Below are 57083 nucleotides of genomic sequence, written 5' to 3'. Positions count from 1 at the left end.
CCGGGACCCATAACCACAAAGGTCAGTCGCGGACGTTGCTGCGGCCCCAGCGTGTTCCAACAACATGGATTTGGGGTTATGGGTCCCGGCCTGCGCCGGGACGACAGCAATTTTGTCGCGCGTTCTCGCGCCTCCTGACGATCGTCAGACGTTCAGGTTCATCCACACCGCCTTCGGCTCCGTAAAGTTGTCGAGCGCGGCGGTGCCGTGCTCGCGACCGAGGCCGGAGTCGCGTTCGCCGCCCCAGGGCAGGCGCACGTCGGTGTAGCCATAGGTGTTGATCCACACCGTGCCGGCGCGGGCCTTGCGCGCGAAGCGCTGCACGCGGCCGATGTCGGCGCTCCAGACGCCGGCGGCGAGGCTGTAGGCGGTGCCGTTGGCGAGACGTAGCGCATCGGCCTCGTCCTTGAACTTGATCACGCTCACGACGGGACCAAAGATCTCCTCCTGCGAGATCCGCATCTCGTGCGCGACATTGGCGAACACCGTGGGGCTGATGAAATAGCCGCGGTCGCCGACGCGTGTGCCGCCGGTGGCGAGCTGCGCGCCCTCTTGTTTGCCGATCTCGACATAGTCGAGGATCGAGCGCATCTGCTTCTCCGAGATCACAGGGCCAAGCGCGGTGGCGCGATCCGCGGGATCGCCGATGCGCAACGCCTCGGCGCGGGCAACCAGCCGCTCCACCACCTCGTCATACGCCCGCTCCTGTACCAGCACGCGCGAGCCGGCCGAGCAGACCTGACCGGCATTGAAGAAGATGCCGGCCGCGGCGGCCTTGGCCGCAGCTTCGAGATTGGCGTCGTCGAAGATCACATTGGCCGACTTGCCGCCGAGTTCGAGCGAGACCCGTTTGAAGTTGCCGGCGGCGCCCTTCATGATGCCGCGGCCGACGCCGGGCGAACCGGTGAAGGTGACCTTGTCGACATCGGGATGGTTGACCAGCGCCTCGCCGACGGTGCGGCCAGGACCGGTGACGATGTTGAGCACGCCGTTCGGCAAACCGGCCTCGAGCGCCAGTTCGGCGATCCGCAGTGCCGACAGCGAGGTCAGCTCGGCGGGCTTCATCACAATGGTGCAGCCGCAGGCGAGCGCCGGGGCGAGCTTCCACATCCCGATCATCAGCGGGAAATTCCACGGCACGATCGCAGCGACCACGCCGACCGGCTCGCGCACCGTGTAGGTCAGCGCGTCGTCACGCGCCGAGACGACGTCGCCGCTGATCTTGTCGGCCCAACCGGCGTAATAGGTCAGCGTGTCGATGGCGGCCGGGAAATCCTGGCGCAGCACGGCCGCGATCGGCTTGCCCGCATCGAGGCTCTCGAGCGCCGCGATCTCGTCGGTGTGCTGCTTCAACAGCTCGGCCCATTTCAGCAGGATATGGCCGCGCTCGGCGGCGCGCATCGTACGCCACGGGCCCTCGAAGGCGCGGCGGGCGGCAGCGACCGCACGATCGACATCCGCCTCATCGCCTTCCGCGATGGTCGCGATCACCTGCTCGGTGGCCGGGTTGAGCGACTTGAAGGTCCGCCCGGAGAGCGAGCGGACCCGCGCGCCGTCGATCAGCAGCAGTTCGTCCTTCAGTGCCGGGGCTTGGGCCGCGGGGGCTTGGCGTTCGTGTCCATAGTCATATGCAACAGACATCATATTTCCTCCTGGTGTCATCATTGAACGTAGGAGGCTTCGATCAACAGTAAATATGATATCTTGTGCCTATTGGTATACCAGTATATGAAATCAAGTTCATAACTGGATATCGGCGATGCTTCAGATCGAGATCGAGACCGTCTGGCGCTTCCGCAAGGAGAACTCACCGCAGACCGTGGTCGTGATGCTCGGTATCCTCAACGAGATCAGGAAGACCGGGAAGATCACCAGCGCCGCCAGCGACGCGCAGCTGTCCTATCGCCACGTCTGGAACCTGATTGAGCAATGGTCCGCCTTCTTCGGCGTTCCGCTGGTCGAGACGCAGCGCGGCAAGGGCTCGAAACTGACGGCGTTCGGCGAGAAGCTGGTGTGGGCGGGCGAGCGGATGCAGGCGCGGCTCAGCCTGCAACTCGAGAACCTCGCGCAGGAGCTGGTCACCGAGATCAAGCCGTTCCTCGAGCAGCGGCCGCAGGTGATCCGGGTCCATGCCAGCCATGGCTTCGCGGTTTCCAAGCTGCGCGAGTTCCTCGACCGCGAGAGCGGCATGGGCGTCGATCTGCGCTATGTCTCGAACCAGAACTCGCTGGTGTCGCTGGCGCAGGGCGCCTGCGATCTCTCGGGCGTGCATCTGCCGCGCGGCGAATTGCGGGCGCAGGGCATCAAGGCCTGCCGCGAGTGGCTCGATCCGCGCGAGGACCGCGTGATCCATTTCGTGACCCGCGAGATGGGCCTGATGGTGAAACGCGGCAATCCGCTGAAGATCACGGCGCTGAAGGACCTGGTCGACCGCAAGGCCCGCTTCGTCAACCGCGACCATGATTCCGGCACGCGCATGCTGTTCGATCAGTTGCTGGCGCTGCACAGGATCCCCGAGAGCCGGATCAACGGCGCCCAGCACATGGAATTCACCCACGCCGCGGTCGCCGCCTATGTCGCGAGCGGCATGGCCGATGCGAGCTTCGGCGTCGAGGCCGCCGCACGACAGTTCGGCCTCGACTTCATCCGGCTGCTCACGGAAGATTATTTCTTCGTCTGCAAGCGCACCTTCCTCGATACCGATCCGATGCGGCGCGTGCTCGACATCATGAAGAGCCGCGAGTTTCACAAGGCGGTGGGCGCCCTTCCCGGTTACGTCGCCTCCAACACCGGCGCGGTCAGCGGCGTGAAGGACTTCCTCGAGAAGATGCATTCCGATCGCTGACCGGCCTCGCCCGGCGGCGGCTGGACTCGTCGCGATCCGCTACGCTATATTTGTGATTATATAACGACAGACTGGACGTCACCGATGCGACCACGCCGCTCCGCCATTGCCATCCGTCATGTGGCGTTCGAGGATCTCGGGCTGCTTGCCCCGATCATGGAGCGTGCCGGCTGGAGCGTGTCGTTCTGCGACGCGCCGGTGGATGATCTCTCCGATCGCGCGATCCGGGAGGCCGATCTCTTGATCGTGCTCGGTGGCCCGATCGGGGTCTATGAGACCGACAAATATCCGTTCCTCACCGCCGAGATCGCGCTGCTCGAACAGCGGCTGCGCCGCGACCTGCCCACACTCGGCATCTGCCTCGGCGCACAGCTGATCGCGCAGGCGCTCGGCGGCCGGGTGTTTCCGGGTGAAGTCAAGGAAATCGGCTGGGGGCCGATCGAGCTGACGCCGGAAAGCAAATCATCCTGCCTGCGCAACCTGCAAAACGAGGTGCTGCACTGGCATGGCGATACGTTCGACCTGCCCGTGGGTGCCGTGCGGCTGGCCTCGAACGCCAACTACCAGAACCAGGCCTTCGCCTGGGGCCGCAACGCGCTCGCGCTGCAATTCCATCTCGAGGCCGATCCGCGGCAGCTCGAGGAATGGTATGTCGGCCACGCCGTCGAACTGGCGGCGGCTAAGGTCTCGATATCAGAGCTGCGCGGGAGGACTCAGGCGCTGGCCAGAACCGTCGCCGTGCAAGCGGAACAGGTGTTCGGCGACTGGCTTCAGTCGATCGCACCGACCGACAGCGCGCTCCGGTCCAGCGCGGGGGCATGAGCCTGCGCACCCGCGCAGCTTCCATCACGATACAACAAGAGCGGAGAATCGCCGATGACGACCTATCCAGAGATCGAACTCTATATCGACGGCCACTGGAAGCGCGCCGACGGCGCGCCGATCATCAATCCCGCCGATGAAAGCATCCTCGGTACGGTGCCGACCGCGACCCGCGCCGATCTCGACCATGCGCTCGACGCGGCTGAGCGCGGCTTTGCGGTCTGGCGCAAGACCGCGCCGGCGAAACGCGCGCAGGTCATCCTGAAGGCCGCGGCCCTGATCCGCGCACGCGTCGACGAGATGGCGGTTGCGATGACGCTCGAACAGGGCAAGCCGATCGAGCAGGCGAAGCTCGAGATCCTCCGCGGCTGCGACATCATCGAATGGGATGCGACCGAGGGTCAGCGGCTCTATGGCCGGGTGATCCCGAGCGAGCCCGGCATGCGCCATACCGTGCTGCGGCAGCCGATCGGCCCGGTTGCCGCGTTCTCGCCGTGGAACTTCCCGATGAGCTCGCCGGCCCGCAAGGTGGCCGGCGCGCTGTCGTCCGGCTGCTCGATCATCCTGAAGGCGTCGGAGGAAACCCCGGCCGGCGCGGTGCAGCTGGTTCGCGCCTTCCACGATGCGGGCCTGCCGCCGGGCGTGCTCAATCTGGTGTTCGGCAACCCGGCCGAGATTTCCGAGTATCTGATCCCGCAATCGCGAATCCGTCTGGTGACCTTCACCGGCTCGATCCCGGTCGGCAAGCACCTCGCCGAAATGGCGGGCCAGCACATGAAGCCCGCGATCATGGAGCTCGGTGGCCATGCGCCCGTGATCGTCTGCGACGATGTCGATCCGGTCGCGACCGCGGCAACGTCCGTGACCGGCAAGTCGCGCAATGCCGGACAGGTCTGCGTCGCGCCGACGCGCTTCTTCGTACAGGAGCAGATCTATCAACAGTTCGCCACCTCGTTTGCCGAGAAGGCGGCCGCGCTCAAGGTCGGCAACGGGCTCGATCCCGCAAACCAGATGGGACCGCTGGCCAATTCGCGGCGGATCGAGGCGATGGAGACGCTGGTGGCCGATGCCAGGGCCAGAGGTGCGCGGGTGCTGGCCGGCGGCCACCGGATCGGCAATCGCGGCTACTATTTTCCGCTCACGGTGATCGCCGACCTGCCTGACGATGCACGCGCGATGAACGAGGAGCCGTTCGGCCCGCTGGCGCTTGTCAATCCGGTCAAGACGCTGGATGAGGCGATCGAGAAGGCCAACGCGCTGCCGTTCGGATTGGCCGCCTACGCCTTCACCCGCTCGGCGGCCAACGCGGAGCGTCTCGCCGATGGCGTCGAGGCCGGCAACCTCTCGATCAACCATTTCGTCGCCTCCGTCGCGGAGACGCCGTTCGGCGGGGTCAAGGACAGCGGCTATGGCCGCGAGGGCGGCACCGAGGGCCTGCAATGCTACACCGTCGCCAAGAACGTCTCGCACAAGACGAACTGACCCGCGGCCTCGCCGCGACCCGATGAGAGCCATGCAAAGCAACGCACCACGACATCAAGACGGCAGCGCCGGCGACGCCAATTATGGACTGGTCGGCAATCGCTACGGCCAGTTCCGCAAGCCTGAGCCGCGCATCGCCGCGCTAATCGCCGACGCGCTCGGCGATGCGCAGACGGTGCTCAATGTCGGCGCCGGCGCCGGATCATATGAGCCGACCGATCGCGCCGTGACGGCAGTCGAGCCGTCGAGCTCGATGCGAAGCCAGCGCCCGGCCTCGCTGGCGCCGGCGATCGACGCCGTCGCCGAGAAGCTGCCGTTTCCGGACGGCGCCTTTGACGCCAGCATGTCGACATTCTCGGTGCACCAGTGGAAGGATCTCGCCGCCGGCCTGCGCGAGATGCGGCGCGTCACGCGCGGGCCCGTCGTCATCATGACCTGCGAACCCGCCGAGCTCAATCGCTTCTGGCTGCACGACTACTGTCCCGATGTGATCGCAACCGAGGCCGGCCGCTATCCACCTCCCGCCGCGATCGCCCGCGCGCTCGGCGCACGGTCGGAGATCCGACCGGTGCCGATCCCGCTCGACTGCGCCGACGGATTCAACGAGGCGTATTACGGCCGGCCCGAGATGCTGCTCGATCCGATGGCGCGGCTGGCCTGCTCGGCGTGGAGCTTTGTCGACGATGCGACGACGCGACGATTCGAGGACAGGCTGCGCGACGACCTGAAGTCCGGACGCTGGGATCGGACCCATGGCCATCTCCGGACGCAGCCATTCTTCGACGGTTCGCTGAAGCTGATCGTCGGCCGCGGCTGAGCGCGGCCTATTTGCCGCCGCTGACCGCGTAGCTGCCGGGGCCGTAGCTTGCGATCAGCGCCAGCGCGCCGAGCAGGCCGAGGTTCTTCAGGAAGTTGATGGTCTGGGTGACGACCTGCGCCTCGGGCGCGGCCCAGAAACTGTGGAACATCAAGGTCGCGGCGATCGTGAACAGGAACAGGATGATGGCGGCCCGACGTGCGAACAGGCCGAGCAGCAGCGCCGCGCCACAGCCGAGCTCGACCGCCATCGCGCCACCAGCCAGCAGGGCGCCAAGGCCGTCGGCTGCGCCGAGCCGGGCGGCAGTCGCGGAGAATGCCATCGCCTTGCCGATGCCGCTGTAGAGGAACAGCGGCGCGATCGCGAGTCGCGCAAACAGCAGCACCAGGGATGATCCCGGAAGTCGTGCCGCGCCGGCATCTGCGGCGGTACGGGTAGAACTCGACATGAGTACTCCTTTCGTGGAGATCACTCCGCGGGCGCGCCGTCGACGGTCGCGTGCCGCGGCACAGTGGCCAGGCCAAGCGAGCCGATCGCGAACGCGCCGACGATCGCAGCCCCGCCGATCGCCCAGAACACGACGTCGGGGCCGCCGGTCGCCTGTTGCAGCAGCCCGATCACATAGGGTCCCAGGATCGCACCGACGCGACCGACGCCCAGCTCCATGCCGACGCCACTGGCTCGCAGCAGCGTCTCGTAGGAACCGGCGGTGAAATTGTTGAGCACATGCTGGGCGCCGATGATGCAGAAACCTGCGACCGCGACGATCGCGAGATTGACGCCATGGCCGCTGACGAACACCAGCGCCAGCACGGCGATGCCGCCGATCAGCCACCATGTCGCGAGGTAGCGCGGCGTCAGCGCCATCTTGCGGTCGGCCAGCATCGCGAGCGTCAACCCGCCGACGAACGACATCGCCTGCATCAGCGCGCCGAAGCCGAATGACGCTGCAAAGCTCTCGCCGCGCTTCTGCATGACAGTCGGGATCCAGCCGGTCAGGCCGAAAATCGCGAACAGGCTGAGGAAGGCGGTGATCCAGATCGTCAGCGAGACGCGGCGATAGCGCGGGCTCAACAGCGCCGCGACCGGATTGGGCATGCTCGCGGCATCGGCCGAAACGAAGGCGGCGTCACGATAGAGCGCCGCCCGCTCCGGACGCAACCGCCCGAGCAGCGCGCGCAGCTCCCCGGTGCGGCGGCGCACGGCAAGGAATTGCGGGCTTTCCGGCAGCACCGCATGCGCGACAAGGGTCAGCGGGATCGACAGCGCGCCGAGATAATACAGGATCTGCCAGCCGTAATGCGGCGTCAAATAGACGCCGACGAGCCCGGCGAAGACGCCGCCGAGCGACCAGCCGAGGGTCACGCCCCACAGCGAGAAGGCGTTGCTGACGCGGCGCGGCGCCAGCTCATTGACGAAGGTCGTGCCCAGCGGCAGCAGCACGCCGAGACCGAGGCCGGTCGCAAAGCGCAGCGCGCAAAAGCTCCAGAAGTCGTTGCCGATGGTCGCGGTCAAGAGCGTGAAGACGTTGACGACCCAAAGCCCGACCAGAAGCGTGCCACGGCGTCCGAGCCGGTCGGCGACCGCGCCGTGCCCGATCGCACCGAACAGGAATCCGACCAGGCCCGAGCTCACGAGGAAGCCCGCCTGGCTCGGCGACAGGCCCCACGGCTTGGCCACGTAATGAATGACATAGGCCGGATTGAACGTGTCGTAGCCATCGAACAGCGTGATCAGCGTGATCAGGATGCCGAGCACGATGTGCAGCCGGCCGATGGCCGCGCCGGACAATTCCTCGTGCACGTCGAGTTCAGGCGAAGTGCTCACGGTTTCCTCCCTTGCAACTGAAGATGCGCCCTGCTCTGCGGCAGGTTGGACGGCGCACTCCTAGAGCTTGAACAGCCTGCGGGCGTTGCCGCAGCCGATCTTGAAACGGTCGCCCTCGGAGATGGTCGCGGTGTCGAACCATTCGACGGCGTGATCGATGTTCTCGAACGGCCAGTCGGCCGAGAACAGGATGCGGTCGGCGCCGATCTCGAGCATCGCGTCGATCAGGGCCTGGGTGCGGAAATTGCCCGATGTCGTGATGTAGAAGTTCTCGCGGAAGTAGTCGGCGATCTTGCGCTTGGCCGGATAGACGTTCTGCGCGCGCATCCACTTGTTGTGGTTGTCGACCCGCCACATCGAATATGGCAGGCCCTCGCCCATATGGCCGATGATGATCTGCAGCCTCGGGTGGGCATCGAACAGGCCGGAGCCCATCAGTCGCAGCGCATGCACGGCGGTCTCCTGGCCGAACGCCCAGGTCGGCCCCATCAGCCAGCGATGGCCCTCATAGATCGCGGCGTCCTTCGCGAGCGGATTGCGCGGGTGGAGATAGAAGGGAACGTCGAGCCGCTCGACCTCCGACCAGAACGGCCAGAACTCCTTGCGGTCGTAGTACAGCGCGCCGTCATGGCCCTCGACTTCGCTGAAGCCGTTGACCAGGGCGCCGCGAAACTTCAGCGCGCTGACGCAGCGGTCGAGCTCGCGCGCGGCGGCCTCGGGATCCTGCATCGGCAGTGCGGCGAGGCCCTGGAAGCGCTGCGGGCGGCGCGCCACCTGCTCGGCGAGGAAATCGTTGGCGCGACGCGACAGCTCCAGCGCGCGCTCGACGTCGGGAATGGCCTGGATCGCCGGCGCGTTGAGCGACAGCAGCATCATCTCGATGCCGTGCGCGTCCATCTCGGCGAGGCGCCGGTCCTGGATGTCGAGCAGCCGGGCCTTGAGCTCGGTCCAGTCGTCGGCCGGCGAGAAGCCCGCGCTGTCCTTGACCGTCTCCTCGATGGCGAAGTGCTCCTCCAGCGCGATCTTTCCCCGCATGGCGTCGTCCTTTCCGGCTCGGGCCCGTTTCCGTGTTGACAGGAGGAGACATCCGGTCCAGATATTTGTCAATGGTAATGTTGCAAATGCAAATAATTGATATGCAACTGTTGTCGATGCGAGGACCGGCGGCTATTCCGGGCGGAGACCTCCCGCCAGGACTCAAGCCCGGACCTAAGCCCATGTATCGATTTTCGAATTCGCTGCCCTATCTGCTCGCCCGACTGGGCGTGCGGATGGGCGATCTGTTTTCCCGCGTCATTCGTCACGAGAAGTTGACGCTGCCGATGTACCGCGTGCTCGCCGCGTTGTCGGAGCAGGGACATCCGCTGCGGCTCGGCGAGATCGCCGAGCTGACCTCGGCCGATGTCTCGACACTGTCGCGCATCGTCGCCGAGATGAGCCGCGCCGGGCTCTTGACGCGTGACCGGCCGGAGAACGACCAACGCAGCCTGCAGGTCGCGCTGACGCCGAAGGGCGCCGAACTGGCCGGCCGGCTGATGCCGATCGCGCAATATTACGAAGAGGTCGCTACCGGCGCGATGTCGGCGAAGGCCGCCGCCGAACTCAAGCAGTTGCTGGTCGAACTCTACAAGAATCTCGATCGGCTCGAGCACGAGGTCGAGGCCGGCCTGATCGAGGTGCCCGCCGCGGCGACGCCGAAGGAGCCGCGGGAATCGAAACCCGAAGCCAAAGCCATGGCGGGGCGCCGGCGCAAGATACCGAGGAAATAGCAACCATCAGGGAGAGGACATGCGCAGGGATCCGATCATCATCGCAGGCGGCGGCATTGGCGGACTGGCGGCTGCGGTCGCGCTGGCCCGCAAGGGATTCCAGATCACCGTCCTGGAGCGCGCCGCGCGCTATCAGGAGATCGGCGCCGGCATCCAGCTCGGCCCGAACGCCTTCCATGCCTTCGACCATCTCGGTCTCGGCGATGCCGCCCGCGCGACCGCGGTGTTCATCGACCAGCTGCGCTTGATGGATGCGATCTCCGCCGAGGAGATCACCAGCGTCGACCTGACCGACTATTTCCGCCGCCGCTTCGGCAATCCCTATGCGGTGGTCCACCGCGGCGATCTGCACAGCATCTTCCTGCGCGCCTGCGAGGCCGATCCCGCCATCACGCTGCGCAGCGATTGCGACGTGGTCGGATATGACCAGGACGGCACCGCAGTCGTGGCGCGGCTGAAATCCGGCGAGCGCGTCACGGGCCGCCTCCTGATCGGCGCCGACGGGCTCAGGTCGCGGATTCGCCAGCAGATGGTCGATGACGGTCCGCCGCGGATCGCGGGCCACACCACCTACCGCTCGGTGATCCCGACCGAGCAAATGCCGGAGGATCTGCGCTGGAACGCTGCCACCTTGTGGGCCGGCGCGAAGTGCCATCTGGTGCATTATCCGCTGTCCGGCTGGAAGGTCTTCAACCTCGCCATCACTTGCCACAACGATCCCTTGGAGGCTTTCGCGGCCAGGCCGGTGAGCCACGACGAAGTCCTGGAGAATTTCCGCGACATCCATCCCCGCGCCAAGGCGATCATTCACCACGGCAAGGACTGGAAGGCGTGGGTGACCTGTGACCGCGACCCCATCGAGCGCTGGGTCGACGGCCGCGTGGTGCTGCTCGGCGACGCCGCGCATCCGATGCTGCAATATTTTGCGCAGGGCGCCTGCATGGCGCTGGAGGATGCGGTCTGGCTCGCGGACTTGCTGGGCGACATACCCGACGCGTTCGAACCTGCGCTGGAGAGATACCGGCAGGTCCGGCTGATGCGCACGGCGCGAGTCCAGTTGCAAGCCCGCGAACTCGGCACCCATGTCTATCATCCGGCCGGCGTGCACGCGCTGCTGCGCAACCAGCTGATGCGGGAGACCAGCCTCGAGCAGTTCTGCGACAAGCTCGCCTGGCTCTATCATTCGCCGTTTCCCGAACGGCGCGGCGCCGCAGCCTAGGCGACGCCGGACATCGGCGGACTAGCCGAGCCCGCTGATGTCGGCGACCAGCACGCTGCCGGTCGCCGATTCCGTGATGTAGAGACGGTCGCGGTTGGAGCCACCGATCGCGACATTGGTGCAGCTTGGTCCGGCGCAGGACTTGATCCGCGCGATGCACTCGCCGTTCGGCGCGAACACGAAGACGTGGCCGAGCGAGGCGTGCGCGACGAACAACCGCCCTGCTTTGTCCATCGTCATGCCGTCGGGCCCGCTCGGGCCGAATAGCGAGCAGAAGCGGCCGACCTTGGAGACGCTGCCGTCCTTCATGAATGGCGCACGCCACACCGCGTTGTCGCGCGTCATGGCGACGAACAGCACCGCCTCGTGCGGATCGAGCACCAGGCCGTTCGGACTGATGCCGGTGTCGATCAGGCAGTCGAGCGCGCCGCCCGCCCGCAACCGATAGACCCGGCCGGTCGGATCGTGCAGGCCGGTCTGGCCCTGGTCGGTGAAATAGATGTCACCGTTGGTGGCGATGTGCAGATCGTTGCAGCCGCGGAACGACTCCGAATTGCGCGACCGCAGCAGCGGCGTGACCTTGCCGGTGCCGGCATCGAGCTCCATCAAGCCGTGCCGGTAGTCGGCGATCAGGATCCGTCCGCTGGCGTCGATCTTCAGCCCGTTCGGCCAGCCGTCATATTCGGCGACCTGCGACCAGGTCCTGTCGGGCGCGATCCTGAAGATGCGGCCGAACGGAATGTCCACGATGTAGAGATTGCCCTCGGCATCGAACGACGGCCCCTCGATGAAACAGTCGGTCACCGCCCCAGGCCGGTTGGCATCGGCCCATTCGCTCGCCACCTTGCGGCGGAAGTCGGCCGGCATGGCGGAGAAGATGTCGGTCGGGATCAGTTTCGGCGGCGTTTCCAGGAACATCATTTTTGGTTCACCCGTTGGCGGAACGGGGTGGACCATAGATCGATCCTCTCGTCATTGCGAGGAGCGATAGCGACGAAGCAATCTATTCCTCCGCAAGCGGAGGATTGGATTGCTTCGCTTCGCTCGCAATGACGCGGTTAGGTTTCCGCTCGCAGCGGAACAGACGTCGCGGCGTGCGCCGACGACAACATGCCTATTCCGCTGCCTGCGCGCTGCCATAGGCTTCCGCAATCATGTATCCGGACAGCGTGCCGTAAGCCGCGGTCCACGCGGCGGCAGTTTCGGGCGTCCAGGCTTCGCCAAGGCCTCTCTCGAGAGTCCACAGCAATGCGCCGCCGACCACCGGATAGTGCTCGGGCCTGGCGCCGTAGCCGACATGACGTTTGGCGAGCGCGCTCGCGGCGGGGAGCACCGACGGCAGATCATTCAAGCCATTGACCACGACGGCGAGCGTCGCCATCAGCTTCTTGCGCTGCTCGGTCAGGTCAGCGGGAAACATCGCCTTCACGCCGGGCGCGACCTCGAACAGCCGGTCATAGAAGGTGACCGCCGCCTGCGCCGAGATCGGCGCAACCTTGCTGAAGGACTCCTGGACGAGCTTGACCTGGTCTTCCGTCATGTGTGCCTCCGTGCACGATGTTTCCCGCAGCGCCATTGCGGCGGGGCAGAAAAACCTTTCACGTGGGCCGTGGCTTGCTCATGCCGCCTCGACGAAGCTGTGCCGCTCATAGAGGAATTCGAGCACGCGCTGCCGGCATTTCAGGTAGCTGGCGTTGGTCGCGAGCTCGAGCCGCTTGCGCGGACGCGCCAAGGGCACTTCGAGCACCTCGCCGATCCGCGCGCTCGGGCCGTTGGTCATCATCACGATACGGTCCGACAACAGCACCGCCTCGTCGACGTCGTGGGTGATCATCAGGATGGTGTTGCCAAGCTTCTGGTGCAGCGCCATCACCGAATCCTGCAGATGCGCCCGGGTCAGCGCATCGAGCGCGCCGAACGGCTCGTCGAGCAGCAACACCTTCGGCTCCATCGCAAGCGCCCGCGCGATGCCGACGCGCTGCTTCATGCCGCCGGAGATCTCACTCGGCCGCTTGTCCCTGGCATGCGCCATCTGCACCAGGCCGAGATTGTGCATCACCCAGGCCTCTCGCTCGGCCCTGCTCTTGGTCCTGGCGAACACCTTGTCGACGCCGAGCTTGACGTTCTCGTAGACCGTGAGCCACGGCAACAGGCTGTGGTTCTGGAACACGACGGCGCGATCCGGTCCCGGCGAATTGACCTCGCGGTTCTCCAGCAGCACGCCGCCATTGGTGGCGCCGGTGAGGCCGGCGACGATGTTGAGCAAGGTCGACTTGCCGCAGCCGGAATGGCCGATGATCGAGACATATTCGCCCTGATCGATGGTCAGGTTGATGTCCTTCAGGACCTCCGTCGTGACATTGCCTCGGGCAAACGTCTTGTCGATGTGGTCGAGCTTCAGATAGGCCTGCATGTCTTGCCTCCTCAGTTCGCCGCCGTGCCGCGGGTCACGACTTTGCCCGCGCCCGCAATGAGGCGATCGAGCACGAAGCCGATGATGCCGACATAGAACAGCGCCAGGATGATTTCGCTGATATGCGAGGAATTCCACGCATCCCAGATGAAGAAGCCGATGCCGACGCCACCGATCAGCATCTCGGCCGCAACGATTGCGAGCCATGACAGGCCGATGCCGATGCGCAGGCCGGTGAACATGTAGGGCGCGGCCGCCGGGATCATGATCTTGGTGAAGAACTCCAGCGGATTGAGCTGCACCACCGCGGCGACGTTGCGGTAGTCCTGCGGGATGTTGCGGATGCCGACCGCGGTGTTGATGATGATCGGCCAGACCGAGGTGATGAAGATGACGAAGATCGCCGAGGGCTGGCCGTCGCGGAACGCGGCAAGCGACAGCGGCAACCAGGCAAGCGGCGGGATCGTGCGCAGCACCTGGAACAACGGATCGAGCCCGCGCATCGCCCACACCGACTGGCCGACCAGCGTGCCGAGCGCGATGCCGGCGATCGCTGCCAGCGAGTAGCCATAGGCGACCCGCTGCAGGCTGGCGGAGAGATGCCAGAACAGGCCCTTGTCGATGCCGCCATGGTCGAAGAACGGATCGAGGATCAGCTCTTTGGTGTCCTTGAACACCTTTGACGGCGGCGGCAGGCTGGAGCCGGCGCGCCGGCAGATCAACTCCCACACGACGAGCAGCAGCGCGATCACGATCAGCGGCGGCAACACACGCGCCGCGGTCTCCTTCGCCATCCTGGCGTAGGTCTCGGTACGCGGTGCGCGCTTCGGTGTCATGGTCACGACCGGCGCCGCGGCGGCCTGCGGGATCGCCACCGCCGACAGTTCGGTCTTTATGGCAGGCATCGACATTGAACAAAAATCTCCATGGTCAGGCGACGGGCAGCGCAAGAGAGCGCGGCCCTGTCGGGCTCAGACATCGACACGCTTGATGGACAGCGACTTCAGGTACGCGGCGGGATCGGCAGGATCGAACACCTTGCCGTCGAAGAAGGTCTCCTTGCCGCGCGAGGTCGAGGCCGGAATGTCGGTGACGCCAAGCTCCTTGGCGGCCTCCTTCCAGAGATCCTCGCGGTTGACCTTGGCGATCAGCGCCTTGGTGTCGAAGCCCGCCTCATACTTGCCCCACCTGATATCCTCGGTCAGGAACCAGAGATCGTGGCTCTGATAGGGATAGGACGCGTTGTCCTTCCAGAACCGCATCTGCTGCGGCGAGTTCTCGACCACGCGGCCGGTGCCGTAGTCGAACTTGCCCTTCATGCGATCGGTGATGTCTTCCACCGGACAGTTGATCCACTGCCGCTTGGCGCAGATCGCCGCGGTCTCCTCGCGGTTCTCGGCCTTCTCGCACCACTGCTGGGCTTCCATGACCGCCATCAGCAGCGCCTTGGCGGCCTTCGGGTTCTTGTCGACCCAGGCGGCGCGCAGGCCGAACGATTTCTCCGGGTGCTTGTCCCAGAGCTCGCCGGTCGTGATCGCGGTGTAGCCGATGTCCTGATGGATCAGCTGCAAATTCCACGGCTCGCAGACGCAGAAGCAGTCCATGGTGCCAACCTTCATGTTGGCGACCATCTGCGCGGGCGGCACCACGATGGTCTCGATGTCCTTGTCGGGATCGATGCCGCCGGCGGCGAGCCAGTAGCGGATCCACAGATCATGCGTGCCACCCGGGAACGTCATCGCCGCCTTGATGGCCTTGCCGCTCGCCTTCTTCTTCTCCAGCGCCGGCTTGAACGGTGCGGTGTCGACGCCGATCTTGAGGTCGGCATATTCCTTGGCGACCGAGATGCACTGACCATTCAGATTGAGCCGCGCCATGATGTACATCGGCGTCGGCTGATTGTTCTGCGTCACCTTGCCGGCCGAAATCAGATACGGCATCGGCGTCAGGATGTGCGCGCCGTCGATGCCATTGCCTTCGGAGCCGAGCACCAGATTATCGCGCGTGGTGCCCCACGAAGCCTGCTTCTGCACGTCGACGTCGGGCATGCCGTATTTGGCGAAGATGCCCTTCTCCTTGGCGACGAACAGCGGCGAGGCATCGGTCAGCGCGATGAAGCCGAGCTTGGCGCCCTTCACTTCGGGACCCGCACCCTGCGCGAACGCGCCGGCGGGAAAGTTGAGCTTGGCTGCGGCGAGCAGCGCGGCGGCGCCGCTGGTTGCCTTCAGGAGCCGGCGACGACTGATCGCACGGTTCGGGGGCGTGTTGCTGGGCTTGGTCATCGGTCGTCCTCTGCGTCGTTGCGTTGCGGTGATGCGGCTGTGCGTCGAGCACCATCCGCCGGATCGCGACGCGCGCAGGGCGCAACAGGGCATGCACCGGGGAGGCCCGGTCTGGCGGCGTCAGAACTCCGATGGGGTGGCCTCGAGGGACGGCTTCAATGGCGTCGGCAGCTCACTATTCAAGCCTTGTGCCAAGCTACCGCAGTGCAAAAATGGATTTTACCGCAATGTTTTGCGCAACTTGTCGCAGCGCATGCGAACGGTGCGCGCGCTGCCAAAACTTGCGCTTCGCTCAATCCTTGTGCGTCGCACAAGGATTGAGCAGGCGCTTTTGATGATAGCGATCAGGCGTCCTCGGTGACCTTGGTGCCGAGCGGCGCGGGCGCCATGCCGCCGCCGGGCTTCACATGGAATTCGTAACTCATCAGGCTCCACGGGCCGTCCGAGCGCTGGCCATCGGGCATCACGGGATCGGTGCGCCGTTCGACCTTGGCGATCAGTTCGTCCTTCACGCCGAACACCACATCGGAGTCAATGTACTCGTCGCCCTCGATGAAGACATGGGTGATCAACGGCTCATGGCCCTTGGCGTTGACCAGGAAATGCACATGCGCCGGCCGCATCGGATGGCGGTTGGTTTGCGTGATCATCTGGCCGACCGGACCGTCGGTCGGGATCGGATAGCTGCACGGCACGATGGTGCGGAAGAAGAAACGGCCGTCGGCATCGGTGATGAAGCGCGCCCGCGACGAGGCGCCCTCGGTCGCGTAGCTCGGCTTCTGCGAGTCATAGAATCCGTCATCGTCCGCGTGCCAGACATCGACCGGCACATTGGCCAGCGGCTTGCCGTCGAGGTCGGTGACGCGGCTTTGCACGAACATGCGCTCGCCGGGCAGGCTCGCCGAGATGTCGGTGCCGTGCGGCGTCACCTTGTGCTCGCCGACATAGAACGGCCCGAGCACGGTGGTCTCGGTGGCGCCGTCGCGATCCCTGTGGTTGACCGCGTCCACCAGCATCGAGACGCCGAGCACGTCGGAGAGCAGGATGAATTCCTGGCGGATGTCGGTGCATTTCTGTCCGGTGCGAGTCAGGAAACCGATCGCGTGGTCCCACTCCTCGAAGGTGAGATTGGTCTTGCTCACATAGTCGTGCAGCGACTTCACCAATTCCTGCAACAGGAACTTGGCTCGCGGATCGGGCGTCTGGTCGAAGCTGCGGATTACGGCTGCGGTGAGCTCGGTTTCGTTGAACTGGGTCATCTCGGCGTTCCCCTTAGGGCCCTTGAGGGCGCGATTGCAGGGACGAGCGTACACCACCGGCCCGGAGCCGGTAAGCGGCGGCCGATTGGTGCAACGGACACTTTTCGGCTATCAAGGCGGCCTCGCAGCCGGAGAAACGCCCGATGTTAGCCCCCACGCCTGCCTCGCCCGAATCCGCGGGAATGTCGACCGCAGCCCTCGATCGCCTCGAAGCGCATCTGAAGAGCCGCTATCTCGATTCCGGCCGCTTTCCCGGCACCCAGCTCCTGATCTATCGCCGCGGCAAGATCGTGCATTCCACCGTCCAGGGCTTCGCCGACCTCGAGCGCAAGGCGCCGATGAAGGACGACACGATCTTCCGCATCTATTCGATGACCAAGCCGATCACGTCGGTCGCCTTCATGATGCTGGTCGAGGAAGGCAAGGTCGCGCTCGACGAGCCGGTCGCAAAGTACATCCCGGAATGGAAGAACCTCGGCGTGTTCGTCGCCGGCACCGCGCCCGCCTTCCTGACCCGCCCGCCGACGCGGCCGATGCAGATCGTCGACCTGCTGCGCCACACCTCGGGCCTGACCTACGGCTTCCAGCAGCGCTCCAATGTCGACGCCGCCTATCGCGAGAAGAAGATCGGCGAGGTCATCAAGGCCGGCACGCTCGACGGCATAATCGAGGATCTGGCGAAGATCCCACTGGAGTTCTCGCCGGGCGAAGCCTGGAATTACTCGGTTTCGACCGACGTGCTCGGCTATCTCGTCGGCAAGATCGCAGGCATGCCGTTCGAGCAATTCCTCAAGGAGCGGATCTTCAAGCCGCTCGGCATGAACGACACCGATTTCTTCGTGCCGGCCGACAAGGCGCACCGCTTTGCGGCCTGCTATTCCGCCGATCCGCAGGGCGGCTTCAACCCGCTCGCCGCCGAGCGCAAGGGCACGTTGACCTTGCAGGACGATCCGACGACCAGCACGTTCCTGTCACCGCCCTCGCTGATCTCGGGCGGCGGCGGGCTGTGCTCGACCGCGGCCGACTATCTGACCTTCTGCCGGGCGCTGCTCAATGGCGGCGAGCTCGGCGGCGTCCGCCTGCTCGGCCCGAAGACGCTGAAGCTGATGGCGTCCAACCACCTACCCGGCGGCGTCGACCTGCCGGCGATGTCGCGTTCGATGTTCGCCGAAGCCGCCTATAACGGAATCGGTTTCGGCCTCGGCTTCGCCGTCACCATGCACCCGGCGCAGACGCTGATCGCGGGCAGCCCGGGCGAATTCAACTGGGGCGGCGCGGCGACGACCTCTTTCTTCATCGATCCGGCCGAAGAGCTGATCACGATCTTCATGACCCAGGTGCTGCCATCGAGCGCCTATCCGTTGCGGCGCGAGCTGCGTACCATGGTCTACGCCGCGATCACCGAGAGCAACCTCTGACCTGACGTTATTCCGCGGCGCGCAGCTCATGTGAGCATGATGTTTTCGGAAAAGCCGCTTCACACTTTTCCGGATCATGCTCGCGGCGCCGCGGAACTTTTCCGACCACCAGTCATTTCCTTTGGCGGATATTTCCCGCTTCCCCTAAGCTCACCGCAAATGGGCACCGACCCGGGGACTTCGTGCCGAAACTGACATTGCCAGTGCGTCTCGCGCTTCTGGTCGCGGGAACGATGTTACCGCTGATCATTTTCGCGGTCGGTATCGTCTTCCACAATTACCAGCGGGACCGCCAGGCCGCCACGCAGCGCGTGCTCGAGACCGCCCGCAACATCCGCCTGCTGCTCGACGCCGAAATGCAGCGGATGACCGGCGGCCTGCAGGTGTTGGCATTGACCAACTCGCTGCGCGACGGCGATTTCGCCAATTTTCGTCGCATCGCCGCGGGCTTTCTCGAGCAATACGGCAAGGACGGCGTGGTGCTGGTGGCCGACCGCACGGGACACCAGGCGTTCTCCTCGTTGACGCCGGATACCGCGAGCCTGCCGCCGCGCAACAATCTCGAGATCGTCGAGAAGGTGTTTGCGACCCGGCAGCCGCAATACTCCAACCTGTTCTTCGGCGCGGTGAAGCAGCGCCTGATCATCACCGTCGAGGTGCCGGTGATCCGCGACGGCGAGGTGCTCTACGACATCTCCTTCAGTCCGCCGATCGGAGTCTTCCAGGCCATGATCGAGAAGCAGCGCCTCAACCAGGACTGGACCATCTCGATCTTCGACAGCGAAGGCGTCAACCTCGCCCGTGTGCCAAATCCGCAGGCGACCATCGGACAGCGCGCCTCGCCGACGTTGTTTGCCGAGATGTTCCGCCAAAGCGAAGCGACGCTGCCGACCGTCTCGCTCGAAGGCGTGGCCCTGATCACCGGCTTCACCCGGTCGCGCGTCACCGGCTGGACCGTCGCCGCGGGAATCTCCGAGGGCTCGCTGGTGGCGCCGCTGTGGCGCTCGCTGGCGATCACCAGCGTGATCGGCGGCTTCCTGCTGCTGGTCGGCCTCGGCTTCGCGGTGCGGATGGCGACCACGATCGCGCGCGGCGAGATGCTGCACGGCCTCCTGATCGAGGAGCTCAACCACCGGGTCAAGAATACGCTGGCGATCCTGCAATCGATCGCCACGCAGACCTTCCGCAGCGCGAGCCGCGCCGAACGCGAGAAATTCGAGGGGCGGCTCGGCGCGCTCGCCGAGGCCCACAATCTGCTCTCGACCGACAAATGGCAGGGCTCCGACCTTCAGGACGTGGTCAGCCGCGTGCTGCGGCCCTATCTGCTGAACGCTTCGGAGCGGGTCAAGATGTTCGGACCGCGGGTGCCGCTGTCGCCACGGCTTGCTTTGGTGCTGTCGATGATCATGCACGAAATGGCCACCAACGCGGCCAAATATGGCGCATTGTCCAACGACACCGGCACGGTGACGCTGGACTGGGAAATGCTGCAGGAAGGCCCCGAGCCGAAGCTCCGGATGATCTGGACCGAGGCCGGCGGACCACAGGTCACGGCACCGGTGCGGCGCGGCTTCGGCTCCCGGCTGATCGAGCGCAGTGCCCGCGACCAACTCGGCGGCGAAGCCACCGTGGACTTCCTGCCCCAGGGCGTCGTTTACACCCTGACCAGCTCCCTCGACGTCGGCGATTGACCGATATTCACACCAATCCTGCGACATCTTGGCACGCAAGTTGCTAAGATGTCGCGGGTCCGGCCGGCAGGAATAACGGCCAGAGACAGGGGGATGTCATGTCGACCATCGCAGCGGAAGCCACCACGGCCCGCAAGCCGCTTTATACGTCGCTGTTCGTCCAGGTGCTGGTCGCGCTGCTGCTCGGCATCGTGATCGGCATGGCCGCACCGGATTTCGCGATCGGGCTGAAGATCTTCAGCGATGCCTTCCTGAAGCTGATCTCGATGATCGTGGCACCGATCGTGTTCTGCGTGGTGGTGCACGGCATCGCCGGCGCTGGCGATCTCAAGAAGGTGGGACGCGTCGGCGTCAAGGCGCTGGTGTATTTCGAGACGATGACGACGGTCGCGCTGGTGGTCGGCCTGCTGCTCGCCTATCTGTTCGGGCCCGGCCACGGCATGAACATCGATACCTCGACGCTCGATGCCAAGGCGCTCGGCAACTATGCCAGCAACGCGCAGAAGCTGAAGGGCGAAGGCGTCGGCAGCTTCCTGCTCAACATCATCCCGACCACCTCGTTCGACGCGCTGTCGCGCAACGACGTGCTACAGGTGCTGTTCTTCGCGATCATCTTCGGCGTCAGCCTGGCGCTGGTCGGCGGCGAGAAGGGCGAGCGAATCTCCTCCTTCATCGATGCGGTCTCGACCGTGCTGTTCCGCGCCATGGGCCTGATCGTGCGCTTCGCACCGATCGGCGTGCTCGGCGCCGTCGCCTATACGGTCGGCAAATATGGCGTCGGCTCGCTGAAGCAGCTGCTATCGCTGGTGGCGCTGTTCTACGTCGCGGTCGCGGTGTTCGTGCTCGGCGTGCTCGGCGGGGTGATGGCGCTCGCCGGCGTCAACCTGCTCAAGTTCCTCGGTTACCTGCGCGAGGAACTGATGATCGTGCTCGCCACCGCATCGTCCGACGCGGTGCTGCCGCAGGTCATGCGCAAGCTGGAGCGGCTCGGCGTCAAGGACTCGGTTGTCGGCCTCGTGATCCCGACCGGTTACTCGTTCAATCTCGATGCCTTCTCGATCTATTTGACGCTCGCGGTCGTGTTCATCGCGCAGGCGACCAATACCCCGCTGTCGTTCGGCGACCTGCTGCTGGTGCTCGGCGTGTCGCTGATCACCTCGAAGGGCGCGCACGGCGTTCCGGGCTCGGCGATCGTCATCCTGGCAGCGACGCTCAACGCGGTGCCGAGCATCCCGGCAATCGGCCTCGTGCTGGTGCTCTCGGTCGACTGGTTCATCGGGATGGCGCGCGCGGTCGGCAATCTGATCGGCAACTGCGTCGCCACCGTCGTGGTCGCGGCGTGGGAGGGTGACCTGGACCGTGACCAGGCCCGCCGGGTGCTCGAAGGCAGCGAGGCAGTCGACGTCACCGCGGGCTAAGGCAGGTTCCGCAAAAGCGAAGTCTTCAATCGAGAGAAACGCAGACCGCCTTTGCGCGGAGGCTGCGCGCAGGAACTCGGGCGCAATGGCCTCACCACTGGGCTCACGAAGCTTCGGAATCGTGCGCTCGCTGATAAACGAAATCCCCGCGTGGTGCGCGGGGGTACGTCAGTTGATCCCGGATGACTTGCTTCGAAGCGGGCTTATTTGACGATTTTCAAGTATGGCGGCAGCCGCTTCAGCGCCGCCGGCTCCTCGGTGTGATCGTCCGACGCGATCATGTCACACAGGGCCTTCAACTCGGAATCGGTCACCTTGTGGAGCTCCATCCGGAGTTCGAGGATGGCGAGCGACAACAGCCGCGCCGTTTCCGTGCTGGCCCGGTCGGTCAGAAAAGCCTGACATTCTTCCAGGGTTGCAAGCAGCGCCAGCAACCTTTCTTCCGCATTTGCGACCGGCATATCTTCCACTCCCGAAGCCGCGAGGTAGAGTCGAGGCGTGGCCTTCTTCCGCTTCATTGGCCTCTCCCGCCAGGATTCGCCGGAATGTCGTAGGCGCACAATTGTTCCCGATGATTCAGAACTTTTGGGTAATTGTCCAGCAACATTCCGAAAGCCTGACTTGCACTTACCTCAAACTTTCTCATCCCCGGCGATTCAGTCAAGCAACCGCGCACCGTCTGCGCGACCTCAGGCTGCACTAGCTGGGGTTGCATCCATACTAAGACGCCCGTACAATATAGTTGCCCGTAGAACTACGGGCGCAATGCATTGCCGCCCGGTAAGCATGCGCGCAAAATCTGTGTCGATCAAACTCGCGCTAGTTGTGATTTGGTCAATATTTTGCCAAATGTAGAGGGCGGGGTGTTGATAGACACCTCGGCGCGATCGACTTCAGGTAGTCGGCCGTGTCGGTAATTGGGTGCTTCCAAATACGCACGCTTCCAACCCGGATGTGCGCTTGGATACCATCCCGCGATCTTCCTGGATTTTCGTAGTTCACGACGAACCGACGATCCACTCGAGCTTAACGCGGTACATCATGAACGTGTCCCTGACCTAGCCGGGCCAGGGATTTCCGATTGAAGGACGGGTCACAAGAATGAACAGATCAGCAGCAAAGAAGATGAAGCAGCGCAGTGCCGGCAAGCCGGACATTGAGTTGGGCAAGCGAATTCGCCTGCGCCGTGTCGAGCAGAAGATCTCGCAGGCTGAACTCGGCGACAAGCTTGGTGTCAGCTTCCAGCAGGTTCAGAAGTACGAGAAGGGCGTCAACCGCGTCGGCGCCGCCCGCCTTCAGCAGATTGCGACCGCGCTCGATGTGCCGGTCACCTTCTTCTACGATGGCGACAACAAGGCCCGCGAAGTCGAGAGCCTGTTGTTCCTCGACAGCGCGTTCAGCCTCCGGTTGCTGCGCGCCTACAGCAAGATCAAGGATCAGACCGTGCAGCGCCAGTTGGTGTCGCTGATGGAATCGATCGCCGCCAACGAGGACTGAGCCACGGATCGGATCGCGGTGCCGCGACGCGATCCGCTACGCCGCCGGGACTGAGCTGTGGCCGGTCATCGCGACCGCCACATGCCGTTCCGACCAGGAAGATGTCGAAGCGCTGCCGTCCACGATGGCAGCGCTTTTTGTTTGGCCGCGCATGGCGACGCATTTGCGCCGACTTTCGCGGCGGGCTCTGAACGCCCGGGACATCGGGGCCGATGCGTGCGTCGCCATTCTGTCGCGCGGCCAATTGTCGCCCGCGCGCCGTGTCATCTCACAACCCCCGCATTTCCTGCGTTGAACCATCGCACCTCAAACCAAGTGCACGTGCTCGTCTTTTTTGTCGCAGCAACCAAGCGGCCGCATGGACGTTTTCAGGCTTCAACCAAGGAGATCTCAATGAATATCAAGCTTGCTGTTATTGGACTGGCCGCGCTTGGCAGCGCAGTGCTGATGTCCGGCGCGGCATCGGCGGTGCCGAACGGACTTCCGCAGGCCAGCCACATCGCAGGCGAAACCTCCAACGTCGACAAGGTGCGCCAGGTTTGCGACCGCTGGGGCCGCTGCTACTGGCAGCCGGGCGGTTACGGCTATTACGGTCCGCGCCATCACGGATGGCATCATCGTCCGCACGTCCAGCCTCGCCACCATCACGGTCATCGCCATCATGGCGGCCGCCACGGCGGCGGACATCATGGTGGTGGACATCATGGTGGTGGACATCACGGCGGACATCGCCGCTAACCGTCACGAGGGGGCTTCGGCCCCCTCAGTCGCGGCGCTAAAGCGCCGCCAGCACGGCCTTCGCGACATCGGCCGTGCCGCTGCTGCCGCCGAACTCGAACGGCTTGATGCCGTCGGCATAGACCCTGTCGACCGCGCGCTCGATGTTTTCGGCGGCCTCAGCGGCGCTCTCGATACCGTGCTTGTCGGCGAGCCAGTCCAGCATCATCGCAGTCGACAGGATCATCGCGGTCGGGTTCGCCTTGCCCTGCCCCATGATATCGGGCGCGGTGCCGTGGCAAGGTTGGAACACCGCGTAGCGGTCGCCGATATCGGCTGACGGCGCCATGCCCATGCCGCCGATCAGGCCGGCGGTGAGGTCCGACAGGATGTCGCCGAACATGTTCTCGGTGACCATCACGTCGAAGTCCCATGGGCGCTTCACCAGCGCAGCCGCGGTCGCGTCGATGTAGAGGTGATCGGCCTTGACGTCGGGATGACGCTTCGCCGTCTCGTCGAAGATGTTGCGGAAGAAGGCGAATGCCTTGAACACGTTCGCCTTGTCGACGCAGGTCAGCCCGCTATTGGCCTTGCCGCGCGCCTTGCGACGCTCGGCAAGCCGGAACGAGAACTGGAACAGCCGCTCGGAGGTGTGGCGCGTGATCACCATCGTCTCGCGCGCCTCGCTGTCGGTGACGACGCCCTTGCCCATCGAGGCGAACAGGCCCTCGGTGGATTCCCTGATCACGACGAGATCGATGCCCTTCTGGTCGGCCCCGACGATCGTGCTCGGCACGCCCGGAATCAATCGCGCGGGCCGCACGCCGGCATAGAGATCGAAGATCATGCGCAATTCGATCTGCGGCGCGATCTCGGTGTTGTCGGGATAGCGCACCGACGGCAATCCGCAGGCGCCGAGCAGGATCGCATCCGCCTCCTCGCACAGCCGGATCGTGCTCTCCGGCATCGACTTGCCGGTCTCCTTGTAGTGGCCGGCGCCGGCCGCCGCCTCGGTGAAGCGGAATTTGAGGCCGGCCGATGCCTCGATCTTGCGCAGCACCTCGAGCGCCGGCGCCATCACCTCGGGGCCGATACCGTCGCCGCCGAGAACGGCGATGTGGAGCGTGTCGTTGGCGGGCATGGGGTATCTCCGGTAGTCGACAGGTAACGTTGCGTCCGTCATTACGAGCGACGCCAAGCAATCCATGCCGCAGCCTGCGGAGATATGGATTGCTTGGTCGCGGAGCCTGTCATCGGGCGCGCGTTCGCGCGACCCGTTGGCTCCTCGCACTGACGGCCGATACCTACGGCGTCAGCACGGCGCGGCCGACGAGTTGCCCCTTGTGCAGATTGGTCAGCGCCTCGTTCGCCTTCGCCAGCGGCATCGGCGTGACCGGGATCGCCGGAATCTTCTTGGTGCGCACGAGGTCGAGCAACTCCTGGGTCTCGCGGAGGTTGCCGACATAGCTGCCCTGGATGGTGACCGCCTTGATCGGGATCAGCGGCAGTGCCCAGGTCGCGCCACCGCCGAACAGGCCGACGATCACGAGCTTGCCGCCCTTGGTCAGGCAGTCGAAGCCGAGCTGCGAGGTCTGGGCGTTGCCGACCAGGTCGATCGCGGCGCGGATCGGCTGGCCGGCCTTCTTGACGAGCTGCTCCAGCGCATCCGGCGCCTTGCCGTCGACGGTTGCGAGCGCGCCGGCAGCCTCGGCCGCTTCGCGCTTCTTGGCGTCGATATCAACCACGATGGCGCCCTTGCCGCCCATCGCCTTCAGCAGCGACAGCGCCATCAGGCCGAGGCCGCCGGCGCCGAAGATCACGATCGGCGTGTCGAGATCCTTCTCGACCTTCTTCAGCGCGCTGTAGGTGGTGACTCCCGAGCAGGCGTAGGGCGCGGCGGTGACCGGATCGAGCCCCCCGAGGTCGAGCAGATATTTCGGATGCGGCACCGTCATGTGATCGGCATAGCCGCCGTCGCAATAGACGCCGAGCGCATTCGGCTTGATCGCGCACATGTTCTCGTCGCCGCCGAGGCAGGTCGGGCATTTGCCGCAGCCGAGCCAGGGATAGGCCAGCGCGACGTCGCCGATCTTGAGGCCGCCCTTGTCGGCGTCCTTGACGTCGGGGCCGAAGGCCACGATTTCGCCGACCGTCTCATGCCCCATCGTCCGCGGCAGCGAGACGCCGCGATCCTTGAGCGACAGCGGCTTGCGGCCATGGCCGAGGTCGTAGCCGCCCTCCCAGATGTGCAGGTCGCTGTGGCAGACGCCGGCGGCCTTGACCTTGATCAGCACCTGCGTGCCCGACGGCTGCGGCGTCGGCTGATCGACCTCCTTCAAGGGGGCGTTGAAATCGACGACCTGGAAACTCTTCATCGCTGTTCTCCCGAAGCTTGTTGTTGCAGCGGACCTTGCCACGCCTGCCCTCCGGGGACAAACGTTGATGCCCCCGTTTTCGAGCAAGCCGCCATGCGACCGGCTCGCAAGCCAATTCCGAGGCTCATTGTTCAGACCAGCGGATGATGGCAAGCCGCGAACTGGCCGGGCGCAACCATGCGCAGGTCCGGCACCTCACTGGCACAACGCGCATCGGCCCGCGGACAGCGGGTGCGGAAGCGGCAGCCGGAGGGCGGCGCGATCGGCGACGGCGGTTCGCCGACCGGCACGCTCTGGGTCGGGCGCACATCCGGATCGGGCACCGGGATCGCCTCGATCAGCAGCGCGGTATAGGGATGCGCAGGCCGCGCGAACAACTGCTCGGAGGGTCCGACCTCGCAGAGCCGGCCGAGATACATCACCGCGACCCGATCCGAGACCGCCTTCACCACGGCAAGGTCGTGGGCGATGAACAGCAAGGTCAGGCCGTAGCGCGCCTTCATCTCCTCCAGCAAATTGAGGATCTGGGCACGAATTGAAACGTCGAGCGCCGACACCGGCTCGTCGCAGATCACGAACTCCGGATTGAGCACCAGCGAGCGGGCGATGCAGATGCGCTGGCATTGCCCGCCGGAGAATTCATGCGGCAGCCGGCCGCTGACCAGCGCCGGGTCGAGGCCGACCGCCGACAACACCTCGGCCACCCGCCGCTTGCGTTCCTCGGGATCCTTGACGCCGGCGATCACCAGCGGTTCGGCGACGATGTCGCCGATCCGCCGCCGCGGATTGAGCGAGGCGATCGGGTCCTGGAAGATCAGTTGCACGCGCCGGCGCATCTGGCGCAGCGCCTCGCCCTTCAGCGTGGTGAGATCGTGGCCGTCGAACAGCACCTTGCCGGAAACCGCCTGACGCAATTGCAGCACCGCGCGGCCGAGCGTGGATTTGCCACAGCCGGATTCGCCGACCAGCCCGAGCGTTTCGCCCCGCCCGATCTCGAGGCTGACGTCGGAGACCGCATGGATGGTCTTGCCGCCGACCGAGTATTCAACGACGAGGTTTTCCACCTTCATCAGCGGGTTGGATGCAGCCTGCAACATCATGCGCCAACCCCTGCTGCGATCGGATGGAAGCAGGCGTAGAGATGCTCCGGTGTCTCCGCCGGGCTGAGCTGCGGCTTCTCCGCGCCGCAGCGCTCGGCGGAATAGCGGCAGCGTGGCGAGAACGAGCAGCCCTTGAGCGGCCGGGTCGGATCGGGCGGCCGCCCCGAGATCGCCGGCAGCGGCGTATGCGGCGCGACGTCGAGCTTCGGCAGCGCGGCGAGCAGCGCCTCGGTGTAGGGCATCCGCATCCGCTTGAACAAGGCAGGCGTCGGCGCGCGCTCGACGACGCGGCCCGCATACATCACCGCGACCTCATCGGTACGGCCGGCGACCACGCCGAGATCATGGGTGATGATGATCATCGCCATGTGGCGGCGCTGCTGCTCGCGCGCCAGGAGATCGAGGATCTGGGCCTGGATCGTGACATCGAGCGCGGTGGTCGGCTCGTCCGCGATCAGCAGCTTCGGCTCGCACGACAGTGCGACTGCGATCGCGACGCGTTGGCGCATGCCGCCTGAGAGCTGGTGCGGATATTGCGCCAGGCGCTGCTCGGGCGCGGGAATGCCGACCGCCGCCAACAGTTCGATGCTGCGCTGCCTCGCCTGGGCGAGATCGAGCTCGAGATGTTCCTGGATGGTCTCGATCAACTGGGTGCCGATGGTCAACACCGGATTGAGCGAGGTCATCGGGTCTTGGAACACCACCGCGAGCGAGCGGCCGCGCAGCTTGCGCAATTTCTCCGCGGACAACCTTGTCAGGTCCTGCCCATCGAACATCACGCGGCCGGACAGTTTGGCCTTCTTGGGCAGCAATTGCAGGATCGCGCGCGACAGCATGGTCTTGCCGCAACCGGACTCGCCGACGATGCCGAGCGTCCTGCCGGCGCCGACGGCGAGATCGACATGATCCACCGCCCGCAGATTGCCGCGCGGCGTCGGCAGGTCGACGACCGCATTCTCGACCGAGAGCAACACGCTACTCATAGCGCACCCTGCCTGGGGTCGGTCAGCGCGCGGATGGTGTCGCCGATCAGGTTGAAGGCGAGCACGGTCAGGAACATCGCGATCGCCGGAATGAAGGCGAGCTGTGGTGCCACCTCGAGGCTCTCGCGTCCCTCCCCGATCATGCTGCCCCAGCTCGAGATCGGCGGCGGCACGCCGAGGCCGAGGAACGACAGCGATCCCTCGACCACGATGGTGACCGCGACGCCAAGCAGGAAGAAGGCGAGCAGCGGCAACAGCACGTTGGGCAGCAGCTCGCGCAGCAGGATACGGGTGTGCGTGGCACCGAGCGCCTGCGCCGCGATGACGAATTCGCGCCGCGCCAGCGACAGGGTTGCAGCCCGCGCCACCCGCATGAAGGCGGGAATACCGAGCACGCCGAGGATGCAGGTCAGGTTGAAGATCGACTGGCCGAGATAGGCCGTGACTGCAAGCGCCAGGATCAGCGGCGGGAACGCCAGCAGCACGTCCATGCTGCCGACCACGAAGGATTCGAAACGGCCGCGGAAATAGCCGGCGAGCATGCCGAGCGCGCCGCCGATGGTGACCCCGATCATCGGCGCGCACAGGCCGACGATCAGCGAGATGCGCGCCCCATAGATCAGCCGCGACAGCTCGTCACGGCCGAGCCCGTCGGTACCGAGCCAGTGCTCGGCGGAGATCGGCGCCCTTCGTTCGAGCATGTCCATGTCGGTCGGGCTCGGCAGCGGCAACAGGTCGGCGAAGATCGCGACCGCGAACACCAGCACCATCCAGCCGATCGCGAACCAGAACAGCAAGCCAAGCCTGCGACGGCGACGGGCCGGTGCCGCGCCGGCCTCGTCCTCGAGGCTGAGCTCAAGCGTGGCCATGGCGGATCCTCGGGTCGAGCAGAGCGTACAGCATGTCGACGATGAAATTCATGATCACGAAGCCCGCGGCGACCAGCAGCACCACGCCTTGCAGGATGATGAGGTCGCGGGTGTAGATCGCGCCGACCAGCAGACGGCCGATCCCCGGCAAAGCGAAGATCGATTCGACGATGACGGTGCCGCCGATCAGCCGGCCGATATTGATGCCGGTGATGGTAACGAGCGTCAGCGACGACGGCTTCAGCGCGTGCACGAACAGGATGCGCGACGGCTTCAGTCCCTTCGCCTTGGCGAGCGCGATGTAGTCCTCCTGAAGCGCTGCGATCATGTCGGAGCGCAGCACCCGCATGATGCCGGGCCATTCCGCAAGCCCGAGCGTCAGTGCCGGCAGCACCATGAAGCGCAGATTGGCGACCGGGTCCTCGGTGAACGGCACGTAGCCGGTCGCCGGCAATATCCGCAGCTCGACCGCGAACAGATAGATCAGCAGGATCGCGGACAGGAAGGTCGGCACCGACAGCATGCCGAAGGCCGAACCGGTCATGAAGCGGTCGAACGCACTGCCGGCCTTGGCCGCGCAGGCGATCGCGAGCGGCACGCCGATCGCAAGTCCGATCAGCTCGGCCAGGATCATCAGCTCGAACGAGACCGGAATGCGCTCGCTGACGGCCTGCCACACGGTCTGCCCGGTGCGGAACGATCGTCCGAAATCACCTTGCAGGATGTGCCACAGCCAGCCCAGATAGCGCAGCCAGATCGGCTGATCGAGCCCCATGTCGTGGCGCAGGGCGGCGACGTTCTCCGGCGTCGCCTGATCGCCGAGGATCACATAGGCCAGATCGCCAGGCAGCAGAGAGGCGATCACGAAGGTCAGAACCGAGACCGCGATCAGCACCGGCACCAGATACAGGAGCCTGCGCGCGACGAAGAACAGCATGAACCGCTATTCCTTCCAGGCGTCGGAGACGTCGAGCACCCCGTTGAACATCTTCGGCACACCCTTCACCTTCGCGCTCGAGATCGCATAGTAGGTGTTCTGAAAGGTCCAGAACCAGATGGCTTCCTTGTTGATCAGGCGGCTGACCGCGCAATAGTCCTCGGTGCGCTTGGCAACGTCGGCGGTGGTCCGCGCATGCTCGAGCAACCGGTCGAGTTCCGGATCGGAGAAGTTCGCCAGCGCCACCGGGCTGCCGGTGTGGAAATTGGCGTACATCTGCGGATCGGGATCGGCGAGATCGACGATACGCCACGGTGTCAGTTGGAACTGGCGCATGAAGGCACGCGGCACGATGGTGGCCTGATCGACCTGCTCGATCTCCATGTTGGCACCGGCCCGCTTCCAGATCTGTTGCAGCACCTGGCCGACGGTGCGACCTCGCGGCGTCGCCGACACGATCATCTTGAAGTCCACCGGCTTGCCGTAGTCCTTGAGCAGCGCCTTGGCCTTGTTGATGTCCTCCGGCAGCGCCCCGTCGTCCTTGCACTTCACCCAGGAGCCGTCGCCATAGGGATTGCTGGCCGGCCGCGCCAGGCCATTGGTGATCGCCTGCGAAATCTTCTTGCGGTCGAGCGCCATCACCAGCGCCTGCCGGACGCGGACGTCGTCGAACGGCGGCGCCTTGGTATTGAACGCATAAACCTGCGCGCCCGAGCCCGCATAGGTATGCACGGTCAGGCTCTTGTCCTTCTGCGCCTTGACGATGTTGTCGGCGTCGTACTCGTCGTCCCAGATGACGTCGGCCTCACCCGATTGCAGCGAGGCAAAGCGCGACTGCGCATCCGGCAGCGGCTTCAGGATGATGCGGTCGAGATAGGGCTTGCCCTTGTCCCAGTAGTCCGGGTTCTTCTCCAGCACCATGCGGTCGCCGGCGGTCCAGGATTTCAGGATGTAGGGACCGGTGCCGACGGGATTGCGGTTGTAGTCATCGCCCTTGGTCTTCCAGGCCGTCGGCGACTGCATCACGTTGTTGGAACTTTGAATGGATTGCGTCGCCGGGAAGTTCACCGCCGGGTCGCTGAAATTGTAGCGCACCGTGAGGTCATCGATGACGTCCACGCTCTTGATGCTGGTGATGTAGAACGCACAGCGGCACTTGTTGGCCGGGTCCTTCTGGCGGTCGAAGTTCTCCTTGACCGCCTGCGCATTGAACGGCGTGCCGTCGTGGAATTTGACACCGGGCCGCAGCTTGATGGTCCAGGTCTTGAAGTCTTCGGAATGCTCCCAGGACAGCGCGAGCTTCGGCTTCGGTTCGCCCTTGTCGTCGAGCGTCATCAGCGTGTCGAAGATCGCGGCGGCCGCGGTGTTGGCCGAGGTGTCGTAGACACCGACCTTCAGCGGATCGAAGCCGGGGATATCGAGCTCCTGACCAACGGTCAGCGTGCCACCCTGCTTCTGCGCATGGGCCGGTACAGCTGACGCCACTGCACCTAATCCCGCCACAAGAAATATGCGCGCAACCGCGTGCGCGCGCCCGGCCAGCTTCATCGATGCTCCCTCCCAGGTGGGCGACGTCCGGTGTTCCGGATCGTCGTCTGTTGGGCAGCAGCTTGTCTGGAATCGCTGCGCGCGACAAGACCGTAAAACGGATGAAAAGCCGCAGGGAGATCACGATGCGATCCTGTCGGATCGCATCATGAACTCAGCTGCTCATTCTAGCTGCGTGCGGTCTTGGCCGGCTGCGCCGCGAATCCTGCGATCTGATCGTCGGAGAGACCGATCTCCTTCAGGTATGACAGCGTGTGCTCGCCCAGCGTCGACATCCGTTTGCGGGCACCGACCGTTGCACCGGACATCCGGAACGGCAGGTTGAGCACCTTGAAGCTGCCGCCGCCATCCTCGACCTCGGCCAGTGCACCGCGATGGGCGATCTGCGGATCGGCGAGCGCCTCGCGCACGGTGCGATAGGCCGACGACGGCACGCCATATTCGTTGAGCGCGACGAGACAGGCCTGCGTGCTGACCGCGCGCGACCACGCCTCGACGCCCTCCATCAGATCCGCCCAGTTCTCCCGCCGATCGGAATATTTGGCGAAGCGCGGGTCGGACACCCATTCGGGCCGGCCGATCACCTGCATCAGGTTCTGGAACGTCTTCTCGCTGGCGATCGCCACCATCACGTAACCGTCGGTGGTTTCGATCGGGCCGAACATCGGACGCTGGGTCTGCTTCACCTCGAATTGCGACCACTGCAACTCGTTCAGGGTCAGGCTCAGCATCGATTCCAGCATCGAGACGTCGATATGCTGGCCCTTGCCGCTGGCGGCGCGCTGATAGAGCGCAGCCGAGATCGCGCCGAACGCATAGACGCCGGTGAGCACGTCGGCGTGGTAGATGCCGCAATAGTCCGGGCGCGAGCGGCCCGGCTGATAGGCAAGATGCGCCATCTCGTAGCCCGAGGCGGCATGGATCACCGGCGCATAGGCCGGCAATTCCGCCGACGGGCCGGTCTGGCCGTAGCCCGAGATCGAGCAGAAGATCAGCTTCGGGTTGATGTCGCGGACCGAGGCGTAATCGAGCTTCAGCCGACGCATCACACCGGGACGGAAATTCTCCACCAGCACGTCGGCAGTCGCGATCAGCCGGCGCACGGCCTCGACGCCGGCGGGCGACTTCAGGTCCAGCACCAGGCTGTGCTTGCCGATATTGAGCTGGCCGAACGCCGTCGAGCAATTGTTGCGCAGCGGCGGCCGCGTCCGCATCGTCTCGCCCTCGGCGGGCTCGATCTTGATCACCTCCGCGCCCATGTCGGCGAGCATCCGCGTGCAATGAGGTCCGGCGATCGTGGTCGAAAAATCGAGCACGCGAAGGCCTTCAAAGCTCCGTGTCAAATTCCCCTCATCGTCAGCAGCTATTGTCGTTGGCAAGGCTTCCTCCAGCTTCGTCATTCCTTGGCGTGGCGTGGACCCTAAAGTGAGCCGCCCCGACAGGAAAGCGTCTCGTCCAGACCGGGCCCGCGGGCGGTCTTGCATTTTACTCAAAGGCAGATTGGACCCGATCTTGCATGGCCCCTGTCATGGGCTGGAACGAGGGCGCTTGTTGAAGGTCTTATTCGTCACGACCGAGATGGACGATTTCGTCCGCGTGGGCGGGCTTGCCGCCGTCTCTGCAGCATTGCCGCGGGCGCTCCGCCCCTGGAGCGACGTCAGGATCATGCTTCCCGGTTACCGGGACGTGGTCGAACAGTTCACACATATTGAAATCGTTGGGCAATGCCCTGCGCACGCAGAGATGCCGGCCTGCACGCTTGGCCGCGCATCGACCAAGGACGGGCTGCCGGTCTACGTGCTGCTGTGTCCGCAGCTCTATGACCGGCCCGGCAATCCCTATGGCGATGAGTCCGGTCGCGACTGGCCCGACAACGACATCCGCTTCGGCCGCTTTGCCTCCGCCGCTGCCGAACTTGCAGCCGGCACGCTGGACAAGAATTGGGCAGCCGACCTCGTGCACGCCAATGACTGGCAGGCGGCGCTCACACCGGCCTACCTCGCCTGGCGTCAACTACGGATTCCGTCGATCCTGACCATCCACAATCTCGCTTATCAGGGCTTGTTTCCGCGGGACTCGCTGCGGCGGATCGGCGCACCGGAAAGCTCATTCCACATTGACGGGCTGGAGTTCTACGACAAGCTCTCCTTCCTCAAGGGCGGCCTCGTCTACGCCTCGCACCTGACCACGGTCAGCGCGACCTATGCGAAGGAGATCACGACCGCTGAGCTCGGCTGCGGGCTGGAGGGCCTGCTCCGTGCCCGCTCCGACGCCGCAGAGCTGACCGGCATCCTGAACGGCATCGACGAGAGCTGGGACCCGCGCCATTGCGCGCAGCTCGCCCAGCCGTTCGGCGCCGGCGACTGGAAGGGCAAGCAGGCCAACGCCGACTATGTCCGCCGGCAATTCGGGCTCGCCGTCTCGCGCGGGCCGATCTTCGGCCTGGTCGCGCGGCTGGTGCATCAGAAGGGCGTCGACCTCGTGCTGTCGGCCGCCGACGAGATCATCCGGGACGGCGGACAGATCGTCGTCACCGGCAGCGGCGAGCCGGCAATCGAAGACGCGCTGGTGGCTGCGCATCGGCGGCGGCCGGACGCGATCGGCGTCATCATCGGCTTCAACGACGCGCAGGCGCGCCGCATCTTCGCCGGCAGCGACTTCACCCTGATGCCGTCGCGCTTCGAGCCTTGCGGCCTCAGCCAGATGTATGCGCAGCGTTTCGGTTCGTTGCCGATCGGCCACCAGACCGGCGGGCTCGCGGAAACCATCGCCGACGGCGAAACCGGCTTCCTGTTCGCGCAACCGTCGGCGGAGTCTTTCCTCGGCGGCGTCCGGCGCGCGTTCGACGCCTATCGCGCCAAGGACCGCCTCAACGCCATGCGCGCCAGCGCGATGGCCAAGTCCTACAGCTGGGACCTGTCGGCCGCCTGTTATAGCGCGCTGTACAAACGGCTGATCATGCCGCGCGCGGCGTAACCAGCGGTTCCTGCGCCTGTGACGTCACATCGACTGGGATCCCAGCGAGCCCGGTAACAATCACTTCATTGCAGCGAACCTTTCAGGCACTCACGCCGCCCCAAGGCTGCGTGCCTGGACGATAGCGTACGCATGAAATTGCGAATGACGGACATTTTGCCAAAACGCGATTGCGATGGAGAAACATCATGGATGTCAACGAAGAGCGTCTCAATTCATTCATGGGAAAGATGGTTGGTGACTTTGGGGCCGCCCTGAACGCCTCGCTGATGCTGGTCGGCGACAAACTGGGCCTCTACAAGACGCTTGCGCAGCGAGGACCGATGAATGCCTCGGCGCTCGCCAAGGCGACCGGAACGGCCGAGCGCTACGTTCAGGAGTGGCTCTCGGCACAGGCCGCCTCCGGCTACGTCGAATATGACAGGAGCTCCGGAGAATTCTCGATGCTGCCCGAGCAGGCACTCGCGCTCGCCGACGAGGACAGCCCGGTGTTCCTCGGCGCCATCGGAAACCTGGTCGGCGCAACCTTTCTCGACGAGCCGAAAATCACCGACGCATTCAAGACCGGCAAGGGAGTCGGCTGGAACAGGCGCAGCGAGTGCCTGTTCTGCGGCACCGCCCGCTTCTTCCGAACGAGTTACAAGCACTATCTGGTCCAGCAATGGCTGCCGGCGCTCGAAGGCGTCGTCGACAAGCTGACGAAAGGCGCCGTCGTCGCTGATATCGGCTGCGGGCACGGCGTCTCGACGCGGCTGATGGCAGAGGCGTTTCCGAAATCAACCTTCTACGGCTTCGACTATCACGACGGCTCGATCCAGGCGGCGCAGATGTCCGCACGGGAGGCGGGACTGTCAGACCGAGTCCACTTCGAAACGCACTCCGCCAAGACATTCCCTGCCAAGGGGTATGATTTGGTGTGCTTCTTTGATTGCCTGCATGACATGGGCGACCCGGTCGGCGCCCTCAAGCATACCCGTTCCACCCTCGCCGACGACGGCACCTGCATGCTGATCGAGCCGTTCGCCAACGATCGGCTGGAGGACAACCTCAATCCGGTCGGGCGCGTCTACTACGCGGCGTCGACGATGATCTGCACACCGGCATCGCTGGACCAGGAGGTCGGTCTTGCACTCGGCGCGCAGGCCGGAGAGGCGCGACTGCGCGACGTGGCACGCCAAGGCGGCTTCTCGCGTTTCCGCCGCGCCGCGGAAACGCCGTTCAACCTGATCCTGGAAGCTCGCCCGTAACGGCGGCACGCAACCGGACGGCGGTGTCGCACCGCCGTCCGATCGTTCAGTTATCCCGGATCAATCCGACGCCCTACCACCAGTCGCGTTGCGACTGATAATAGTACTGGCCACCGCGCCGGCGCGGAGCGGCTTGAGGATTGCCGTAAACCTGCGGCTCGCCGTACTGGGTGGGAGCCTGCGGGTTGCCGTATCGGGTCGGCCCCTGCGGATTCCAGTTGCGCGGCGAGAAAAAGCCGAAGCCGTCATCTTCCCCGCTCGCGACCATGTCGTCGGTTTCTGCCGGCCGCGTCGGCTTGCGCGTGATGAAACCACCCTGCGGCTGGTTGCTCAGGACAGCGACGAACTCGGTGCGATAGTTGGTCTCGGCGCTCAGCGGTTCGTCCGAGATGATGATCGACGAGCGCGGCACCGCGGTCGGCGCAATGCGATCCAGCACATCCTGGGGAATGGTGACGCGGTCGAGCGCGTCCTTGGCGTTGTCTCCGTCGTCGATCGTCACCTCGGTCCAGCGCAGGCCGCTGTCGGTGCGCGCAACCGCCGTATAGATATGCGTACCGATCGGCTGGTCCGGATCACGAATGGTGACGGGAACCTCGATGCTCGAATCGAACACCTCGCCGCCATCCGGCCACGCCTTGTGGGTGTTGCGCCGGACGTAGAGCTTCTGCGTGGCGCGGCTGATGTAGACCGAGACCGGTTCGAGCGCGAGCTTCGCCTCGGTGGCCGCCTTCTGGGTATCGGCCTTCTTGGTCTCGGCGGCCTTGGCGGCGTCCTTCGCGGCGGCCGCGGCATCGAGCTTCGGCTTGGCGTCGCCTTGGGCTGCTTCGAACTGCGTGGTGGCAGCCGCCGCCTTGGCGGCAGCCTTCTGTTTCATATCTTCGGCGCGCGCCTTGGCCTGGTCGGTCTTGGCATTGGCGAGCGTCTTGTCGGCGAGCGCCACCTCGGCGTCGGCCCGGGTCTTGGCCTTTTCCAGCTTACGCAGGGAGGCCGGCGTGAACAATGCGGCTTCCTTGGTCGCGGCCACGGAGGCCTTCTTCGCCTCGTCGGCCGCCTTGGCGGCATCCGCGGCCTCGCGGGTCAGGGTCTCGGCACGCGCCGGAGCAGCGGCGATGGCTTGTGCGTTCGGCACGAACAGCGCCGGATGGGTGAAATCGACCGGAGCCGCGTCGTTCGGCGCAATGATCACGCGCATGCCGATCTGCGTCTTGTCGAACAGCTTCTCGGCAAAGTCGTAGGGCATGCGGACGCAGCCGTGGGAGGCTGCATAGCCTGGCAGCGGGCCGCCATGTAACGCGATGCCGTTCCAGGTGATGCGCTGCATGTTCGGCATCCAGGCATCATCATACATGGTCGAGTGGTGGTCCTTGTCCTTCTCGACCAGCGCAAAGACGCCGGCCGGCGTCTCGCGTCCCTTGACGCCGCTCGACACCGGCGCGCGGTAGATCCAGCCGTCGGCATCGTAGAACGTGACCTTCTGGGACTTGATCGACACGATGGCCATGATCGGCTCGCCGGCCGCGCGCGGCGCGGTCGCCTCGACGGTCGCCGCGGGGCGCTGCTGCTTGGCCGCGGCGCCGCCGGTCAGTGACGCGAATGTGACCATGGCCGCGAAGGTCACAAAGGCGGGATTCCCCCAACGCCGCATCGCTCCGGTGGCCTGCGCCGTCGTCGTTCGATTTATCATGCCATTCCTCAGTCGAAGTGCCTGCCCGCGCTGCGTCGATCTCTATCAGATCCCGATTTTGGATTGATTAACCGCTGTCACGCCGGGTGCTTGGCTGCTGGTTCATCGGCTCGTTCCAGCAGCAAATCACTCATATATGACGGCGCATGCAGGAGGAAGGTTCCGTGCGAACGAAACCGGCCCATAATTGCGGATATCCGGGGCCTGGAAGATAGCGGCCGATGCGGCCTCGTTCGCTGTCATGCCGTCCGCCGCGTCTCCGGCATCACCAGCCAGATCATGAATAGCCCGAGCGCAGCGACCCCGGCCAGGCCCATGAAAGCGGTGCCGCTGCCGAGCCTGTCGCTGACAAAGCCGGCCAGCACCGTGCTGAGCGATGCGCCGATGCCGACCGCGGTGCCGACGATGCCCTGCGCCAGGTTGAAATGGCCGCTGCCGAACGCAACGTCAGCCACGATCAGCGGCACCATCACGCTGAAGATCGCCGCGGTGATGCCGTCGAAAACCTGCACCACGACGAGCAGATAGGGATCGCGCACCGTCGCGAACAACAGACCGCGGATCACCAGCGAGGCGAATGCGATCAGGAGCAGCGGCCGGCGGCCCCAGGCCTGCGCCTTGCGGCCGACCGACGGGGAGCACAGCGCAACGATCGCCTGCGGCACGATAATGCAGGCGGCGATCAGGACCGGCGCCCATTGGCTCGACCGCGTCGTCACCACGCCCGCCATCAACGGCAGCATCGCGGCGTTGGCGAGCTGGAACAGCATCATCGCGCCGGCGAAGATCAGCAGCGAGCGCTGCCGGACCAGGCCGAGCACGCTGGTCGCCTTCTTGTCCGGCACCTCGCGCTTCACCGCGCCATGGGCCTGCGCGATATCGATCTCGCGCTCGCGGATCCGCGCGAGCGCCAGCAGCGTCGGGATCGCCAACAGGAAGGTGACGAGGAACACCGAACGGCTGGAGAGGAAATAGCCGCAGGCGCCCATCAGCGCCGCGGCCGAGCCGCTGCCGAGCGAGGCGAAGCGCGCGTTGCGGCCGAGCCGCTCGCCGATCGCAAGCGGCCCGACCAAACCGAGGCTGATCGCGGCGATCGCCGGTCCCAGCACGCAGCTCGCAAGCGCGTGCAGCGTCGCGGCGAGCGTCACCACGGGAAAGATCGGCCACAGCGCATAGGCCAGCGCGGCCGATCCGATCGCGGCGACCGCGCAGCCCGCGACCACCCGTTCCGAGCGCGCCGCATCGACGATCGCGCCGCCCGGCATCTGACCGATCAGACCGATGATACCGCCGATCGAGAGCACGAAGCCGATCTCGACCTGGGTCCATTTCTGCGTCGTCAGATAGACCGCGATGAACGGGCCGAACCCGGTCTGCACGTCGGCCAGGAAGAAGATGAACCAGTCGAGCCCGCGCTGGCTTTCGCGCGATGGCGCGCGCGGTTGCCCCGGATCGGGCCGATCGGGCACCAGCGGCACGACATTGGTGCCGGCTGACCGCTCACCACGATCGTCGCCAACCGCCTCGAAGGAAGAGTTCGGACGCGCGACCAGCTTCTGCCCCCTAATGCTCGTAATCCCATGGATGGAGATTGCCGGCCGCGCCCAGCACGATCAGCGGTGTATCTTCCTTGTATTCCGGCGCAGCGCTGACCTGCTGCTTGTTGAGGTCGAGCGTGATGCTGTCGCTCTTGCTGGAAACGCCGGCGAAACGCAGTGCGTTCCAGTCGACCACGATCTTGCGGCTGCCGACGCCGAGGAACCCGCCGAAATCGATCACGGCGGCGCGAACCTTGCCGTCGCGATCGACGATGACGTCGACGATGCGGCCCATGTCTTCATTGGCGGAGCTGCGCACATCGCGCCCGAGAATGCCGTGGGCATCGCGCGCGCCGATCACGGTCACCGATGGCGGTGGCGACGGCTCCTTGGCCGCATCCTTCGGCGCCGGCGGCGCCGGGGCCGCCGCTGGCGGAGCTGGCGCCGGGGCGGCGTCGTCGCCGGCGCGGACGTTGGCGCAAGTCAGCAGCGCCACTGCGACCAATAAAATCATCACCCTCGGACGCATGTACCTCTCCCCACGATTTGCCGCTGCGCACGGACGCTCAATGCGTCAGCACGATCGACACCTGGATCTGGCCGCGCGTGCGCAGCACTTCGAGCGACACCTCGTCGCCGTGACGACGCAGCCTCAGGTCGACGCTGGAGGCACCGAGCCTCAGATCACGCAGCACCACCTCATTGAGGAACTCCGGCAGGCACGGATCGCGCAGCCTGATCTCGCCACGCGCGGTATCGAATTCGAGGCCGAGCGCGGCCTCCAGCAAGGTGAACGGTGTCGCGCTCGCCCAGGCCTGCGGCGCGCAGGCCACGGGATACAGCACCGGGCCGCGCCGGCGCTCGCGACGGAAGCCGCAGAACAGTTCGGGCAGCCGCCGCAGCTCCATATAGCTCGCGGCGTCGAACAGCCCCTTGAACAGATGCGCGACCGAATGCTTGAGGCCGTAACGGGCCAATCCGAGCGCGATCAGCGCATTGTCATGCGGCCAGATCGAGCCGTCGTGATACGACATCGGATTGTAGCGCGCCTCGCCCGCGGCGACCGTGCGGATGCCCCATCCCGAGAAGAATCTCTGGCTCATCAGATCGGCAGCGACCCGTCGCGCGCGGTCTTGGCGCACCATGCCCGAAAACAAGGTCTGTCCGGCATTCGACGTGCGCACCTTGCACGGCTGCTTGGCGCCGTCGAGCGCAAGCGCGTAGGTGCCGAGCTCCTCGCACCAGAAGGCCTGCTCGAACCGCTCGCGCAGCCGCTCGGCTTCGGCATCGAGCGTGGCGGCCTTGTCTGCGAGGCCGAGCCGGCGCGCCGCGCGCGCGGCAAGCTGCTTGCCGGCGAATACATAGCCCTGCACCTCCGCCAGCGCGATGTTGCCTTCGGCGAGCCTGCCGTCGGCGTGGAAGATGGCGTCGAAGGAGTCCTTCCAACCCTGGTTCCGGAGGCCCTCCTCGGTCGCGCGCTGATATTCGACGAAGCCGTCGCGATCCGGATCGCCGGGACCGTCGATCCATTGCAAGGCAGCCTCGACCGCAGGCCATAATTCGCGCAACGTCTCGACGTCGCCGGTGCGCTCCAGATAGAGCCCGGCCAGCAGCACGAACAGCGGCGTCGAATCGACGCTGCCGTAGTAATGCGCGAACGGCACCTCGCGCAGCGCGGCCATCTCGCCGCCGCGCATCTCGTGCAGGATCTTGCCCGGCGCGGCGTCGGCCAATGGATCGACGTCCTTGGCCTGGAACAGCGCCAGCCGCTTCAGCACGCCCCTGGCGATCCGCGGATCGACCCACAGCATCTGCAACGCGGTGATCAGGCCGTCGCGGCCGAATGTCGTCGAATACCAGGGAATGCCGGCATAAGGGTAACGGCCCTGCGGCGTCTCGGTCATCAGCATGTTGAGGTCGGCCATCGCCTGGCACAGCACCTCGTTGAAGATGTTGTTCGAGGTCTCGATCGAGGCCGCACCGGCCGAGCAATTGCGCATCTCGCGGCGGTGCGCCAGGAGCCCGCGGAAGAACGGCACCGGCTTCTGCATGATCGGCTTGTTGCAGGACACCGCGACGAACAGCGAGGTGACCCGGCCGGGCTCGAGGTCGAAATGATAGGTCGCGGCGTTGACCGACAGCCGCGTCGGCCGCGGATCGAAATGCAGCGCGGTGATCCGCGTCTGCTCGTCGAGACCGCGATACTCCAGCGCCACATCGGTCGGGCCAAGCAGCTTGCCCGACCCTATGCCGCGCCGCGGCCGCCGCTCGCCGCGCACCTCGAACAAATCGGCGAAATCATTGTCGAACAGCAACGTGAGGTCGAAGCTCGCCACTTGCTCGCCGTGGTTCTGCAAGCCGATGCGCTGATAGGCGGTGCCGCGCCACAGGAAGATCGAGCGCACGATGTGCAGCGTATCCTTCTGCAAGGTCAGGCGGCCGTCGCGATAGACGTCGGAATTGGTGAGATCGACGGTCAGCGCCGAATTGTCGTCGCGCATGTTGGAGCCGAGCAGCAATGGCTGCACGTCCTCCAGCACCATCTCCAGCCGCGCGAGGTAACGCGTGTCGGCATTGAACAGGCCGTCCGGCCCGCCGGCCGAGGCGCCGATATCGCCATGGCTGTCGAGCACGATGAAGGTGTCGTCATGCTTGAGCGAGCGCCGCGGCCGCGCCGCGGGCCCGGTCATCGGGATATAGAACGGCGATTCGGCGACGTGCTCAGTGATGCGAGCGGTGATGATCTGCGTAACGACGTCAGCTGCCATCTGAACCTCTGGCGACTTTCTTCAGCTCGAGTCCGGGCTCCACGAACGCACGGGAACGCAAGCACATGCTTGATGACGCGGGGATCAGGCCGCGCTGGTGGAGAGGCGGCCCATTTCGCGCGCCACGAGGTCGCGGTAGGGACCCCTTCCCTTCACCAGGATATCGGGCGGACCGTCCTCGACGATCCGGCCGCCCTGCAACACGACCACGCGATCGAAGCTGCGCAGCGTCGCGAGACGGTGCGCGATCGCCACCACCGTACGCCCGCGCATCAGCCGCGACAACGCCTCGCGGATCGCCTCCTCGGATTCCGCATCGAGCGCCGCGGTGGCTTCGTCGAGCAGCAGGATCGGCGCATCCTTCAAGAAAGCGCGCGCGATCGCGATGCGCTGGCGCTGTCCACCCGAGACCTTGACGCCGCGATCGCCGACGATGGTGTTCATGCCCTCAGGCAGGCTCTCGATGAAGTCGCAACGCGCCGCGATCGCGGCTCGCAGCACCTCGTCGTCGGTGGCGTCCGGCCGGCCGTAGCGGATGTTCTCCAGGATCGAACGATGGAACAGCGAGATGTCCTGCGGCACCACCGAGATCGCCGCGCGCAGGCTCTGCTGGGTGACGCGGGAGATGTCCTGACCGTCGACCGTGATGTTGCCCTGCTCGACATCGTAGAAGCGCTGCAAAAGGGTAAACAATGTTGACTTGCCGCCGCCGGACTGGCCGACCAGTCCGACCCGCTGGCCGGGCTGGATGCGCAGACCGAAGCGCTCGAACACCTGCAAGCCGCCAGGATAGCGGAACGAGACGTTGTTGAAGGCGATCGCCGCGCCGCTCTTGACCAGCGCTTCGGCTTCCGGATGGTCCTTCAGCTCGTGCGGCTGCAACAAGGTCGCCAGCGCCTCGGTGAGGCGGGCAACGTGCTGGGTGACGTCGACCAAAGCAACGGCGAGATCGCGGGTCGCGCTGAGGATCGAGATGCCGAGCGTGCAAACCAGCACGACGTCACCGGTGGTGGCCTGGCCCTGTTGCCAGAGCGAGAGCGCCCAGGCCAGCATCGCGATCGTGAGAATCACCGTCACGGCAGCGTGAACGAGCCGGAGCTTTTCGAGATAGCGCAGCGATCGGCCGCGCGCGACGAGTTCCCGGTTCACGGTCGCATCGAAGCGGTCGTGCTCGTAGCCGAGGCCGCAGAACGCGCGCACCAGCGGCAGGTTGTTGATCACGTCGACCATCTCGCCGTCGACGGCGGCAGCCGTATTGGCGAAGGCGTCGTGCAGCGGCCGGCCGGCGGCGGCCATGCGGAACATCGCCACCACCATGGTTCCCGCGATCAGGATCAGCACGGCTGACATTGTCAGGCTAACAGTTCCAACCAAGGCGATCGCCGCGAAGGTCGCGATGCAAGGCGGCAACACGTTCCATACGAACATGTTCTCGACGGTGAACACCGCATTCGACGTCGCGGTGATCCGGCTGGTCAACATGCCCGGCAGCCGGTCGGTGAAATAGCTCGGCGCGTGACCGGTGAGATGGCGGAACATGTCACGGCGGAGATCCCCGGTGACGCTGACGAAGGTGTAGCTCGCGGTCCAGCTCGCGATCCGCCACAGGAAGTTGTCAGCCGCGATCAGCGACATGAGCAGAGCGAATGCCAGCCATACGCCATTTGCGGATGATGGCCCCGCCGACAAAGCATCAACCAGATTCTTCACGCCGTACTGCGTGCCTACCGAGCAGGCAACGGCCGCAACGACGGCGGACAAGATCACGACATGCGAGGGGAGCCGCCGGCGCAGATAGCGCAGCACGAATGGAAATGGGCGATGCGCATAACCTGACAGATGATCCATGACGTCCTGCAAACCTGTTGAGGGTGAACGAGAAATTTTTAGTCGAAATTCTCGCGCACGATGACGTGAACGGCGACGGCGGGATTCCTTGGTGCAGCCATCACTGCGCAACATTTTTGCAACGCTGGCGTCGGCAAAAACCTGTTGGAGCGAGATGGCATCAGCAAGACCACAGTGTGATGGAAGAAAGAAGCGGCAGAACTCCCACACCTAAGGAACCTCGCACGTGCGAGAACGTTCCCGTCTTCGGCATGTCGGTGCCATCTCAAGAGGGCTGAGGGTACATCCACATTACAAACAGGAGACGGAGAAATGCGCATCGCGCAGGTTGCCCCGCTGACAGAGGCTGTTCCCCCGAAGCTGTACGGCGGCACCGAACGGGTCGTGCACTGGCTGACCGAAGAACTTGTAACACTTGGACATGACGTGACGTTGTTCGCCAGTGGCGATTCACAGACCTCCGCGAAGCTCGATGCGACCTGGCCGAAGGCACTGCGCCTCGACGGCTCCGTCCGCGATCCCAACGCGCTGCACATGGTGATGCTGGAACGCGTGCGGCAGAAGGCCGACGACGACGAGTTCGACTTCCTGCACTGCCATCTCGATTACTATCCGTGGTCGTTGTTCGCGCGGCAGCCGACGCCGTTCGTCACCACATTGCACGGACGGCTCGACCTGCCGGAGCACCAACCCGTCTTCAACACCTTCTCCAAGATCCCGGTGATCTCGATCTCCAACGCGCAACGGCGGCCGGTGCCGCAGGCGCAATGGGTGCGGACCATCCATCATGGCCTGCCGGAGAATTTGCTGACGCCGCAACCGGCCAGGCAATCCTATCTCGCCGTGCTCGGGCGCATCGCGCCGGAGAAAGGCGTCGATCGCGCGATCAAGATCGCGACCCGCTGCGGCATTCCGCTGAAGATCGCCGCCAAGGTCGACCGGGCCGATCAGGAATATTACGACGAGTTGATCAAGCCGCTGATCACGAACAATCCGCTGGTCGAGTTCATCGGCGAGATCAGCGACCGTGAGAAGCCGGATTTTCTCAGCGGCGCGATCGGGCTTTTGGTTCCGATCGACTGGCCGGAGCCGTTCGGGCTCGTGATGATCGAGGCCATGGCCTGCGGCACGCCGGTTATTGCGTATAACCGCGGCTCGGTGCCGGAGATCATCGAGGACGGCCTGACCGGCTTCATCGTCGAGGACGAGCTCAGCGCGGTCTCCTCGGTCGGCCGCCTGTCGACGCTCAACCGCGACGCCATCCGCAAGCAGTTCGAGACCCGCTTCACCGCGCGGCGGATGGCACTCGACTATCTCGCCGCCTACCGCAGCCTGATGGAAGCCAAGCCGCGCTTCAAGCTGGTGGCGAGCGCCGAGTAGCCGTTCAGCGGCCGATCGAATGATCCGGCGGGCCGGCCGGCACTGCCAGTGCCGGTCCGTTGGCTCATTCGATTGTCAATAATATTGTGCTCCCCTTACGGCAACTCTCACGCAGTGAACCGCTCCCGTGGGCGCGCTGCGCGATTGCTGCGACGCAACTATCGTTGCAGCGTTTCCTCAAGGCATAACCGATATCGCCTTTGCGATTGCCGGATTACGTGCTCTTATGCACCCCGCTTGAGCAAAAAATAATAAGCGAGCGGACGGAGCAACCGGGCCGTGGTCGCACAGGGGGAACGCCATGACAGGGGACCGCAAGCCGCCGGCCATTAATAATACTGCGCCGACCAAGGCCTCACGGACCAAGCTGAACCGCCGCAAATTCCTCGCCAGGACCGGTGGCGCGCTCGCGGCCGGCGCATTCGGCGCGGTGCCGCTACGAGGCTGGGCCGCCGACCCGATCAACATCGGCGCGCTCTATCCGACCACCGGAAGCATGGCGCAGATCGGCACCGGCTGCGTCGCCGCGGCGAAGCTCGCGGTCGACATGGTCAACGAGGCCGGCGGCATCAAATCGCTCGGCGGCGCCAAGCTCAACCTCATCATCTCCGACTTGCAGAGCGACACCACGGTGACCCGCACCGAGACCGACCGCCTGATATCAGGCAACAAGCTGTCGGCGATCCACGGCTGCTACGCCAGCGCACTGACCTTGATCGCGAGCGAGGTGTGCGAGCGCGCCCGGGTTCCGATCATCACCGGCTCGAGCTCCGACCAGCTCAACAAGGGACGCAGCTACACCTTCACGCCGTTCGCGCGCGCCTCGCAATTCGCCAAGGCGCAGTTGCAGATGGCCAAGCTGGTCAGCGAGCAGGCCAAGGTCGCCGTCATCTTCGAGAACACCGCGTTCGGCACCTCGACCTCGAACGGGCTCAAGGAGCTGGCGCCGGGTGAGGGTGTGGAGATCGTGATGTTCGAGCCTTATTCGGCCGGCTTCACCGACGCCAGCCCGCTGATCAACAAGGTCAAGGCCTCCGGCGCCAATACGCTGTTCTCGCTGTCCTATCTCAACGACCTCATCCTGATCGTGCGTACGGTGAAGCAGGTCGGGCTCAACATCGCGATCAATGGCGGCTCGGGCGGCTTCGTGATGCCGGATTTCTACAAGAATGTCGGCAAAGCCGCCGAGGGCCTGCAGGGCGTCGCGCACTGGAACCACGACGTCAGCGACGATGCGCAGAAGGTCAATGTCGAGTTCAAGAAGCGCACCGGCGAATTCGCCTTCGAATATGCCGGTGGCCTGGTGGCGCAGACCTTCATGCTGGCGGACGCGCTGGAGCGTGCCGCCTCCGCCGATCCGAAGAAGGTGCGCGAGGCGCTCTCGACGCTCGACGTCTCCTCGGGTTATGCGGCGATGGCGCCGGGCGGCAAGGTGAAATTCGGGCCCGACGGCAAGAACGTCTATGGCCGTCCGGTCGGTGTGCAATGGCAGAACGCCGATCTCGTCAGCGTCTTCCCCAAGGAAGACGCCCGCGCCCCGCTGATGAAGACCTGAACCGCGGTCGGATCAGATGTGGGAGACACTGGCCCAGGCCGTCATCAACGGCCTGCTCATCGGCGGTATCTACGCGCTCGTCAGCATCGGCGTCACGCTGATCTTCGGCGTGGTCAAGATCGTCAATTTCGCCCAGGGCGAGTTCGTGATGATCGGGATGTATATCTCGTTCTTCCTCGCCACCCAGTTCGGCATCGATCCGCTGGTCTCGCTGGTGGTCTCGATGCCGGTGCTGTTTTTGGCCGGTGTGCTGATCCAGCACTTCCTGATCCGCCGGGTGCTCGGGCCGAACGACATGCCGCAGATCTTCCTGACCTTTGCGCTGTCGCTGTTGCTGTTGAACCTCTCGCTGATGCTGTTCAGCGCCAATTACCGCACCGTCCACACCTCCTATTCGGATGAGGCGTGGCACATCGGCGGCCTGTACATTCCGGTGGCCAAGCTGATCGCCTTCGCGGTCGCGATGGCGCTGAGCGGCCTGCTCTGGGTGTTCCTGCACACCACCGACCTCGGCCGCGCCATGCGCGCGGCATCGCAGAACCGCGATGTCGCGATGCTGATGGGGATCAATCCGAACCGCGTGTTTGCGGTTGCGTTCGGCACTGCGCTGGCGCTCGCAGGCGCCGCCGGCTCGCTGCTGATGCCGTTCTATTCGGCCTATCCGTTCGTCGGCCAGGTGTTCGTGCTGATGGCGTTCGTTGCCGTCGTGATGGGGACGCTCGGCAATGTGATGGGCGCGCTGATCGCAAGCCTGATGATGGGCATCGCGGAATCGCTCGGCATCCAGTTCGTCGGCGCCGATTCCGGGCTGATCGTGGTATTCGCGCTGCTGCTGCTGACGCTGGCCTTCAGGCCGAGCGGCCTTGGCGCCAGGAGGAGCCGCTGATGCAGACGTCAGGCACGTTGAAATGGCTCGGGCTTGCGATCGGCGCGGTCGTCATGCTCGCGCTGCCGCAAATCGTCTCCTCGTCGTTTGCGATCGACATTTTCATCCGCATCCTGCTGTTCTCGTTCATCGGCGTCGCCTGGAACCTGATGGGCGGCTATGCCAAGCAGCTCTCGCTGGGGCACGCCGCCTATTTCGGCCTCGGCGCCTACACCTCGACCATCATGCAGGTGAATTACGGCATCTCGCCCTGGATCGGGATGATCGCGGGCGGCGTGGTAGCGATGCTCGCGAGCCTGCCGATCGGCTGGCTGTGCTTCCGCCTGCGCGGCCCCTATTTCACCATCGCGACCATCGCAACCGCCCAGGTGCTGATGCTGATCTTCCTCAAGTTCCGCGACTTCGCCTGGGGCGCCGAAGGCACCACAATCCCGAACCTCGGCAGCGCGCCGCTGATGATGCAGTTCGAGGAGAAGTCCTCGTATTACTACGTCGTGCTCGGGCTGCTCGTCGTCGGCCTCTGGATCACCCACAGGATCGAGACATCCTGGATGGGCTACTATCTCGTCGCGATCGGGGAGGATGAGGACGCCGCCGAGGCGGTCGGCGTCAACGCGCCGAAGATCAAGCGCGACATCTACATGATCAGCGCGTTCCTGACCGCGCTCGCCGGCACTTTCTACACGCAGTACATCTACTTCATCGATCCGGCGACCGCGTTCAGCTTCAACGTCTCGATCGAAGCGGCGCTGGTATCGATCGTCGGCGGCATCGGCACATTGTGGGGACCGGTGATCGGCACCGTGCTGCTGGAAACCACCTCGGCGCTGCTGCAAAGCTGGCTCGGCAGCTCGGTGGGCGGCATCCAGCTCACGGTCTACAGCCTGATCCTGATGGCGGTGATCCTGTGGCGGCCGACCGGACTGATCGGGTTCGCGACCGACCTCTATCACCGTTTCCGCCGGCGCCAGCCGGCGCGTGCCTGAGGTCGGTGCGATGGCGGAAGCATTGGTGATCAAGGGTCTCAGCAAGCGCTTTGGTGGCCTGCGCGCCGTGCAGGACGTCAGCTTCACCGTGCAGGAGAACGAGACCGTCGCGCTGATCGGGCCGAACGGCGCCGGCAAGACCACGAGCTTTCATCTGATCACGGGATTTCACCGGCCGGACTCCGGCTCGGTGCTCGCCTTCGGCCACGAAGTCGTTGGCCTCAAGCCACACGACGTCTGCGCGCTCGGCATGGCCCGCACCTTCCAGGTGGCGAAGCCGTTCGGCGCAATGACGGTGCTGGCCAATGTGATGACCGGCGCTTTCCTGCGCGACCGCCACATCGCCGCCGCCCGCACCAAGGCGCTCGAAGCGATCGAATTCGTCGGCCTCGGCGCCAAGGAGCAGACCCCGGCCAAGGACCTCACCACGATCGACCAGCGCCGGCTCGAGATGGCCCGCGCGCTGGCGACGCAGCCGAAGATCCTGCTGCTCGACGAGGTGATGGCCGGGCTCAATCCGGCCGAGATCGACCAGGCAGTGGCGCTGGTCAGGAAGCTCTCCGCGAGCGGCCTGACCATCGTGATCGTCGAACACGTCATGCGCGCGATCATGGCGGTGGCGCGCCACATCGTGGTGCTCGACCATGGCCAGAAGATCGCCGAGGGCGCACCGAAGGAAATCGTGGAGAATCCGGAAGTGATCCGCGCCTATCTCGGCTCCTATGTGCATCCTCCGGGAGACGCCCATGCTTGAGCTCTCAGGCGTCAGCGCCAGCTACGGCTCGGTCCCCGCGATCACCGATGTCAACATCTCGATTCGCGCCGGCGAAGCCGTCGGCCTTCTGGGAGCCAACGGCGCCGGCAAGAGCACGACGCTGCGCGCGGTCTCCGGCCTCGTCAAACTGTTCGCCGGCAAGGTCACGTTCGACGGCGTCGATCTCGCCACGCTGCCGCCCTACCGGATCCCCGAGCTCGGCATCGCGCATGTTCCGGAAGGCCGGCAGGTGTTTCCGGAAATGACGGTGCAGGAAAATCTCGAGATCGGCGCCTATGTGCCGAAAGCCAAGGCGGATCGCGCGCGCACGATGGAGCTGGTCTACAGCATCTTCCCGCGGCTCGCCGACCGCAGGAAACAACTGGCCGGCACCATGAGCGGCGGCGAGCAGCAGATGGTCGCGGTCGGCCGCGGGTTGATGCTGAAGCCGCGCCTGTTGATGCTGGACGAGCCCTCGCTCGGCCTTGCACCCGTGATGACCGACGTGACCTTCGAGAAGATCGGCGAGATCCACAAGATGGGCACCGCGATCCTGCTGGTCGAGCAGAATGTCAGCCGCGCGCTGTCGCTGGTGCAGCGCGCCTATGTGCTGGAAAGCGGCAACGTGATCATGCAGGGCACGAGCGCCGAACTCGCCAACAACAAGCAGGTGCAGGCGGCATATCTCGGGATTTGAGAGCACACTCGTCAACCGTCATCCTGAGGAGCGCGAAGCGCATCTCGAAGGATGCACGGCCCGGCCGGTGGCCGTCGACCCTTCGAGACGCGCGAGAGAGCGCGCTCCTCAGGGTGACGGTCAACGTTCGGCAGCTCTACCTCACCACCGTCCGCTTCGGCTCGACGATCTCGAACATCCGCGGAAACTCGTCCATCAGCATCATCAGCTCGCCGAGCCGCAGCGGCTCACCGGAGACCTTGACCTTGCCGGCGCCGACCGCTTCCGGGAACGTGGTCAGCTTGGCGATGACCACGTCGAGCACGCTGCGCGCCAGCGTGAAGCTGGCGTGCGCATCGGCCGCCTGCGCGCCCTTGACATAGGTCAGCGCGGAATTCTCGAGATTGAGCACGAAGCTCTCGCCGGTGTCGGTGAAGCTCCAGTTCAACACGATGCGCTTGCCTTCGGCCTTGGGGCCGTTGAGGCGGATGCCGAGCACGTCCCAAAGCTGCTCGGTCCGCAGTGCAGCCAGCGTCTCGCGCGGCATCGGCGAGCGCGGCGGCGTCTTCGGCATGCCCTGCCGCAGCTCCTGGGCACCGAACAGATAGGCGTTGCGCCAGGTCGAGCTCTCGGCCGCATAGCCGAGCTGCTCGAACGTATCGGCCAGCAGGGCGCGCGCCGCCGTGTTGTCGGGCTCGGCGAACACCAGATGGCTGACGGCCTGCGCGACGAAGCGGAATTCGCCCTTGGCGAAATCAGCCGTGGCGCGCTTCAGGATCGCATCGGCGCCGCCCATATACTCGACATATTTCTTGCCGGCCTCGACCGGCGGCAAGGGATCGAGATTGACCGGATTGGCGTCGTACCAGCCGAGATACTTCTGGTAGATCGCCTTCACATTGTGCCTGATATGGCCATAATAGCCGCGGCCGTGCCAGGCGCCCTCTAAGCTCGCAGGCAGCCGGATCGTCTCGGCGATCTCGGCGGCATTGAGCCCATGGTTCATCAGCCGGATGGTCTGGTCATGCGCGAACTTATAGAGGTCGCGCTGCTCGCGGATCATGGTGTCGATCCGCTCGCGCCCCCACACCGGCCAATGGTGCTGGCCGCACATCGCCTCGGCCTTGCCGCCCCACATCTGCAAGGCTTCGCCGAGATACTTCGACCACGCCAGCGCGTCGCGCACGTCGGCGCCGCGGAACGGCAGCAGATTGTGGAAATTGTGCGTGCAGTTCTCCGCGAGGTTCAACAGTTTGTAGCGCGGGATGAAGAAGTGCATCTCCGCCGGCGCCTCGCTGTTCGGCGCCATCTGGAATTCGAACTCGACGCCGTCGATCACCCGCTTGTCGCCAGTCGCGATGATCAGGTCGGTCGGCCGCAGCAGCGCCACGCCGCCCGCCGCCATGGTCTTGCCGAGGCCGCAATCGACCTGGCCACGCACGCCCTTGGCGAGGAACGGCCCGAACTGGTATTGCGCCCGGCGCAGCATCGCCGGCCCGGCGATGATGTTCTCGGAGACCGCGTGCTCCATGAAGAAGTTCGGCGCGATGATCGGCACGCCCGCCGCCAGCATGGCGTCGTCGAGCACGCCGCGCGCGCCGCCCCAATGGTCGGTGTGGGTATGGGTGAAGATGACGGCGGCGACCGGCCGCTTGCCGCGATGCTGGAAGTACAATTCCATCGCGGCGCGCGCACCCTCGATCGAGGTCAGGGTGTCGACCACGATGACGCCCTTGTCGCCCTCGATCAGCGTCATGTTGGCGATGTCGAGCCCGCGCACCTGGTAGACACCCGGCACCACCTCGAACAGGCCGTGGTGCATGTTGAGCCGCGACTGCCGCCACAGGCTCGGATCGACGGTCGCGGGCGCCTTCTCCTCGGACAGGAAGCCGTAAGGCTCGAGGCTCCAGACCACCCGTCCCTGCGCCGAGGTGACGCGCGCGTTCTCGATGGTGCCGAGGAAGCCGCGCGCGGCATCATCGAAATCCCTGGTGTCGGCGAATGGCAGCGCCTTCAGGGTCGCTTCGTGCTGCGCGATGACCGGCGCGGACGCCGCCTTCGGAGCCTCGTGCGATGGTTCACCTGCACTTGTCTGGGTCATACTCGAGCACTCCCTCGTTTGGCGGAAATCCGTCCCGTCCGCGCGTCACTCAGCGGAATTGCAGGCCTTCGAACCGGCCGCTGCTGCGCCACTCATCGATGTATTTGAAATAGGCCAGTGCACCCGCCGGATATCCGACATTGAGCTTGGCCGCGGGCCCGGGCTCGCGTCCCTCATTGTTGTAATAGCCGGGCGTACAATCGGGGCCGCCGATCATGCGGCCGACCGCAGTCAGCAGCAGTTCGATCCAGCGGTCCTCGGCGTCCTTGCTGACTTCGATCTCCTTGAAACCATTGTCCCGCGCATGACCGACCATCAAGGCGATGGTGCGCGCCGCCTCGGTCAGGTTGTGCGGCACGTTGGAGATCAGATTGGCGCCCTGCGTCGGCTGCACGAAGAACAGGTTCGGAAAGCCATGGACGTGGATGCCGTGCTTGGTGCGCATGCCCTCGCCCCAATAGTCCGACAGCTTGATGCCGTCGCGGCCCGCCACGTCGAACCCCGCCCGCCGCTTGTACTCGGTGCCGACCTCGAAGCCCGACGCGTAGATAATGCAGTCGAGTGGATATTCCTTGCCGGCGACGACAATCCCGTTCTCGGTAATCTCCTCGACGCCCTTGCCGTCGGTATCGACCAGATGGGTGCCCGGGGTGTTGAACGCTTGCAGATAGGCGTCGTGGAAACACGGCCGCTTGCAGAGCTGACCGTACCAGGCCTTGAGGTTCTTCGCGGTGTCGGGATCGCCGACGATGGTGTCGATCCGGTTGCGGATTTCCTCCATCTTCTCGAAGTCCGAGTCCTCGAACGCCGCCCGCATGTTCTCCACGGTGCGCTGCTCGCGCGGCAGCAGCATGATCTTGGCGCGGATCCGCTTCGACAGGTCGGTCCAGCCATCCTGCACCAGGTCCTCCTCGGCCGATCCGCCGGCCTGATTGGCGGTGAAGTTCTCCAGCCAGCGCTGTTGCCAGCCCGGGGTCGCGATATCGGCAAACCAGGTGGGATCGATCGGGCCGTTGCCGCGCACGTCGACCGACGACGGCGTCCGCTGGAACACGTAGAGCTCCTTGCAGGCCCGCGCGAGGTGGGGAATGCACTGCACCGAGGTCGCGCCGGTGCCGATGATGCCGACGCGCTTGCCAGCAAGCTTGTCCATCAACGCGCCGCGGGGATCGCCGCCGGTGTAGTCGTAGTCCCAGCGGCTGGTGTGGAACGAGTGGCCCTTGAAGCGCTCGATGCCGGCAATGCCGGGCAGCTTCGGCACATGCAGCGGGCCGGTGCCGATGCCGACATATTGCGCGGTGAAGGCATCGCCCCGGGTGGTGCGGATGATCCAGCGCGATTGCGCCGCGTCCCAATCGAGACCGGTCACCTCGGTGTGGAACAGCGCGTTGTCATAGAGATTGAACTGCCGCCCGATCCGCTGGCAATGCGCCAGGATCTCCGGTGCATGCGCGTATTTCTCCGACGGCATGTGGCCGGTCTCTTCCAAGAGCGGCATGTAGACCATCGAGGCGGTGTCGCATTGCGCGCCGGGATATCTGTTCCAGTACCAGGTGCCGCCGAAATCGCCGCCCTTCTCGACGATGCGGACATCCTTGACGCCGGCCTCGGTCAGCCGCGCCGCGGTGGCGAGCCCGGCAAAGCCGCCGCCGATGAAGGCGAAGGTGACGTGATCGGTCTTCGGCGCGCGTTCCACCACCGGCGTGTAGGGATCCTCGAGATAATGCGCGAGCTGGCCCTTGATCTGGAGGTACTGGTCATTGCCGTCGGCACGCAGCCGCTTGTTGCGCTCCTCGCGGTATTTCGAGCGCAGCCGCTCCTTGTCGATCGCAGCGGGCTTTGCATCTCGGGCTTGCTCGGTCATCGTCATCGGAAGGCGCCTCGTTCAGGGAATGTCGCTGGGCACTGTAGCGCCGCTCAGGCGGGATGTGCAGCAAGATAGGGCGAATTGGCGATCGACCAGTCCGGCGTCGGCTCCATCCGGAAGATCTGCCGCAGATGCACTTCGTCGGGCCCATCGCCGATCCGGAGCAGCCGTCCCCAGGCCAGCGCCTGATGAATCGGGGTGTCGTCGGAGCCGCCCATCGCGCCGAACACCTGGATCGCGCGGTCGGCGATCTTCTGCAGCATCGCCGGCACCGCGACCTTGATCAGCGAGACGTCGCGCCAGGCGCCGTGATGGCCGGCCTGATCCAGCCGCCAGGCGCAGCGATAGGCGAGCAGCCGCGCCTGCTCCAGCTCGACGCGGGATTCCGCGATCCAGCGCTGCACGGTATCGTACTGGATCACGGTGCGGCCGAATGCGCTGCGTTCGGCGGCGCGCGCCATCATCAGCTCGATCAGGAGTTCACAAAGCCCGATCGAACGCATGCAGTGGTGAATGCGCGCCGGCCCGAGCCGGACCTGCGCGACCTTGAAGCCCTCACCCTCGGCACCGAGCAGGTTTTCGGCGGGCACCCGGACATCGTCGAACACCAGCTCGCCGATCGGCGCGACATGATCCTCGCAGCCCATCCAGCGCAGCCGCCGCACCAGACGCACGCCGGGCGCATCCATCGGCACGATGATGCAGGAATGCCGGCTGGTGCGCTCGGCGCCGGCATCCGTCACCCCCATCACGATCAGGAAACTGCAGTCCGGATGCGCGGCTCCGGTGATGAACCATTTGCGGCCGTTGATCACGTAGTGATCGCCGTCGCGCACCATCCGGGTCGCGATGTTGGTGGCATCGGACGAGGCCACGTCGGGCTCGGTCATGCCGAAGGCCGAGCGTGTCTCGGCGTTGAGCAGCGGCGCCAGCCAGCGCGCCTTCTGCTCCGGCGTCGCGCAATTCTGCAACGCGATCATGTTCGGGACATCGGGCGCCTGGCAGTTGAACACCTCCGGCGCCCAGAACAGCCGTCCCATGATCTCCGCCAGCGGCGCGTAGTCGAGATTGGACAGCCGCGTGCCCGGTTCGTCAGCGGCAAGTTCGGGCAGGCCGAGATTCCACAGGCCTGCGGCGCGCGCCTTCCGTTGCAGCTCGGCCATGAAGGGCGGCGTGTCGTTGTGGGTACGGACGTGGTCGAGCCAGGCGCGATGCCGCGGCAGCACCTCCTGCTCGAAGAAGGCCATCAGATCGCCCCGCCAACGCTCCGATCGCTCGGACAGACCGAATTCCATGCCGCCTCCCATCTTTGGACGGGACATAAGCCGATATCGAAACGATTTGCAAATTCATTCCGATATCTTGACAGATAAGCAAAAATGCGACCATTATTTCGTATGGCGGCATTGTCCTCGCTCGAACCTCAGACCGATCCATCCTTTGCGACCACCCTGGCGCACGGGCTCGACCTGTTGGCCGCGTTCCGCAACCACGCAGGTCCGCTGTCGAATGCGGAGCTTGCCGAGCACACCGGCCTGTCGCGGCCGACCGTGTCGCGCCTGACCTACACGCTGGAGCAGCTCGGCTATCTCAGGCGCGACGCCAAGGGCCGCTTCGTGCTCGGTCTCGGCGTGCTCGCCGCCGCCTATCCGGTGCTGTCGCAGCTCAAGGTCCGTCAGCTCGCGCGTCCGCTGATGCGCGACTTCGCGGCCTACGCCGGCGGCACGGTGTCGATCGCGATGCCATTCGGGCTCGACTTCATCTATGTCGAGACGCTGCGCACCACGGATGCGGTGCCGCACGTGCCTGACGTCGGCTTTGTCTCCTCGCTGGCGCCGACCGCGGTCGGGCGCGCGCTGCTGTCGCTGTTCACCAAGGACGAGCGCGACGCCTATGTCGCTCGCGTCAAGGCCGAACGTCCCGAAGAGCTCGACTATGTCGAGCGGCGCACGCTGCCCGACATCGAGCTCTGCAACGAGCGCGGCTTCGCCGTCTCGCTCGGCGAATGGCGGCGCGAGATCTTCGGCGTCGCCGCGCCGCTCTACCGCACGCCGACCGGCGAATGCCTCTCGGTGAATTGCGGCATTCCCTCGTTCCGCTTCAGCGCCGAGCAGATCGAGCGCGAATGCGGGCCGCGCATCCTCGGGCTCGCCCGCAGCATCCGCTCGCTGGTGGCCAACAGCTAGGGCATGATCCGGAGGCGCGTGAGGCGCCTTCCCAGAGATCATGCATCAATATCCGCATCGCACGAACGATGCGGCACATGGGGGAGGACGACATGCGTGGCATCACGACCGCGATGGCTTTGCTCGCGGCCATCGTCACGGCGCTCTGCGGCAGCACTGGCGCTCGGGCGCAGGACAATTATCCGAGCCGGCCGATCCACATCATCGTGCCCTACCCTGCCGGCGGCATCGTCGACATCGTTGCGCGCGCGGTGACCGAGCAGGTCGGCCGCGACTGGAAGCAGACCGTCGTGGTGGAGGCGCGTCCCGGCGGCAACAGCAATATCGGCACCGCGGCGGTCGCGCGCAGCGAACCGGACGGCTACACCTGGCTCGTCACCGGCCCGGCTTTGCTGGTCAACCCCGATCTCTACAAGGATGCCGGCTGGAACGCGGCCAAGGATTTCAAATGCGTCGGCCTTGCGGTCTGGAATCAAAGCGTCGCGCTGGTGCATCCGTCGATGCCGGTAAAGACCATCGGCGAATTCGTCGAGCTGGCCCGCAAGCGGCCCGGAGAGTTCAACTTCGGCAATCCCGGCACCGGATCGTCGATCGACCTCAGCGCGCAGAAGCTGTTTCAGGTCGCCGGGATCAAGCTGACCAATGTCGGCTACAAGGGCCAGCCGCAGGCGCTGATCGACCTGATGACCAACCTGATGCATTTCGAGATCGTCTCGCTCGAGCTCGCTCTGCCGCACATCAAGGCCGGCAGCGTCAAGCCGCTCGCGGTGTTCACCGACAAGCGCGTCCCCGACCTGCCCGACGTCCCGACGATCGCGGAGGCCGGCTTTGCCGAGGCGGCCTACGTGCCCTGGTACGGAATCTACGTGCCGGCCGCGACGCCGGCCCCGCTGCTCGCCAGGATCAATGCGGCGATCAACAAGGCGTTGCAGAACCCCGACGTACAGCGCCAGCTCTCGCTCGCCAACATTCCCGGCAAGCCGATGTCGCTCGACGAACTCGCCGAGCTGATGAAGGTCGATCGGCAAAAGCTGACGACCGTGATCAAGACCTCTGGAATGGCGCTGCAGTAGATTCCAATTCAGCCGTCGAACAGCTTGTTCAGTGTCGTCGCCCGGCTCGGCCGGGCGATCCAGTATTCCAGAGACGTTTGCGCTTGAACCGAGAGGCCGCGGCGTACTGGATCGCCCGCCTCTGCTGAAGCGACCCCACAGCTCCCCTCAGGCGTCGTCCCGGCGAAGGCCGGGACCCATAACCACCGATGCTGCTTGTCGTGCAACGCCGGTACAACAAGTCCCGCTCGCGACGCCCGCCGCGGCGTATGGGTCCCGGCCTTCGCC

Annotated in this window: 49 protein-coding genes; 21 read left to right on the top strand and 28 right to left on the bottom strand. The window is 65.2% G+C overall.

Annotated features, from left to right (window positions below):
• Positions 1-144: 144 nt before the first annotated feature.
• The gene (locus B2W55_RS19770; RefSeq protein ID WP_024580865.1) at positions 145-1641 is read right to left on the bottom strand and encodes an aldehyde dehydrogenase family protein; all 1497 of its coding nucleotides are present in this window, start codon (positions 1639-1641) and stop codon (positions 145-147) included.
• Positions 1642-1759: 118 nt separating this feature from the next.
• On the opposite strand from B2W55_RS19770, the gene B2W55_RS19765 reads away from it, so the two are divergent.
• From B2W55_RS19765 to B2W55_RS19750, 4 genes are all read left to right on the top strand, one after another.
• Complete coding sequence (locus tag B2W55_RS19765) at positions 1760-2845, top strand: substrate-binding domain-containing protein (protein WP_024580864.1); 1086 nt, start codon at positions 1760-1762, stop codon at positions 2843-2845.
• A gap of 84 nt (positions 2846-2929) precedes the next feature.
• Positions 2930-3667, top strand: coding sequence for a glutamine amidotransferase (locus B2W55_RS19760; protein ID WP_024580863.1), 738 nt, complete (start codon positions 2930-2932; stop codon positions 3665-3667).
• Positions 3668-3721: 54 nt separating this feature from the next.
• On the top strand, positions 3722-5149 hold the full coding sequence (locus B2W55_RS19755) for an NAD-dependent succinate-semialdehyde dehydrogenase (protein WP_024580862.1): 1428 nt from the start codon (positions 3722-3724) through the stop codon (positions 5147-5149).
• A 31-nt stretch (positions 5150-5180) separates the two neighbouring features.
• Positions 5181-5966: a class I SAM-dependent methyltransferase gene (locus tag B2W55_RS19750; RefSeq protein WP_024580861.1), complete on the top strand. Its 786-nt coding sequence runs from the start codon at positions 5181-5183 to the stop codon at positions 5964-5966.
• A gap of 7 nt (positions 5967-5973) precedes the next feature.
• Here B2W55_RS19750 and B2W55_RS19745 read toward each other — a convergent pair whose 3' ends face one another.
• From B2W55_RS19745 to B2W55_RS19735, 3 genes are read right to left on the bottom strand one after another with little or no spacing between them, the layout of a single operon-like run.
• Positions 5974-6414, bottom strand: coding sequence for a DoxX family protein (locus B2W55_RS19745; RefSeq protein ID WP_043855498.1), 441 nt, complete (start codon positions 6412-6414; stop codon positions 5974-5976).
• Between the two features lie 20 nt (positions 6415-6434).
• Positions 6435-7793, bottom strand: a complete 1359-nt coding sequence (locus B2W55_RS19740; protein ID WP_024580859.1) for an MFS transporter — start codon at positions 7791-7793, stop codon at positions 6435-6437.
• A 60-nt stretch (positions 7794-7853) separates the two neighbouring features.
• A complete protein-coding gene (locus tag B2W55_RS19735) occupies positions 7854-8828 on the bottom strand; it encodes an amidohydrolase family protein (RefSeq protein ID WP_024580858.1) in 975 nt (324 codons plus the stop codon).
• Positions 8829-9010: 182 nt separating this feature from the next.
• Here B2W55_RS19735 and B2W55_RS19730 point away from each other — a divergent pair, with 182 nt between their 5' ends.
• Together B2W55_RS19730 and B2W55_RS19725 are read left to right on the top strand one after the other, a co-directional pair.
• Positions 9011-9562 carry a MarR family winged helix-turn-helix transcriptional regulator gene (locus tag B2W55_RS19730; protein ID WP_024580857.1) on the top strand — a complete coding sequence of 184 codons (552 nt, stop codon included), beginning with the start codon at positions 9011-9013 and terminating at the stop codon, positions 9560-9562.
• A gap of 19 nt (positions 9563-9581) precedes the next feature.
• On the top strand, positions 9582-10781 hold the full coding sequence (locus B2W55_RS19725; protein WP_024580856.1) for a 3-hydroxybenzoate 6-monooxygenase: 1200 nt from the start codon (positions 9582-9584) through the stop codon (positions 10779-10781).
• Between the two features lie 21 nt (positions 10782-10802).
• Here B2W55_RS19725 and B2W55_RS19720 read toward each other — a convergent pair whose 3' ends face one another.
• The 6 genes from B2W55_RS19720 to B2W55_RS19695 all read right to left on the bottom strand — a co-directional run bounded on the left by B2W55_RS19720 (position 10803) and on the right by B2W55_RS19695 (position 16735).
• Positions 10803-11702: an SMP-30/gluconolactonase/LRE family protein gene (locus B2W55_RS19720; protein WP_024580855.1), complete on the bottom strand. Its 900-nt coding sequence runs from the start codon at positions 11700-11702 to the stop codon at positions 10803-10805.
• A gap of 193 nt (positions 11703-11895) precedes the next feature.
• Positions 11896-12321, bottom strand: coding sequence for a globin family protein (locus B2W55_RS19715; protein WP_024580854.1), 426 nt, complete (start codon positions 12319-12321; stop codon positions 11896-11898).
• A gap of 78 nt (positions 12322-12399) precedes the next feature.
• Positions 12400-13194, bottom strand: a complete 795-nt coding sequence (locus B2W55_RS19710) for an ABC transporter ATP-binding protein (RefSeq protein WP_024580853.1) — start codon at positions 13192-13194, stop codon at positions 12400-12402.
• 11 nt (positions 13195-13205) lie between these two features.
• Positions 13206-14105: a nitrate ABC transporter permease gene (gene ntrB / locus B2W55_RS19705; RefSeq protein WP_024580852.1), complete on the bottom strand. Its 900-nt coding sequence runs from the start codon at positions 14103-14105 to the stop codon at positions 13206-13208.
• Positions 14106-14165: 60 nt separating this feature from the next.
• Positions 14166-15476, bottom strand: a complete 1311-nt coding sequence (locus tag B2W55_RS19700; RefSeq protein WP_024580851.1) for a CmpA/NrtA family ABC transporter substrate-binding protein — start codon at positions 15474-15476, stop codon at positions 14166-14168.
• Between the two features lie 344 nt (positions 15477-15820).
• Positions 15821-16735: a dioxygenase gene (locus B2W55_RS19695; protein ID WP_024580850.1), complete on the bottom strand. Its 915-nt coding sequence runs from the start codon at positions 16733-16735 to the stop codon at positions 15821-15823.
• 143 nt (positions 16736-16878) lie between these two features.
• On the opposite strand from B2W55_RS19695, the gene B2W55_RS19690 reads away from it, so the two are divergent.
• From B2W55_RS19690 to B2W55_RS19680, 3 genes are all read left to right on the top strand, one after another.
• A complete protein-coding gene (locus B2W55_RS19690; protein ID WP_024580849.1) occupies positions 16879-18153 on the top strand; it encodes a serine hydrolase domain-containing protein in 1275 nt (424 codons plus the stop codon).
• Between the two features lie 233 nt (positions 18154-18386).
• The gene (locus tag B2W55_RS19685) at positions 18387-19844 is read left to right on the top strand and encodes a sensor histidine kinase (protein ID WP_043855517.1); all 1458 of its coding nucleotides are present in this window, start codon (positions 18387-18389) and stop codon (positions 19842-19844) included.
• A gap of 98 nt (positions 19845-19942) precedes the next feature.
• Positions 19943-21262: a dicarboxylate/amino acid:cation symporter gene (locus B2W55_RS19680; RefSeq protein WP_024580847.1), complete on the top strand. Its 1320-nt coding sequence runs from the start codon at positions 19943-19945 to the stop codon at positions 21260-21262.
• A gap of 203 nt (positions 21263-21465) precedes the next feature.
• Here the strand turns inward: B2W55_RS19680 and B2W55_RS19675 are convergent, their stop codons facing one another.
• Positions 21466-21780, bottom strand: coding sequence for a hypothetical protein (locus tag B2W55_RS19675; RefSeq protein WP_051404279.1), 315 nt, complete (start codon positions 21778-21780; stop codon positions 21466-21468).
• 583 nt (positions 21781-22363) lie between these two features.
• Here B2W55_RS19675 and B2W55_RS19670 point away from each other — a divergent pair.
• Positions 22364-22759 carry a helix-turn-helix domain-containing protein gene (locus tag B2W55_RS19670; protein WP_016844123.1) on the top strand — a complete coding sequence of 132 codons (396 nt, stop codon included), beginning with the start codon at positions 22364-22366 and terminating at the stop codon, positions 22757-22759.
• 393 nt (positions 22760-23152) lie between these two features.
• A complete protein-coding gene (locus B2W55_RS19665; protein ID WP_080891027.1) occupies positions 23153-23497 on the top strand; it encodes a hypothetical protein in 345 nt (114 codons plus the stop codon).
• Positions 23498-23534: 37 nt separating this feature from the next.
• Here B2W55_RS19665 and B2W55_RS19660 read toward each other — a convergent pair whose 3' ends face one another.
• The 8 genes from B2W55_RS19660 to B2W55_RS19625 all read right to left on the bottom strand — a co-directional run bounded on the left by B2W55_RS19660 (position 23535) and on the right by B2W55_RS19625 (position 32688).
• Positions 23535-24617, bottom strand: coding sequence for an isocitrate/isopropylmalate dehydrogenase family protein (locus B2W55_RS19660; protein ID WP_024580845.1), 1083 nt, complete (start codon positions 24615-24617; stop codon positions 23535-23537).
• 163 nt (positions 24618-24780) lie between these two features.
• A complete protein-coding gene (locus B2W55_RS19655; protein WP_024580844.1) occupies positions 24781-25851 on the bottom strand; it encodes an alcohol dehydrogenase in 1071 nt (356 codons plus the stop codon).
• A 131-nt stretch (positions 25852-25982) separates the two neighbouring features.
• Positions 25983-26951, bottom strand: coding sequence for an ABC transporter ATP-binding protein (locus B2W55_RS19650; RefSeq protein ID WP_024580843.1), 969 nt, complete (start codon positions 26949-26951; stop codon positions 25983-25985).
• Positions 26948-27934: an ABC transporter ATP-binding protein gene (locus B2W55_RS19645; RefSeq protein WP_024580842.1), complete on the bottom strand. Its 987-nt coding sequence runs from the start codon at positions 27932-27934 to the stop codon at positions 26948-26950. Before B2W55_RS19645 ends, B2W55_RS19650 begins: the two co-directional genes overlap by 4 nt.
• Entirely contained in the window at positions 27931-28803 is an 873-nt protein-coding gene (locus B2W55_RS19640) for an ABC transporter permease (protein ID WP_024580841.1), read from the bottom strand. The genes B2W55_RS19645 and B2W55_RS19640 overlap by 4 nt, the downstream gene beginning before the upstream one ends.
• Positions 28790-29740 carry an ABC transporter permease gene (locus tag B2W55_RS19635; RefSeq protein ID WP_024580840.1) on the bottom strand — a complete coding sequence of 317 codons (951 nt, stop codon included), beginning with the start codon at positions 29738-29740 and terminating at the stop codon, positions 28790-28792. The genes B2W55_RS19640 and B2W55_RS19635 overlap by 14 nt, the downstream gene beginning before the upstream one ends.
• A gap of 6 nt (positions 29741-29746) precedes the next feature.
• Positions 29747-31225, bottom strand: a complete 1479-nt coding sequence (locus tag B2W55_RS19630; protein WP_244442187.1) for an ABC transporter substrate-binding protein — start codon at positions 31223-31225, stop codon at positions 29747-29749.
• 230 nt (positions 31226-31455) lie between these two features.
• Positions 31456-32688 carry a CaiB/BaiF CoA transferase family protein gene (locus B2W55_RS19625; protein ID WP_029879044.1) on the bottom strand — a complete coding sequence of 411 codons (1233 nt, stop codon included), beginning with the start codon at positions 32686-32688 and terminating at the stop codon, positions 31456-31458.
• A gap of 151 nt (positions 32689-32839) precedes the next feature.
• On the opposite strand from B2W55_RS19625, the gene glgA reads away from it, so the two are divergent.
• Positions 32840-34264, top strand: coding sequence for a glycogen synthase GlgA (glgA, locus tag B2W55_RS19620; RefSeq protein WP_024580837.1), 1425 nt, complete (start codon positions 32840-32842; stop codon positions 34262-34264).
• Between the two features lie 188 nt (positions 34265-34452).
• Positions 34453-35511 (top strand): class I SAM-dependent methyltransferase, encoded by a 1059-nt coding sequence (locus B2W55_RS19615; protein ID WP_029879042.1) that lies wholly within the window; start codon positions 34453-34455, stop codon positions 35509-35511.
• A 73-nt stretch (positions 35512-35584) separates the two neighbouring features.
• On the opposite strand, the gene B2W55_RS19610 is transcribed toward B2W55_RS19615, so the two are convergent.
• From B2W55_RS19610 to B2W55_RS19590, 5 genes are all read right to left on the bottom strand, one after another.
• Positions 35585-37198: a L,D-transpeptidase gene (locus B2W55_RS19610; RefSeq protein ID WP_024580835.1), complete on the bottom strand. Its 1614-nt coding sequence runs from the start codon at positions 37196-37198 to the stop codon at positions 35585-35587.
• A gap of 239 nt (positions 37199-37437) precedes the next feature.
• A complete protein-coding gene (locus B2W55_RS19605) occupies positions 37438-38667 on the bottom strand; it encodes an MFS transporter (protein ID WP_414631654.1) in 1230 nt (409 codons plus the stop codon).
• A gap of 94 nt (positions 38668-38761) precedes the next feature.
• Complete coding sequence (locus B2W55_RS19600) at positions 38762-39265, bottom strand: PRC-barrel domain-containing protein (protein ID WP_029879041.1); 504 nt, start codon at positions 39263-39265, stop codon at positions 38762-38764.
• A 37-nt stretch (positions 39266-39302) separates the two neighbouring features.
• On the bottom strand, positions 39303-41504 hold the full coding sequence (locus B2W55_RS19595) for an amylo-alpha-1,6-glucosidase (protein WP_024580832.1): 2202 nt from the start codon (positions 41502-41504) through the stop codon (positions 39303-39305).
• 84 nt (positions 41505-41588) lie between these two features.
• On the bottom strand, positions 41589-43352 hold the full coding sequence (locus B2W55_RS19590) for an ABC transporter ATP-binding protein (RefSeq protein ID WP_024580831.1): 1764 nt from the start codon (positions 43350-43352) through the stop codon (positions 41589-41591).
• Between the two features lie 312 nt (positions 43353-43664).
• Here B2W55_RS19590 and B2W55_RS19585 point away from each other — a divergent pair, with 312 nt between their 5' ends.
• From B2W55_RS19585 to B2W55_RS19560, 6 genes are all read left to right on the top strand, one after another.
• A complete protein-coding gene (locus tag B2W55_RS19585) occupies positions 43665-44732 on the top strand; it encodes a glycosyltransferase family 4 protein (RefSeq protein ID WP_024580830.1) in 1068 nt (355 codons plus the stop codon).
• A gap of 301 nt (positions 44733-45033) precedes the next feature.
• Positions 45034-46287: an ABC transporter substrate-binding protein gene (locus tag B2W55_RS19580; RefSeq protein ID WP_024580829.1), complete on the top strand. Its 1254-nt coding sequence runs from the start codon at positions 45034-45036 to the stop codon at positions 46285-46287.
• A gap of 16 nt (positions 46288-46303) precedes the next feature.
• The gene (locus B2W55_RS19575; protein ID WP_024580828.1) at positions 46304-47173 is read left to right on the top strand and encodes a branched-chain amino acid ABC transporter permease; all 870 of its coding nucleotides are present in this window, start codon (positions 46304-46306) and stop codon (positions 47171-47173) included.
• Positions 47173-48159 carry a branched-chain amino acid ABC transporter permease gene (locus B2W55_RS19570; protein WP_024580827.1) on the top strand — a complete coding sequence of 329 codons (987 nt, stop codon included), beginning with the start codon at positions 47173-47175 and terminating at the stop codon, positions 48157-48159. The genes B2W55_RS19575 and B2W55_RS19570 overlap by 1 nt, the downstream gene beginning before the upstream one ends.
• Before the next feature lie 10 nt (positions 48160-48169).
• Entirely contained in the window at positions 48170-48913 is a 744-nt protein-coding gene (locus tag B2W55_RS19565) for an ABC transporter ATP-binding protein (protein WP_024580826.1), read from the top strand.
• A complete protein-coding gene (locus B2W55_RS19560) occupies positions 48906-49610 on the top strand; it encodes an ABC transporter ATP-binding protein (protein WP_024580825.1) in 705 nt (234 codons plus the stop codon). The genes B2W55_RS19565 and B2W55_RS19560 overlap by 8 nt, the downstream gene beginning before the upstream one ends.
• A 136-nt stretch (positions 49611-49746) precedes the next feature.
• Here B2W55_RS19560 and B2W55_RS19555 read toward each other — a convergent pair whose 3' ends face one another.
• The 3 genes from B2W55_RS19555 to B2W55_RS19545 are packed head-to-tail and all read right to left on the bottom strand — an operon-like array spanning position 49747 to position 54852.
• A complete protein-coding gene (locus B2W55_RS19555) occupies positions 49747-51690 on the bottom strand; it encodes an alkyl/aryl-sulfatase (protein WP_024580824.1) in 1944 nt (647 codons plus the stop codon).
• Between the two features lie 49 nt (positions 51691-51739).
• Complete coding sequence (locus B2W55_RS19550) at positions 51740-53560, bottom strand: flavin-containing monooxygenase (protein ID WP_024580823.1); 1821 nt, start codon at positions 53558-53560, stop codon at positions 51740-51742.
• Between the two features lie 47 nt (positions 53561-53607).
• Positions 53608-54852 carry an acyl-CoA dehydrogenase family protein gene (locus B2W55_RS19545; protein WP_024580822.1) on the bottom strand — a complete coding sequence of 415 codons (1245 nt, stop codon included), beginning with the start codon at positions 54850-54852 and terminating at the stop codon, positions 53608-53610.
• An 84-nt stretch (positions 54853-54936) separates the two neighbouring features.
• Here B2W55_RS19545 and B2W55_RS19540 point away from each other — a divergent pair, with 84 nt between their 5' ends.
• Together B2W55_RS19540 and B2W55_RS19535 are read left to right on the top strand one after the other, a co-directional pair.
• The gene (locus B2W55_RS19540) at positions 54937-55743 is read left to right on the top strand and encodes an IclR family transcriptional regulator (RefSeq protein ID WP_043855501.1); all 807 of its coding nucleotides are present in this window, start codon (positions 54937-54939) and stop codon (positions 55741-55743) included.
• A 92-nt stretch (positions 55744-55835) separates the two neighbouring features.
• Positions 55836-56816 carry a Bug family tripartite tricarboxylate transporter substrate binding protein gene (locus B2W55_RS19535; RefSeq protein WP_035635711.1) on the top strand — a complete coding sequence of 327 codons (981 nt, stop codon included), beginning with the start codon at positions 55836-55838 and terminating at the stop codon, positions 56814-56816.
• Between the two features lie 8 nt (positions 56817-56824).
• Here B2W55_RS19535 and B2W55_RS19530 read toward each other — a convergent pair.
• Positions 56825-57083 (bottom strand): hypothetical protein (locus B2W55_RS19530; RefSeq protein WP_291532274.1); only part of this gene is annotated, 259 nt, incomplete at its 5' end.

The sequence above is a fragment of the Bradyrhizobium sp. UBA2491 genome (assembly GCF_002341725.1).
In the GTDB taxonomy this organism is placed as follows: Bacteria; Pseudomonadota; Alphaproteobacteria; order Rhizobiales; family Xanthobacteraceae; genus Bradyrhizobium.
This window is presented reverse-complemented; position numbering and strand designations above follow the sequence as displayed.

What these genes read in the sequence shown, in the direction of transcription:
- B2W55_RS19770 (WP_024580865.1), bottom strand. Translation starts at nt 1,641, where the DNA reads ATGTCTGTTGCATATGACTATGGACACGAACGCCAAGCCCCCGCGGCC.
- B2W55_RS19765 (WP_024580864.1), top strand. Translation starts at nt 1,760, where the DNA reads ATGCTTCAGATCGAGATCGAGACCGTCTGGCGCTTCCGCAAGGAGAAC.
- B2W55_RS19760 (WP_024580863.1), top strand. Translation starts at nt 2,930, where the DNA reads ATGCGACCACGCCGCTCCGCCATTGCCATCCGTCATGTGGCGTTCGAG.
- B2W55_RS19755 (WP_024580862.1), top strand. Translation starts at nt 3,722, where the DNA reads ATGACGACCTATCCAGAGATCGAACTCTATATCGACGGCCACTGGAAG.
- B2W55_RS19750 (WP_024580861.1), top strand. Translation starts at nt 5,181, where the DNA reads ATGCAAAGCAACGCACCACGACATCAAGACGGCAGCGCCGGCGACGCC.
- B2W55_RS19745 (WP_043855498.1), bottom strand. Translation starts at nt 6,414, where the DNA reads ATGTCGAGTTCTACCCGTACCGCCGCAGATGCCGGCGCGGCACGACTT.
- B2W55_RS19735 (WP_024580858.1), bottom strand. Translation starts at nt 8,828, where the DNA reads ATGCGGGGAAAGATCGCGCTGGAGGAGCACTTCGCCATCGAGGAGACG.
- B2W55_RS19730 (WP_024580857.1), top strand. Translation starts at nt 9,011, where the DNA reads ATGTATCGATTTTCGAATTCGCTGCCCTATCTGCTCGCCCGACTGGGC.
- B2W55_RS19725 (WP_024580856.1), top strand. Translation starts at nt 9,582, where the DNA reads ATGCGCAGGGATCCGATCATCATCGCAGGCGGCGGCATTGGCGGACTG.
- B2W55_RS19720 (WP_024580855.1), bottom strand. Translation starts at nt 11,702, where the DNA reads ATGATGTTCCTGGAAACGCCGCCGAAACTGATCCCGACCGACATCTTC.
- B2W55_RS19715 (WP_024580854.1), bottom strand. Translation starts at nt 12,321, where the DNA reads ATGACGGAAGACCAGGTCAAGCTCGTCCAGGAGTCCTTCAGCAAGGTT.
- B2W55_RS19710 (WP_024580853.1), bottom strand. Translation starts at nt 13,194, where the DNA reads ATGCAGGCCTATCTGAAGCTCGACCACATCGACAAGACGTTTGCCCGA.
- ntrB (WP_024580852.1), bottom strand. Translation starts at nt 14,105, where the DNA reads ATGTCGATGCCTGCCATAAAGACCGAACTGTCGGCGGTGGCGATCCCG.
- B2W55_RS19700 (WP_024580851.1), bottom strand. Translation starts at nt 15,476, where the DNA reads ATGACCAAGCCCAGCAACACGCCCCCGAACCGTGCGATCAGTCGTCGC.
- B2W55_RS19695 (WP_024580850.1), bottom strand. Translation starts at nt 16,735, where the DNA reads ATGACCCAGTTCAACGAAACCGAGCTCACCGCAGCCGTAATCCGCAGC.
- B2W55_RS19690 (WP_024580849.1), top strand. Translation starts at nt 16,879, where the DNA reads ATGTTAGCCCCCACGCCTGCCTCGCCCGAATCCGCGGGAATGTCGACC.
- B2W55_RS19685 (WP_043855517.1), top strand. Translation starts at nt 18,387, where the DNA reads ATGTTACCGCTGATCATTTTCGCGGTCGGTATCGTCTTCCACAATTAC.
- B2W55_RS19680 (WP_024580847.1), top strand. Translation starts at nt 19,943, where the DNA reads ATGTCGACCATCGCAGCGGAAGCCACCACGGCCCGCAAGCCGCTTTAT.
- B2W55_RS19675 (WP_051404279.1), bottom strand. Translation starts at nt 21,780, where the DNA reads ATGAAGCGGAAGAAGGCCACGCCTCGACTCTACCTCGCGGCTTCGGGA.
- B2W55_RS19670 (WP_016844123.1), top strand. Translation starts at nt 22,364, where the DNA reads ATGAACAGATCAGCAGCAAAGAAGATGAAGCAGCGCAGTGCCGGCAAG.
- B2W55_RS19665 (WP_080891027.1), top strand. Translation starts at nt 23,153, where the DNA reads ATGAATATCAAGCTTGCTGTTATTGGACTGGCCGCGCTTGGCAGCGCA.
- B2W55_RS19660 (WP_024580845.1), bottom strand. Translation starts at nt 24,617, where the DNA reads ATGCCCGCCAACGACACGCTCCACATCGCCGTTCTCGGCGGCGACGGT.
- B2W55_RS19655 (WP_024580844.1), bottom strand. Translation starts at nt 25,851, where the DNA reads ATGAAGAGTTTCCAGGTCGTCGATTTCAACGCCCCCTTGAAGGAGGTC.
- B2W55_RS19650 (WP_024580843.1), bottom strand. Translation starts at nt 26,951, where the DNA reads ATGATGTTGCAGGCTGCATCCAACCCGCTGATGAAGGTGGAAAACCTC.
- B2W55_RS19645 (WP_024580842.1), bottom strand. Translation starts at nt 27,934, where the DNA reads ATGAGTAGCGTGTTGCTCTCGGTCGAGAATGCGGTCGTCGACCTGCCG.
- B2W55_RS19640 (WP_024580841.1), bottom strand. Translation starts at nt 28,803, where the DNA reads ATGGCCACGCTTGAGCTCAGCCTCGAGGACGAGGCCGGCGCGGCACCG.
- B2W55_RS19635 (WP_024580840.1), bottom strand. Translation starts at nt 29,740, where the DNA reads ATGCTGTTCTTCGTCGCGCGCAGGCTCCTGTATCTGGTGCCGGTGCTG.
- B2W55_RS19625 (WP_029879044.1), bottom strand. Translation starts at nt 32,688, where the DNA reads ATGACGAAGCTGGAGGAAGCCTTGCCAACGACAATAGCTGCTGACGAT.
- B2W55_RS19615 (WP_029879042.1), top strand. Translation starts at nt 34,453, where the DNA reads ATGGATGTCAACGAAGAGCGTCTCAATTCATTCATGGGAAAGATGGTT.
- B2W55_RS19610 (WP_024580835.1), bottom strand. Translation starts at nt 37,198, where the DNA reads ATGATAAATCGAACGACGACGGCGCAGGCCACCGGAGCGATGCGGCGT.
- B2W55_RS19600 (WP_029879041.1), bottom strand. Translation starts at nt 39,265, where the DNA reads ATGCGTCCGAGGGTGATGATTTTATTGGTCGCAGTGGCGCTGCTGACT.
- B2W55_RS19595 (WP_024580832.1), bottom strand. Translation starts at nt 41,504, where the DNA reads ATGGCAGCTGACGTCGTTACGCAGATCATCACCGCTCGCATCACTGAG.
- B2W55_RS19590 (WP_024580831.1), bottom strand. Translation starts at nt 43,352, where the DNA reads ATGGATCATCTGTCAGGTTATGCGCATCGCCCATTTCCATTCGTGCTG.
- B2W55_RS19585 (WP_024580830.1), top strand. Translation starts at nt 43,665, where the DNA reads ATGCGCATCGCGCAGGTTGCCCCGCTGACAGAGGCTGTTCCCCCGAAG.
- B2W55_RS19580 (WP_024580829.1), top strand. Translation starts at nt 45,034, where the DNA reads ATGACAGGGGACCGCAAGCCGCCGGCCATTAATAATACTGCGCCGACC.
- B2W55_RS19575 (WP_024580828.1), top strand. Translation starts at nt 46,304, where the DNA reads ATGTGGGAGACACTGGCCCAGGCCGTCATCAACGGCCTGCTCATCGGC.
- B2W55_RS19570 (WP_024580827.1), top strand. Translation starts at nt 47,173, where the DNA reads ATGCAGACGTCAGGCACGTTGAAATGGCTCGGGCTTGCGATCGGCGCG.
- B2W55_RS19565 (WP_024580826.1), top strand. Translation starts at nt 48,170, where the DNA reads ATGGCGGAAGCATTGGTGATCAAGGGTCTCAGCAAGCGCTTTGGTGGC.
- B2W55_RS19560 (WP_024580825.1), top strand. Translation starts at nt 48,906, where the DNA reads ATGCTTGAGCTCTCAGGCGTCAGCGCCAGCTACGGCTCGGTCCCCGCG.
- B2W55_RS19555 (WP_024580824.1), bottom strand. Translation starts at nt 51,690, where the DNA reads ATGACCCAGACAAGTGCAGGTGAACCATCGCACGAGGCTCCGAAGGCG.
- B2W55_RS19550 (WP_024580823.1), bottom strand. Translation starts at nt 53,560, where the DNA reads ATGACGATGACCGAGCAAGCCCGAGATGCAAAGCCCGCTGCGATCGAC.
- B2W55_RS19545 (WP_024580822.1), bottom strand. Translation starts at nt 54,852, where the DNA reads ATGGAATTCGGTCTGTCCGAGCGATCGGAGCGTTGGCGGGGCGATCTG.
- B2W55_RS19540 (WP_043855501.1), top strand. Translation starts at nt 54,937, where the DNA reads ATGCGACCATTATTTCGTATGGCGGCATTGTCCTCGCTCGAACCTCAG.
- B2W55_RS19535 (WP_035635711.1), top strand. Translation starts at nt 55,836, where the DNA reads ATGCGTGGCATCACGACCGCGATGGCTTTGCTCGCGGCCATCGTCACG.